Source organism: Actinomadura sp. NPDC023710 (assembly GCF_040639875.1).
In the GTDB taxonomy this organism is placed as follows: Bacteria; Actinomycetota; Actinomycetes; order Streptosporangiales; family Streptosporangiaceae; genus Spirillospora; species Spirillospora citrea.
Map to the genome: position 1 here is coordinate 56,108 of NZ_JBFAGB010000027.1, position 55,558 is coordinate 111,665.

The 55,558-nt window shown below is 72.6% G+C and carries 55 protein-coding genes and 1 pseudogene (2 of these 56 cut by a window edge); 26 read left to right on the forward strand and 30 right to left on the reverse strand.

The genetic code is table 11. The annotated features are described in order from the left end of the window. Positions 1–106, forward strand: partial view of a GntR family transcriptional regulator gene (locus AB0H37_RS28405; protein ID WP_229810485.1) — the end only. Its footprint begins 698 nt before the window's first position; the window shows 106 of its 804 coding nt (coding positions 699–804); its start codon lies beyond the left edge, outside the window; its stop codon occupies positions 104–106. A gap of 18 nt (positions 107–124) precedes the next feature. On the opposite strand, the gene bioB is transcribed toward AB0H37_RS28405, so the two are convergent. Together bioB and bioD are read right to left on the reverse strand one after the other, a co-directional pair. Beyond that, positions 125–1,120, reverse strand: a complete 996-nt coding sequence (gene bioB, locus AB0H37_RS28410) for a biotin synthase BioB (RefSeq protein ID WP_360616332.1) — start codon at positions 1,118–1,120, stop codon at positions 125–127. Further along, complete coding sequence (bioD, locus tag AB0H37_RS28415) at positions 1,117–1,848, reverse strand: dethiobiotin synthase (protein WP_329094348.1); 732 nt, start codon at positions 1,846–1,848, stop codon at positions 1,117–1,119. The genes bioB and bioD overlap by 4 nt, the downstream gene beginning before the upstream one ends. Before the next feature lie 124 nt (positions 1,849–1,972). On the opposite strand from bioD, the gene AB0H37_RS28420 reads away from it, so the two are divergent. Continuing rightward, positions 1,973–2,722 (forward strand): hypothetical protein, encoded by a 750-nt coding sequence (locus AB0H37_RS28420; RefSeq protein WP_360616333.1) that lies wholly within the window; start codon positions 1,973–1,975, stop codon positions 2,720–2,722. Then, positions 2,719–3,240: a GNAT family N-acetyltransferase gene (locus AB0H37_RS28425; RefSeq protein WP_360616334.1), complete on the forward strand. Its 522-nt coding sequence runs from the start codon at positions 2,719–2,721 to the stop codon at positions 3,238–3,240. Before AB0H37_RS28420 ends, AB0H37_RS28425 begins: the two co-directional genes overlap by 4 nt. A gap of 146 nt (positions 3,241–3,386) precedes the next feature. Here the strand turns inward: AB0H37_RS28425 and AB0H37_RS28430 are convergent, their stop codons facing one another. From AB0H37_RS28430 to AB0H37_RS28445, 4 genes are all read right to left on the reverse strand, one after another. Further along, positions 3,387–3,575, reverse strand: coding sequence for a hypothetical protein (locus tag AB0H37_RS28430; RefSeq protein WP_360616335.1), 189 nt, complete (start codon positions 3,573–3,575; stop codon positions 3,387–3,389). A gap of 33 nt (positions 3,576–3,608) precedes the next feature. Next, on the reverse strand, positions 3,609–4,955 hold the full coding sequence (locus AB0H37_RS28435; RefSeq protein WP_360616336.1) for a biotin carboxylase N-terminal domain-containing protein: 1,347 nt from the start codon (positions 4,953–4,955) through the stop codon (positions 3,609–3,611). Between the two features lie 186 nt (positions 4,956–5,141). Then, positions 5,142–7,196 carry an elongation factor G gene (gene fusA, locus AB0H37_RS28440; RefSeq protein ID WP_360616337.1) on the reverse strand — a complete coding sequence of 685 codons (2,055 nt, stop codon included), beginning with the start codon at positions 7,194–7,196 and terminating at the stop codon, positions 5,142–5,144. A 109-nt stretch (positions 7,197–7,305) separates the two neighbouring features. Next, complete coding sequence (locus AB0H37_RS28445) at positions 7,306–7,926, reverse strand: GntR family transcriptional regulator (RefSeq protein WP_229810486.1); 621 nt, start codon at positions 7,924–7,926, stop codon at positions 7,306–7,308. A gap of 81 nt (positions 7,927–8,007) precedes the next feature. Between AB0H37_RS28445 and AB0H37_RS28450 the strand changes: the two genes are divergently transcribed. Beyond that, positions 8,008–8,811: a DUF1932 domain-containing protein gene (locus AB0H37_RS28450; RefSeq protein WP_360616338.1), complete on the forward strand. Its 804-nt coding sequence runs from the start codon at positions 8,008–8,010 to the stop codon at positions 8,809–8,811. A gap of 78 nt (positions 8,812–8,889) precedes the next feature. Continuing rightward, the gene (locus AB0H37_RS28455; RefSeq protein WP_360616339.1) at positions 8,890–9,585 is read left to right on the forward strand and encodes a helix-turn-helix domain-containing protein; all 696 of its coding nucleotides are present in this window, start codon (positions 8,890–8,892) and stop codon (positions 9,583–9,585) included. Between the two features lie 19 nt (positions 9,586–9,604). On the opposite strand, the gene AB0H37_RS28460 is transcribed toward AB0H37_RS28455, so the two are convergent. The 7 genes from AB0H37_RS28460 to AB0H37_RS28490 form a co-directional block, all read right to left on the reverse strand. After that, a complete protein-coding gene (locus AB0H37_RS28460; protein ID WP_360616340.1) occupies positions 9,605–10,411 on the reverse strand; it encodes a VOC family protein in 807 nt (268 codons plus the stop codon). Between the two features lie 136 nt (positions 10,412–10,547). After that, entirely contained in the window at positions 10,548–11,354 is an 807-nt protein-coding gene (locus tag AB0H37_RS28465) for a VOC family protein (RefSeq protein ID WP_360616341.1), read from the reverse strand. A gap of 115 nt (positions 11,355–11,469) precedes the next feature. Then, positions 11,470–12,027 carry a hypothetical protein gene (locus tag AB0H37_RS28470; RefSeq protein ID WP_360616342.1) on the reverse strand — a complete coding sequence of 186 codons (558 nt, stop codon included), beginning with the start codon at positions 12,025–12,027 and terminating at the stop codon, positions 11,470–11,472. 31 nt (positions 12,028–12,058) lie between these two features. After that, on the reverse strand, positions 12,059–13,312 hold the full coding sequence (locus tag AB0H37_RS28475) for an alpha/beta hydrolase family protein (RefSeq protein WP_360616343.1): 1,254 nt from the start codon (positions 13,310–13,312) through the stop codon (positions 12,059–12,061). A 145-nt stretch (positions 13,313–13,457) separates the two neighbouring features. Then, positions 13,458–15,032 carry a BBE domain-containing protein gene (locus AB0H37_RS28480; protein ID WP_360616344.1) on the reverse strand — a complete coding sequence of 525 codons (1,575 nt, stop codon included), beginning with the start codon at positions 15,030–15,032 and terminating at the stop codon, positions 13,458–13,460. A gap of 186 nt (positions 15,033–15,218) precedes the next feature. Then, complete coding sequence (locus tag AB0H37_RS28485; RefSeq protein ID WP_329094359.1) at positions 15,219–15,416, reverse strand: hypothetical protein; 198 nt, start codon at positions 15,414–15,416, stop codon at positions 15,219–15,221. Further along, entirely contained in the window at positions 15,413–15,727 is a 315-nt protein-coding gene (locus tag AB0H37_RS28490; RefSeq protein ID WP_360616345.1) for a hypothetical protein, read from the reverse strand. Before AB0H37_RS28490 ends, AB0H37_RS28485 begins: the two co-directional genes overlap by 4 nt. Positions 15,728–16,128: 401 nt before the next feature. Between AB0H37_RS28490 and AB0H37_RS28495 the strand changes: the two genes are divergently transcribed. Together AB0H37_RS28495 and AB0H37_RS28500 are read left to right on the forward strand one after the other, a co-directional pair. Next, positions 16,129–16,926 (forward strand): helix-turn-helix transcriptional regulator, encoded by a 798-nt coding sequence (locus tag AB0H37_RS28495; protein ID WP_360616346.1) that lies wholly within the window; start codon positions 16,129–16,131, stop codon positions 16,924–16,926. Continuing rightward, positions 16,923–17,126: a DUF397 domain-containing protein gene (locus AB0H37_RS28500; protein ID WP_360616347.1), complete on the forward strand. Its 204-nt coding sequence runs from the start codon at positions 16,923–16,925 to the stop codon at positions 17,124–17,126. The genes AB0H37_RS28495 and AB0H37_RS28500 overlap by 4 nt, the downstream gene beginning before the upstream one ends. 114 nt (positions 17,127–17,240) lie before the next feature. Here AB0H37_RS28500 and AB0H37_RS28505 read toward each other — a convergent pair whose 3' ends face one another. Both AB0H37_RS28505 and AB0H37_RS28510 read right to left on the reverse strand, forming a co-directional pair. Further along, positions 17,241–18,125 (reverse strand): hypothetical protein, encoded by an 885-nt coding sequence (locus tag AB0H37_RS28505; RefSeq protein ID WP_329094363.1) that lies wholly within the window; start codon positions 18,123–18,125, stop codon positions 17,241–17,243. A 359-nt stretch (positions 18,126–18,484) separates the two neighbouring features. Next, the gene (locus AB0H37_RS28510) at positions 18,485–19,423 is read right to left on the reverse strand and encodes a helix-turn-helix domain-containing protein (RefSeq protein ID WP_360616348.1); all 939 of its coding nucleotides are present in this window, start codon (positions 19,421–19,423) and stop codon (positions 18,485–18,487) included. A 128-nt stretch (positions 19,424–19,551) separates the two neighbouring features. Here AB0H37_RS28510 and AB0H37_RS28515 point away from each other — a divergent pair, with 128 nt between their 5' ends. Further along, positions 19,552–21,843, forward strand: a complete 2,292-nt coding sequence (locus tag AB0H37_RS28515; RefSeq protein ID WP_360616349.1) for a PA domain-containing protein — start codon at positions 19,552–19,554, stop codon at positions 21,841–21,843. A gap of 104 nt (positions 21,844–21,947) precedes the next feature. Here AB0H37_RS28515 and AB0H37_RS28520 read toward each other — a convergent pair whose 3' ends face one another. Then, a complete protein-coding gene (locus AB0H37_RS28520) occupies positions 21,948–22,436 on the reverse strand; it encodes a hypothetical protein (protein ID WP_179833113.1) in 489 nt (162 codons plus the stop codon). A gap of 703 nt (positions 22,437–23,139) precedes the next feature. On the opposite strand from AB0H37_RS28520, the gene AB0H37_RS28525 reads away from it, so the two are divergent. Next, complete coding sequence (locus tag AB0H37_RS28525) at positions 23,140–24,420, forward strand: M14 family metallopeptidase (protein ID WP_360616350.1); 1,281 nt, start codon at positions 23,140–23,142, stop codon at positions 24,418–24,420. Positions 24,421–24,546: 126 nt separating this feature from the next. On the opposite strand, the gene AB0H37_RS28530 is transcribed toward AB0H37_RS28525, so the two are convergent. Further along, the gene (locus AB0H37_RS28530; RefSeq protein ID WP_360616351.1) at positions 24,547–25,515 is read right to left on the reverse strand and encodes a TIGR03557 family F420-dependent LLM class oxidoreductase; all 969 of its coding nucleotides are present in this window, start codon (positions 25,513–25,515) and stop codon (positions 24,547–24,549) included. A 1-nt stretch (position 25,516) separates the two neighbouring features. Continuing rightward, the gene (locus AB0H37_RS28535) at positions 25,517–26,053 is read right to left on the reverse strand and encodes a DUF892 family protein (RefSeq protein ID WP_179833110.1); all 537 of its coding nucleotides are present in this window, start codon (positions 26,051–26,053) and stop codon (positions 25,517–25,519) included. 218 nt (positions 26,054–26,271) lie between these two features. Between AB0H37_RS28535 and AB0H37_RS28540 the strand changes: the two genes are divergently transcribed. The 4 genes from AB0H37_RS28540 to AB0H37_RS28555 all read left to right on the forward strand — a co-directional run bounded on the left by AB0H37_RS28540 (position 26,272) and on the right by AB0H37_RS28555 (position 29,421). Continuing rightward, a complete protein-coding gene (locus tag AB0H37_RS28540; protein WP_179833109.1) occupies positions 26,272–26,547 on the forward strand; it encodes a hypothetical protein in 276 nt (91 codons plus the stop codon). A 98-nt stretch (positions 26,548–26,645) separates the two neighbouring features. Beyond that, complete coding sequence (locus AB0H37_RS28545) at positions 26,646–26,897, forward strand: hypothetical protein (protein ID WP_329094388.1); 252 nt, start codon at positions 26,646–26,648, stop codon at positions 26,895–26,897. Then, the gene (locus AB0H37_RS28550; RefSeq protein WP_360616352.1) at positions 26,894–28,210 is read left to right on the forward strand and encodes a hypothetical protein; all 1,317 of its coding nucleotides are present in this window, start codon (positions 26,894–26,896) and stop codon (positions 28,208–28,210) included. Before AB0H37_RS28545 ends, AB0H37_RS28550 begins: the two co-directional genes overlap by 4 nt. A gap of 215 nt (positions 28,211–28,425) precedes the next feature. Further along, positions 28,426–29,421, forward strand: a complete 996-nt coding sequence (locus tag AB0H37_RS28555; protein WP_360616353.1) for an alpha/beta hydrolase family protein — start codon at positions 28,426–28,428, stop codon at positions 29,419–29,421. Here the strand turns inward: AB0H37_RS28555 and AB0H37_RS28560 are convergent. Together AB0H37_RS28560 and AB0H37_RS28565 are read right to left on the reverse strand one after the other, a co-directional pair. After that, positions 29,408–30,625 (reverse strand): PP2C family protein-serine/threonine phosphatase, encoded by a 1,218-nt coding sequence (locus AB0H37_RS28560; protein WP_360616354.1) that lies wholly within the window; start codon positions 30,623–30,625, stop codon positions 29,408–29,410. The genes AB0H37_RS28555 and AB0H37_RS28560 overlap by 14 nt on opposite strands. 190 nt (positions 30,626–30,815) lie before the next feature. Continuing rightward, positions 30,816–32,639 (reverse strand): serine/threonine-protein kinase, encoded by a 1,824-nt coding sequence (locus AB0H37_RS28565; protein WP_360616355.1) that lies wholly within the window; start codon positions 32,637–32,639, stop codon positions 30,816–30,818. A gap of 302 nt (positions 32,640–32,941) precedes the next feature. On the opposite strand from AB0H37_RS28565, the gene AB0H37_RS28570 reads away from it, so the two are divergent. The 3 genes from AB0H37_RS28570 to AB0H37_RS28580 all read left to right on the forward strand — a co-directional run bounded on the left by AB0H37_RS28570 (position 32,942) and on the right by AB0H37_RS28580 (position 36,484). Beyond that, positions 32,942–33,805, forward strand: a complete 864-nt coding sequence (locus tag AB0H37_RS28570; protein WP_360616356.1) for an arpA protein — start codon at positions 32,942–32,944, stop codon at positions 33,803–33,805. A gap of 12 nt (positions 33,806–33,817) precedes the next feature. Then, a complete protein-coding gene (locus tag AB0H37_RS28575) occupies positions 33,818–34,627 on the forward strand; it encodes a class I SAM-dependent methyltransferase (protein ID WP_329094393.1) in 810 nt (269 codons plus the stop codon). A 63-nt stretch (positions 34,628–34,690) separates the two neighbouring features. Then, entirely contained in the window at positions 34,691–36,484 is a 1,794-nt protein-coding gene (locus AB0H37_RS28580; RefSeq protein WP_360616357.1) for a choline/carnitine O-acyltransferase, read from the forward strand. Here the strand turns inward: AB0H37_RS28580 and AB0H37_RS28585 are convergent, their stop codons facing one another. The 5 genes from AB0H37_RS28585 to AB0H37_RS28605 all read right to left on the reverse strand — a co-directional run bounded on the left by AB0H37_RS28585 (position 36,485) and on the right by AB0H37_RS28605 (position 40,677). Then, complete coding sequence (locus tag AB0H37_RS28585; protein WP_329094395.1) at positions 36,485–37,060, reverse strand: antibiotic biosynthesis monooxygenase; 576 nt, start codon at positions 37,058–37,060, stop codon at positions 36,485–36,487. Between the two features lie 71 nt (positions 37,061–37,131). Continuing rightward, the gene (locus AB0H37_RS28590; RefSeq protein ID WP_360616358.1) at positions 37,132–38,337 is read right to left on the reverse strand and encodes an ABC transporter permease; all 1,206 of its coding nucleotides are present in this window, start codon (positions 38,335–38,337) and stop codon (positions 37,132–37,134) included. After that, positions 38,334–39,044, reverse strand: a complete 711-nt coding sequence (locus AB0H37_RS28595) for an ABC transporter ATP-binding protein (protein WP_360616359.1) — start codon at positions 39,042–39,044, stop codon at positions 38,334–38,336. The genes AB0H37_RS28590 and AB0H37_RS28595 overlap by 4 nt, the downstream gene beginning before the upstream one ends. Further along, entirely contained in the window at positions 39,041–40,165 is a 1,125-nt protein-coding gene (locus AB0H37_RS28600) for a peptidoglycan-binding domain-containing protein (RefSeq protein ID WP_360616360.1), read from the reverse strand. The genes AB0H37_RS28595 and AB0H37_RS28600 overlap by 4 nt, the downstream gene beginning before the upstream one ends. Then, the gene (locus tag AB0H37_RS28605; protein WP_329094399.1) at positions 40,165–40,677 is read right to left on the reverse strand and encodes a hypothetical protein; all 513 of its coding nucleotides are present in this window, start codon (positions 40,675–40,677) and stop codon (positions 40,165–40,167) included. The genes AB0H37_RS28600 and AB0H37_RS28605 overlap by 1 nt, the downstream gene beginning before the upstream one ends. A 164-nt stretch (positions 40,678–40,841) precedes the next feature. Between AB0H37_RS28605 and AB0H37_RS28610 the strand changes: the two genes are divergently transcribed. From AB0H37_RS28610 to AB0H37_RS28625, 4 genes are all read left to right on the forward strand, one after another. Further along, the gene (locus tag AB0H37_RS28610) at positions 40,842–41,498 is read left to right on the forward strand and encodes a response regulator transcription factor (protein ID WP_360616361.1); all 657 of its coding nucleotides are present in this window, start codon (positions 40,842–40,844) and stop codon (positions 41,496–41,498) included. Further along, positions 41,495–42,772 (forward strand): HAMP domain-containing sensor histidine kinase, encoded by a 1,278-nt coding sequence (locus tag AB0H37_RS28615; RefSeq protein WP_360616362.1) that lies wholly within the window; start codon positions 41,495–41,497, stop codon positions 42,770–42,772. Before AB0H37_RS28610 ends, AB0H37_RS28615 begins: the two co-directional genes overlap by 4 nt. A gap of 224 nt (positions 42,773–42,996) precedes the next feature. Continuing rightward, positions 42,997–43,569, forward strand: a complete 573-nt coding sequence (locus tag AB0H37_RS28620; protein ID WP_360616363.1) for a papain-like cysteine protease family protein — start codon at positions 42,997–42,999, stop codon at positions 43,567–43,569. A 1-nt stretch (position 43,570) separates the two neighbouring features. Further along, on the forward strand, positions 43,571–44,365 hold the full coding sequence (locus AB0H37_RS28625) for a hypothetical protein (protein ID WP_360616364.1): 795 nt from the start codon (positions 43,571–43,573) through the stop codon (positions 44,363–44,365). Here the strand turns inward: AB0H37_RS28625 and AB0H37_RS28630 are convergent. Both AB0H37_RS28630 and AB0H37_RS28635 read right to left on the reverse strand, forming a co-directional pair. Beyond that, positions 44,362–45,417, reverse strand: a complete 1,056-nt coding sequence (locus AB0H37_RS28630; protein ID WP_360616365.1) for a LysR family transcriptional regulator — start codon at positions 45,415–45,417, stop codon at positions 44,362–44,364. The two genes, AB0H37_RS28625 and AB0H37_RS28630, sit on opposite strands and share 4 nt — an antisense overlap. 122 nt (positions 45,418–45,539) lie before the next feature. Continuing rightward, positions 45,540–46,370: an AraC family transcriptional regulator gene (locus tag AB0H37_RS28635; protein ID WP_360616366.1), complete on the reverse strand. Its 831-nt coding sequence runs from the start codon at positions 46,368–46,370 to the stop codon at positions 45,540–45,542. 299 nt (positions 46,371–46,669) lie between these two features. On the opposite strand from AB0H37_RS28635, the gene AB0H37_RS28640 reads away from it, so the two are divergent. The 5 genes from AB0H37_RS28640 to AB0H37_RS28660 are packed head-to-tail and all read left to right on the forward strand — an operon-like array spanning position 46,670 to position 50,540. Continuing rightward, positions 46,670–47,989 carry an ATP-binding protein gene (locus tag AB0H37_RS28640; RefSeq protein WP_179833090.1) on the forward strand — a complete coding sequence of 440 codons (1,320 nt, stop codon included), beginning with the start codon at positions 46,670–46,672 and terminating at the stop codon, positions 47,987–47,989. Beyond that, positions 47,986–48,420 (forward strand): roadblock/LC7 domain-containing protein, encoded by a 435-nt coding sequence (locus AB0H37_RS28645; RefSeq protein ID WP_229810489.1) that lies wholly within the window; start codon positions 47,986–47,988, stop codon positions 48,418–48,420. Before AB0H37_RS28640 ends, AB0H37_RS28645 begins: the two co-directional genes overlap by 4 nt. After that, a complete protein-coding gene (locus AB0H37_RS28650; protein WP_089314386.1) occupies positions 48,417–48,773 on the forward strand; it encodes a DUF742 domain-containing protein in 357 nt (118 codons plus the stop codon). Before AB0H37_RS28645 ends, AB0H37_RS28650 begins: the two co-directional genes overlap by 4 nt. Then, complete coding sequence (locus AB0H37_RS28655) at positions 48,751–49,347, forward strand: ATP/GTP-binding protein (RefSeq protein ID WP_179833089.1); 597 nt, start codon at positions 48,751–48,753, stop codon at positions 49,345–49,347. Before AB0H37_RS28650 ends, AB0H37_RS28655 begins: the two co-directional genes overlap by 23 nt. Then, positions 49,344–50,540, forward strand: a complete 1,197-nt coding sequence (locus AB0H37_RS28660) for a cytochrome P450 (protein WP_329094406.1) — start codon at positions 49,344–49,346, stop codon at positions 50,538–50,540. Before AB0H37_RS28655 ends, AB0H37_RS28660 begins: the two co-directional genes overlap by 4 nt. On the opposite strand, the gene AB0H37_RS28665 is transcribed toward AB0H37_RS28660, so the two are convergent. Continuing rightward, positions 50,509–51,909, reverse strand: a complete 1,401-nt coding sequence (locus AB0H37_RS28665; RefSeq protein ID WP_329094407.1) for an SPFH domain-containing protein — start codon at positions 51,907–51,909, stop codon at positions 50,509–50,511. The genes AB0H37_RS28660 and AB0H37_RS28665 overlap by 32 nt on opposite strands. 628 nt (positions 51,910–52,537) lie before the next feature. On the opposite strand from AB0H37_RS28665, the pseudogene AB0H37_RS28670 reads away from it, so the two are divergent. After that, positions 52,538–53,731, forward strand: a pseudogene (locus tag AB0H37_RS28670) (bifunctional copper resistance protein CopD/cytochrome c oxidase assembly protein); the annotation flags it as partial. 53 nt (positions 53,732–53,784) lie between these two features. Here the strand turns inward: AB0H37_RS28670 and AB0H37_RS28675 are convergent. Together AB0H37_RS28675 and AB0H37_RS28680 are read right to left on the reverse strand one after the other, a co-directional pair. Further along, the gene (locus AB0H37_RS28675; RefSeq protein WP_360616367.1) at positions 53,785–55,113 is read right to left on the reverse strand and encodes an HD domain-containing phosphohydrolase; all 1,329 of its coding nucleotides are present in this window, start codon (positions 55,111–55,113) and stop codon (positions 53,785–53,787) included. Then, positions 55,110–55,558: the final stretch of an HD-GYP domain-containing protein gene (locus AB0H37_RS28680; RefSeq protein WP_179833085.1), read on the reverse strand. 913 nt of this gene lie beyond the right edge of the window; the window shows 449 of its 1,362 coding nt (coding positions 914–1,362); its start codon lies beyond the right edge, outside the window; it ends in the stop codon at positions 55,110–55,112. Before AB0H37_RS28680 ends, AB0H37_RS28675 begins: the two co-directional genes overlap by 4 nt.

Here is a 55,558-nt window from a genome sequence, read left to right on the forward strand (position 1 = left end):
GCTGCTGTCCCGCCACGCCTTCGACACGACGGGCCAGCCGGTCGAGTGGGCCCAGTCCCTGTACCGGGGCGACCGCTACAAGTTCATCACCCGGCTGAGCCGCTGACCCGCCGCGCGGCGGGTCTCAGAGCGTCCGGCCGAGGGCCTTGATCGGCATCTGCAGCTCGGTGAGCAGTTCCAGGTCCTGCCGCGCCGGACGGCCGAGGGTGGTGAGGTAGTTGCCGACGATCACCGCGTTGATGCCGCCGAGCATGCCCTCGCGGGTGCCGAGGTCGCCGAGGGTGAGCTCGCGGCCGCCGGCGTAGCGCAGGATGGTGCGGGGCAGGGCGAGCCGGAACGCGGCGATCGTCTTCAGCGCCTCGGTGCCCTCGACCAGCGGGTAGTCGGCGAACGGGGTGCCGGGGCGCGGCGCGAGGAAGTTCAGCGGGACCTCGTCGGGCTCCAGTTCCGCGAGCTGCCCGGCGAACTCGGCGCGCTGCTCGACGCTCTCGCCCATGCCGACGATGCCGCCGCAGCACACCTCCATGCCGGCGTCCTTGACCATGCGGAGGGTGTCCCAGCGCTCCTCCCACGCGTGCGTGGTGACCACGTTCGGGAAGTGGGAGCGGGCCGTCTCCAGGTTGTGGTTGTAGCGGTGGACGCCCATCGCTGCCAGCTCGTCCACCTGCGCCTGGGTGAGCATGCCGAGCGAGCACGCGATGTTGATCTCGACGGCGTCGTTGATGGCCTTGACGCCCTCGCGGACCTGCGACATCAGGCGCTCGTCCGGTCCCCGCACGGCGGCGACGATGCAGAACTCGGTGGCGCCGGTCGCGGCGGTCTCCTTCGCCGCCTCGACCAGCTCGGGGATGTTCAGCCACACCGACCGGACGGGCGACTCGAACTTGCCGGACTGCGAGCAGAAGTGGCAGTCCTCCGGGCAGCCGCCGGTCTTCAGCGACACGATCCCCTCGACCTCGACCTCCGGCCCGCACCACCGCATCCGGACGTCGTGGGCGAGCGCGAGCAGGTCCTGGAGCCGGTCGTCCGGCAGGTTCAGCACCTCCAGCACCTGCCCCTGCGACAGGCCCTCGCCCTCGTCCAGGACCTGGCGGCGCGCGATGTCGAGAATGTCCGTCACGTGTTCTCCTTGTCGAGGCCGAAGGCGGCGCGGAAGGCGGCGGCGTCGAATCCGCCGCCGAGGGAGGGGGCCAGGCCGCGGTGCGCGGCCACGAGGAACTCCGCCGGGTCCAGGGCCCCGGCGCCGGCGGGCAGCGCGCCCGACAGCGGGCGGGCCGCGATGGTCTCCAGGTCGCGGATGTTGCTGCGCATGGCGAGGTCGGGGGCGTCCGGCCACGCGCCGATCACCACCCCGGCGAGCTGCACCCCGCGGTGCGCCATCGCCTCCAGGGTGAGCGCGGTGTGGTTGAGCGTGCCGAGGTCCGGACGGGCCACCACCACGACGGCGGCGCCGAGCCAGCGCGCGAGGTCGGCGATCGTGCCGCCCTCCTCGTCGTAGCGGACGAGGAGCCCGCCCGCCCCCTCGACCAGCACCAGCCGCCGCCCGGACGCCAGGTCCCCGACGCGCTCGGCGACGTCCGGCAACCGGACGGGCGGCATCCCCGCGTGGCGGGCCGCCGCGGCCGGGGACAGGGGGTCGGGGAACCGCGCGTACTCGTGCACGTCGTCGATCCCGGCGAGCCTGCGGACCTCGTCGAGGTCGCCCGGCTCCCCGCCGCCGACCCCGGTCTGACCGGGTTTGACGACGGCGACCGACGCGCCGCGCGCGGCGGCGACCGCGGCCAGCGCCGCGGTGACGACGGTCTTCCCCACACCCGTGCAGGTCCCGGTCACAACGAGCACACTCACAGATCGGCACACTAGCGCGGGCCCGGAACCGGCCCGTCGCCGGGTGTTCCCGGAATCGGCGGAACCGGGGCGCGGCACCGAGCGTCCAACCGTCATGGCCGGTCCGTACACACGCTCCCACCGGGTGCCGGCACTCGCCTGCGCCGTCCTGGCCGCCTGCGCCGGGTCGGCCGCCTGCGGCGACGGCTCCGGCACCGCCGGGCCCTCCGCCCCCGCCTCCACCACGGCCTCGTCCCCCGTCACCGACACCCCCGCGGGCGAGGAGCTCGTCCTGCGGTGGCGCAGGACCGGCGGCATCGCCGGTCTCGGCGGCCCCGGAAGCCTTCCCGACTTCTCCCTCTACTCCACGGGCCGCGCGGTGGCCTCGGCCCAGGGCGGGCCGACCGAGTACCGCCTGAGGCCCGAAGCCCTGCGGCGCCTCCTGGACGAGGCCCGCGCGGCCGGCTTCGCCCGCTCCCACACGGTCGGGCCCGGCGGCGTCGCGGACGCGATCACGATCGTGGTCGCCATGGACGGCGCGACGACCCGGATCGTCCAGCCCGAGGCGCAGGCGGGCCCGGAGGGACGCTTCCTCAAGCGCCTCGCCCCGGCCGCCTGGCCCGCGTCCGACCTCGCCGGGAAGCCCGGACCTTACAAGCCGCGGAAGACCGCCGTGCTCGCCGGGCCGCCCACGGGAAGCGCCTCCGTCAGGACGTGGCCGCTGGAGCCGCTCGGCAAGGGCGTCCAGGTGGCCGGTGCGGTCTGCACGGTGGCCCCGGCCGGGAAGGTCCCCGCCGCGAGCCCGGATACCGCGTGGCGCAGCGGCGGCCAGACCTACTCCGTCCGCCTGCGCCCCCTCCTCCCCGCCGAGTCCTCCTGCCAGGACGTCAAGTGATCGTGCGGACGGCACGCCCGGACGAGTACGACCTCGTCGGCGAACTGACCGTGGAGGTCTACGTGCACGGCGGCCTGGTCAGCCCGCAGTCCTCGTACGTGCACAAGCTGCGCGACGCAGCCGACCGGGCCGCGAAGGCCGTGCTGCTCGTCGCCGAGGACGCCGGGCAGATCGCCGGTGCCGTCGCGTACTGCCCGCCCGGCACCCCCTACGCGGAACTGGCCGGACCGGACGAGGCCGAGTTCCGCATGCTCGCCGTCCTGGAGAGCGCCCGGGGCAAGGGCGCGGGCCGCGCCATGGTGCGCGCCTGCGTCGAACGGGCCCGCGCGGCCGGCCTGTCCGGCCTGCGCCTGTCGACGCAGCGCAACATGGAGTCCGCCCAGCGCATGTACGAGAAGATGGGCTTCGTCCGCACCCCCGACCACGACTGGTCCCCGGCCCCCGGCTTCACCCTCATCACCTACGCCCTGTCGTTCCGGGACGCGGCCTCAGGATCGCCCGCGCAGGAGACGACCTGATCTGGGTGCTCGACCGTGCCCGGGGTGCGACTGACGGAGCCCGACCACCTGGTCGAGAGCCCGGGGCACGCTCGGCGGCTGGTGGCCGCCATCGACCGTTCGGAGCGCGGAGGCGGCGTCGGGCGGCCTCTCGCCGGGTGAGTCCGCTACGGGGCTTGGTCCGCGGGTTCCAGGGGGCCGTGTTGGGAGCATTCGGCCGTCCAGGCGGTGGGGGTCACCTGGACGATCAGGCGGCGGCGGCAGTGGGGGCAGTAGCGGGGCGGTTCCATCCGGCGGGCGGTCCGGCAGGGGGTGTGGTCGCCCTCGGCGGGCTCGCCGCAGCGGTCGCAGTACACGGCGTCACTCTACGACGGGCGCGGGGGCGGTGCTCAGGGGGCCTGGGGGCCGCGCATGCGCGCGACCAGCCCGGTGTCGTAGGTTCCGGTGGCGAACTCCGGGCGGTCGAGTAGTTCGCGCAGGAAGGGCAGGTTCGTCGGCGGGCCCTCGATGTGGAACGCCTCCAGCGCGGCGCGGGCGCGGGCCAGGGCGTGGGCGCGGTCGTCGCCGTGGACGCACAGCTTGGCCAGCAGCGGGTCGTAGTGGCGGGTGACGGTGGTGCCCTCGGCGTAGCCCGCGTCGATGCGGATGCCGTCGCCGACGGGCTCCTCCCACACCGTGATCTCGCCCGTGCCGGGCAGGAAGCGCCGCGGGTCCTCGGCCTGGACGCGGAACTCGATGGCGTGCCCGCGCGGGGCGGCGCCGGTGAACGAGACCGGTTCGCCGGCGGCGATGCGGAACTGCTGCTCGACGAGGTCGATGCCGGTGACCATCTCGGTGACCGGGTGCTCGATCTGGAGGCGGGTGTCCATCTCCAGGAAGGAGAACTCCTGGGCGGCGGGGTCGACCAGGCACTCGACGGTGCCGGCGCCGCGGTAGCCGACGGCCTCGCCCGCGCGGACGGCGGCGGCCAGCATCCGCTCGCGCAGCGCCGGGGTGATGCCGGGGGATGGGGACTCCTCCACGACCTTCTGGTACCGGCGCTGGACGGAGCAGTCGCGCTCGCCCAGCGCGACCACGGTGCCGTCGGCCAGGCCGAGGATCTGCACCTCGACGTGCCGGGCGCCCTCGACGTACCGTTCCAGCAGGATGTCGCCCCGGCCGAAGACCTGTTCGGCGGCGGCGCGGGCCTCCTCGAACGCCTTGCGCAGCGACGCCTCGTCGTGGACCGCGGCCAGGCCGATGCCACCGCCGCCCGCGGCGGGCTTCACCATGACGGGATAGCCGATGCGCTCGGCTTCCTCGACCGCCGTCGCCGCGTCGGGCACGGGCTCCCAGACCCCGGGGGCGACGGGGACGCCCGCCTCCTTCATCAGGTTCCGGGCGTTGATCTTGTCGCCCATCCGGGCGATGGCGAGCGGCGGCGGGCCGACCCAGACCAGGCCGCGGTCGGCGACCTGCCGGGCGAACGAGGCGCTCTCGGCGAGGAACCCGTGGCCGGGATGGACGGCCTGCGCGTTGGTCCGGTGCGCGGCCTCCAGGATCGCGGCGGCGTTGAGGTAGCTGCCGGACGGCTCGGCGGGCCCGATCAGGACGGCCTCGTCCGCCTCGGCGACGAAGGGCAGGCCCTCGTCGGCCGCGGAGTACACCGCGATCGTCTTGAGCCCCATCGCGCGGGCGGTGTGCACGATCCGCCCGGCGATCTCGCCGCGGTTGGCCACGAGCACCGACTCGAACACCTGGGGGCTCCTCCTCGCGGACCGGCGGGACCCGGCGTCCCGCCCCGGCAGAGACTAGTGGGCCGGTGGCTCCGCGACCGACGATTCCCGTGTCCGCACCCCGTACACCCCGTGTGGCGCAGGTCTCGGCGCGGTCTGGCCGGCGCGTGAGGAAAGGGGCCCGGCGAGAGCCGGGCCCCCTTCACATCAGCCCGAGACGAGGGTCCGGGCTACCGCGTCCGGGACCTCCGCGTAGGACGCGAACCGCATGGTGAACACCCCGCGGCCCGACGTCATGCCGCGCAGGTGCCCGACGTAGCCGAACATCTCCGACAGCGGGACGAGGGCGTGCACGACCCGGGCGCCCGCGCGCTCGTCGGTCCCCTCGATCCGGCCGCGGCGGGCGTTGAGGTCGCCGATCACCGCGCCCAGATGCTCCTCGGGGGCGGTGACCTCGACGGTCATCACCGGTTCGAGCAGCACGGGGGACGCGCGCCGCACCGCCTCCCCGAACGCCAGCGAACCGGCGATCTTGAAGGCGAGCTCGGACGAGTCGACGGGGTGGAAGTCGCCGTCCAGCAGCGTGACCCGCACGCCCGTCATCTCGTGCCCGGCGAGGACGCCGAAGCGCATCGCCTCCTGGCAGCCCGCGTCCACCGAGGGGATGAACTCCTTCGGGATCCGTCCGCCGGTGACCCGGTTGACGAACTCGTACCCGTCCTCGACGGGCTCGACGGCGATCTGCACCTTCGCGTACTGGCCCTTGCCTCCCGTCTGCTTGCGGTGGGTGAGGTCGACCCGGTCCACGGCCGAGCGGATCGTCTCGCGGTAGGCCACGCGCGGGCGGCCGACGGCCGCCTCGACGTGGAACTCCTCCCGCATGCGGTCGATGAGGATCTCCAGATGGAGTTCGCCCATGCCGCCGATGACGGTCTGCCCTTCCTCGTCGTGGACCTGGAACGACGGATCCTCCTCCGAGAGCCGCTGGATCGCGGCGCCCAGCTTCTCCCGGTCGGCCTTGGAGCGCGGCTCGATCGCGACCTCGATGACCGGCGCCGGGAAGTCCATGGACTCCAGGACCACCGGGCGCGCGTCGTCGCAGAGCGTCTCGCCGGTGGTGGTCTGCTTGAGCCCCATCACCGCGACGATGTCGCCCGCGCCCGCCGACGCGATCTCCTCGCGCGTGTCGGCGTGCATGCGGTAGATCTTGCCGATCCGCTCCTTGCGCGCCTTGACGCTGTTGAGCACGCTCGCGCCCGCCACCAGCCGCCCGGTGTAGATCCGGACGAAGGTGAGCCGCCCCAGGTGCCGGTCACTCACGATCTTGAACGCGAGCGCGGAGAGCGGGGTCCGCTCCAGGGCGTCCCCGATCTCCGGCGGCGCGACGTCGAGCGGCGACGGCAGGTACCGCACCACCGCGTCCAGCAGGGGCTCGACGCCCTTGTTGCGGAACGCGCTGCCGCACAGCACCGGGGCGATCTCGGAGGCGACCGTGAGCCGGCGGATCGCCGCGTGCAGCTGCTCCGGCGACGGCTCCGCACCGCCCACGTACAGCTCCATGACCTCCTCGTCGCGCTCGGCGACCGTCTCGACGAGCCTGCCGCGCCATCGGCGGACGTCCTCGGCCATGCCGGACGGGACGTCCACGACGGCGTGCCGGTCGTCCGGCCAGACGTGCGCCCGCCCGGAGACGAGGTCGACCACGCCCGCGAACCCGGACTCGGCGCCGATCGGCAGCTGCACGACCAGCGGGACGGCGCCGAGCCGCTCGCGGATCATGTCGACGCAGCGCTGGAAGTCGGCGCCGGCGCGGTCGAGCTTGTTGACGAAGCAGATGCGCGGCACGCCGTAGCGGTCGGCCTGGCGCCACACCGTCTCCGACTGCGGCTCGACGCCCGCCACGCCGTCGAACACGGCCACGGCGCCGTCGAGGACGCGCAGGCACCGTTCGACCTCGATCGTGAAGTCGACGTGGCCCGGCGTGTCGATCAGGTTGATCGTGTGCTCGGCGCCGGCCGCGCCGCGGGCGTCCTCGACGCTCCAGCGGCAGGTCGTCGCCGCGGAGGTGATGGTGATGCCCCGGTCGCGCTCCTGCTTGGTGTAGTCCAGCGCGGTGTTGCCGTCGTGCACCTCGCCGATCCGGTGCGACACACCGGTGTAGAAGAGGATCCGCTCGGCGGTCGTCGTCTTGCCGGCGTCGATGTGCGCCATGATCCCGATGTTGCGAACCTTGGTCAGAGCAAGGGCTGTGGTTGTTGTCATCGGGAATCCTCCTGGTTCTCTCTGATGACGACCGCCGCCGGACAAGATCGTGTCGCGCGGCAGGCCGACCGTAACGGCCGGAGGAGGGCCGGCGCGAAGGGTTTTCCGGCTAGGAGGCGATCTCGCCGAGGGCCTCGATGACGCTGCGCAGGTGCGCGCGGGCGGCCTGCTCGGCGGCGGCCGGGTCGTGGGCGGCGATCGCGTCGATGATGGCGAGGTGCTGCGGGAGGGACTTCTGGGGGCGGCCCGGGTGCATGGCCAGCTTGAACTGGTGCCGGACGCCCTGGGCGCGCAGGCGTTCGAGGACGCCCGAGGCCGTCCGCTGCCCGCTGATCTCGCGGACGCGGCGGTGGAGGCGCTCGTTCAGCCGGGAGTAGCCGAGCACGTCGCCGGACGCCACGGCGGCGCGCATCTCCTCGCCGATCGCCCGCAGCTCGGAGACCTCGGCGGGGGCGGCGCGCTCGGCGGCCTTCGCCGCGCACAGCCCCTCGATCACCATCCGGACCTCGGAGATCTCGACGGCCTCCGCCAGGGAGACGGCGCGCACGCGGGCGCCCCGGTTCTGGACGCGCTCGACCAGGCCCTCGCCCGCGAGTACGGCGAGCGCCGCGCGGACGCCGGCGCGGCTCGCCGCGAACTGCTCCGACAGGTCGGCCTCGACCAGCCGCTGGTTCGGCACGAACTCGCCGCCGAGGATCGCCTCGCGGATCGCGGCCGTCACGTCGCTCACGGGGGTCTCCGGGATTGTCGCCAATTTTGTCGCGATCTAGGGTAGCGGTTCGCGGGACCGTCCCGCCGCGGAGGAGGACGCATGACGGTGATCGCCGTACTGGGGCTCGGTGAGGCGGGCGGCGCGATCGCGCGCGACCTCGTGGCGGCGGGGGCGGTGGTGCGCGGCCACGACCCGGCCGTCGCGGCGTCCGGCGGAATCGTCCAGGCCGGGAGCGAGGCCGACGCCGCCGCCGGGGCCGATCTGGTGCTGAGCGTCAACAGCGCGCACGACGCGGTCGCTGCGCTCAGGGCGGGCGCCGGCGCCGCCCGGGACGCCGTCTGGGCCGACCTGAACACCGGGTCGCCCGGGTTGAAGCGGGAACTGGACGCGCTCGCGCGGCGGGTCGGCGTCCGGTTCGCCGATGTGGCGATCATGGCGCCGGTGCCGGGACGCGGGCTCCGCACGCCGATGCTGGCCTGCGCGGAGGGCGCCGGGGACGTCGCCGCGCTCCTCACCCCCCTCGGCGCCGGGATCGAGGTGCTGGACGCGGAGGCGGGCGCGGCGGCCGGGCGCAAGCTGCTGCGCAGCGTGTTCTTCAAGGGGCTGGCCGGGTCGGTCGTCGAGGCGCTTGAGGCGGCGCGGGCGGCCGGCTGCGAGGACTGGCTGCGCGAGAACATCGTCGCGGAGCTGGCGGCGGCCGGGGAGCACACCGTGGACCGGCTCGTCGCCGGGACGTACCGGCACGCCGCCCGCCGCGCCGCCGAGATGGAGGCCGCGGCGGCCATGCTGGAGGAGCTGGACGTCCCCCCGGCGATGGCCGCCGCGAGCCGCGACCTGCTGAGGCGGCTGTCCGGCCGACCGCCCGCGGGCGGCTCGGGGGCGGCGCCGATACGGGCCCGGTGAGCGAGACCACAGCGGGGTGATGCGTGACACAACACCGGTTTGCGGGAAAATGCCGTCCGGACGGACGGAGGGAGCCACGTGGCGGGCAGGCGCGCGACACCGACCGGCAGGTACGGCGGCCGGTCCGCGGCCGAGCGGCGGGCCGAGCGGCGCCGCCGGTTCCTCGACGCCGGGCTGGAGATGTTCGGCCGCGGCCCCGGCTACCGCGCGACCACGGTCGCGGCGCTCAGCGAGGCGGCCGGGCTGTCCACCCGCCAGTTCTACGAGGAGTTCAGCACGCTGGAGGACCTCCTCGCCGAGCTGCACCTGGAGGTCAACGACGCGGCGGAGCGGGACGTCGTGGCCGCGCTGCCGTCCGTCGCGGGCCTCGGGCTCGCCGAGCGCACGGCCCACCTGTTCCGCGCCTACGCCGCCAGCATCACCGCCGACCGGGCCCGCATCCGGATCGCGTTCGTCGAGATCATCGGCGTCAGCCCCCGGCTGGACCGCCAGCGCCTCACCCGCCGCGCCCGCTGGGTCGGTTTCATCTGCGCCGAGGCCGCCGCCGCGGCCGAGCGCGGTGAGATCACCGACCGCGACTACCGGATCGCCGCGACCGCGTTCATCGGCAGCATCAACGGCCTCCTGCACGACTGGACCGCCGGATGGGTCGAGGCCACCCTCGACGAGGTCATCGACGAGCTGGTCCTGATGCTCCTCGGCCGCCTGCACTCCCAGGACGCCCTGCCCGCGCCCGGACCGGCCTCCCCAGGGCCCGGACCCCTCGGCCGCTGACCCCACGGCCAGCAGGTCGTCAGGGGCGGGCGCGCTCGGCCAGGACGTCCGTCGTGGGGGTGACCAGGCCCAGGCGGGCGCCGGTCGGGTCGGTGACGATGGCGAACCGGCAGGGCTTGATGTCGGTCGGCGGGATGCGGACGCGGCCGCCGAGGTCGGCGGCGCGGGCCGCGGAGGCGTCGCAGTCGGAGACCCAGAAGAACGGGGTCCAGTGCGGGGGATGGCCGGGCGGCCAGAGCTCGCCCATGGAGACCATCCCGGCCACCGCCCAGTCCCCGACCTTCCAGTGGGTGTAGACGGTGTCGTAGTAGTCGCGGTCGACGGCCCTCCAGCCGAAGACCTGCCCGTAGAAGCGGCGGGCGCGCTCGATGTCGCGGGAGGCCAGTTCCACCCAGAGCATCGCGGACGGCTCGTCGACGACGCCCGCGCCCTTGAGGTTGTAGGGGTACCAGAGCGCAAAGTCGGCGCCATCGGGGTCGGAGCACAGGGCCATCCGTCCGAGGTCGGCGACATCGGTGGGCTCCATCGTCTCCAGGCCCCCCGCGTCGCGCACGGCGGCGAGCGTGGCCGGGATGTCGTCGGTCCGGAAGTAGCACGTCCAGGAGGCCGTCCCGGAGTCGTCGGCGAGCGCCTGCATCCCGGCGACCTCGGGGCCCTGGACGCCGCCCAGGGTGAAGATCTCGTACTCGCCGAGGTCGCCCACGGTCAGCGTGTAGGAGTACCAGCCGAACAGGGCGCGGTAGAACCGCCCGGACCCCTCCGGATCCGGGCTCGCGAGCTCGGCCCACGACGGATGACCGGGGGCGAACGCGGTCACCTCGGGCATGGGTCACCTCCGGCATCGCCGCACCCCTGTGGCGCGCACGCCTCCAGGCTAGGGACGCCCGCGCAATCCCCGCTGACGCAAATCCCCAAGATCACCCCAATGTTCGCGTCTTCGCACGGCGAGCGGCGGGCCGCGGTCATCCGTGCGGACGGATGGTGAGGCGCGAACCGGCGGCGGGGGTGAGGACCGCCAGGCGCGCCCCGCACGGATCGGTCATGACGGTGATGCGGCCGGGCTTGATATCGGTCGGCGGGATATGGATCACCGCCCCCAACTCGGCCGCCCGCGCGGCGATGGCGTCGCAGTCGGAGACCCAGAAGTAGGGGATCCAGTGGGGCTCGAACTGGGCCGGCCACCACTCCCCCAGCGGCACCATGCCCGCCACGGACCACTCGCCGACCTTCCAGTTGGTGTAGCCGGGCGTGAAGTAGGAGCGGTCGACGGCCGTCCAGCCGAAGACCTCCCCGTAGAAGCGGCGGGCGCCCTCGGGGTCACGGGAGGCCAGTTCCATCCAGCACATCGCGGACGGCTCGTCCATGACGCCCGCGCCCTCGAAGTCGTGGGGGGTCCACAGGGCGAAGTCGGCGCCCTCGGGGTCGGCGCAGTGGGCCATCCGCCCGAGGTTGGCGAGGTCGGTGGGCTCGCTCAGCTCGTGCCCGCCCATGGCGCGCACGGTGTCGAGCGTGGCGGGGATGTCGTCGGTCCGGAAGTAGCACGTCCAGGTCGGCTCCATCGAGTCGTCCGCGAGCGGCTGCATGCCGGCGACCTCCGGCCCCTGGACGCCGCCCAGGGTGAAGATCGAGTAGTCGTCGAGGTCGCCGGCCAGCGTGTAGACGTACCAGCCGAACAGCTCGCAGTAGAACCGCTTGGATGCGTGGACGTCCGGACTGGCCAGTTCGGCCCAGGTGGGATATCCGGGGGCGTACACGGTCACCTCGGGCATCGCCGTCCTTTCAGAGCTCAGATCTCCCCACGCTAAGGACGGGTCCGTCATCTCCAGGGACACAGAACGCCAAGATCACCCCAATATCGGAGGGGTTGTCGGGTTTTGGACCGTTTCAGATGCTCTCGACGGTCTGGAGGAGTCCCCAGACGAAGTGCGCGACGAAGGCGGTGCCGTCCGGGCCCGTGAGCGTGGCGTGCCAGCGGCTCGGGACCTCGCCGTCCTGGTGCGCGACCGCGCCGAAGCGCGCGTCCAGGTCGCCGACGACGCAGGACCAGGGGGCGAGGTCGTCCACGGTCTCCAGCGGCGGGACGGGCACGCCGTCGTCCCGGACGAGCCACTCCTGCATGACCGTGCCGTCCGGGCCCATCATGATCTCGAAGCGCAGGCCGGGCCACAGGGTGAGGGGCGGCCACCACGCCACCTCGCAGGCGACGTCGCCGATCGCGCGTTCCCCGACCGCGGCGGGCGGGCCGAGGACCGTCTCGTAGCGGCGGCGGCCGCGCGGGAACGTCCGGGACCGCAGGATGCGCTGCCACCGGGCGTTGACCTCGCGCATCTCCGTCCGCGACGCGCCGAGCGACCGGATCGCGTCCTCGACGAGGCCCGGCTGGTAGTCGGCCATACGCCGCAGCAGCACGAGCTGGAACTCCCGCCGGGCGAACCCCTTCACCGTGCCGCTCCCCGGGCCGCCGGGCCGCCGGTCAGGACTTGCGGGCGCCGATGGACCTGGCGATGATCGGCCAGCTGCGCGCCAGCTCGATGCGCCAGTACTTCCAGTTGTGCATGCCGGGCCCGTACAGATGGGAGGTGACCGGCACGCCCGCCTTCCGCGCGGCGGCGACGAAGTTCTCGTTCATCGTGCCGGCCAGCTGCTCGCCGATCCGCCCCGCGTCGTGGGGCGGGGTGTCGGCCTTGTCGTGCGGGCCGGGCTGCCCGTTGCCGGACGAGACGTAGACGCCGACGCCCTTCAGCTTGGACACCATGACGGTCGCGTCGTGCGCCCGCCAGTTCGCCCGCGCGGTGATCGGGTCGCCCCAGATGGCGGTGCCGGCGTCCCTGTTCATGGACGTCAGGATGATCGGCATTCCGGGCGCGGTGATGTTGAGGGCGCCGCTGTAGGAGGCGGCGTACTTGAACATGCGGTGCCGCTCGGCGTAGGTGATGGCGCCCTGGCCACCGGACGACAGGCCGATCGCGGCGCGCATCGACCCGGCGTGGAAGTTGCGCTCCATCAGCGGGATGACCTCGCCGATGTGGAACGTCTCCCACTCGGGGATGCCGCCCTTACCGCCGTTGAACCAGTTGGTGTAGGACCCGTTCCAGCCGCCCTCGGGCATCACGACCATCGCGTCGTAGGCACCGATGACGTGCTCGATGTCGGAGTCCTTGGTCCAGGACAGGTAGTTGTTGTTGCCGCCGTGGTAGGCGTACACGACGGGCCACGACTTGGTGGCGCCGGCCTTCCAGCCCTTGGGGACCATCACGCGGGCCTTCACGGCGGCGCCCAGCGCCGGCGAGGCGATCGTGACGTCGAAGATCCGCGAGCTGATCTTCTTGACGCCCGTGATGGCGGCGCCGTCGGGGGCCTTGGCGTACTTGCCCGACCCGGCACCGGACGGCATCTGCGGCTTCTTGCCGCGGTTGGCGGTGTTGCTGTCGGGGTCGGTGGGGCTCGGCGACCCTCCGCCGGTGCGGAACGGGTTGCTGTTCAGCGGAACGCTGGGCAGCTTCGCCGCTCCCGGCGACTTCGTCGGGGAGGCGGACGCGCCGCCGGGGACCGACGGCTGCGTCGCGGGGCCGAAGGAGGGGATCGGCTTGGAGTTCCCGCTGGCCTCCGACTTGCCCTTCGGGATTCCCACGCCGGCCTGCGCGAGGCCGACCATGACGGTGGGCAGCAGCACGGCCGCCGCCGCGGTGCCCGCGATGGCGATCTTCCTGTCGGTACGCTTCTTCATGACTCCCCAGCCGCTCGGACCACGCCCGGCCCGACGCTCCGCTCGCCCGACGAAACTACTGTCCCCGCCGTCACAGCCGCAAGTATTGGCAGCGAATGCAATAAAGGCGAGATGATCCGTGACGCTGCGCTACGGGCCCGTGCCGCTACTCCGGCTCCCCGGGGCGGACGGACTGGGCGTGCCGGAACACGTTTCCCGGATCCCAGTGCCGTTTGACCTCCTGGAGTTTCGCGTAGGCGTCCTTGTAGTAGAGGGTCTCCCACGTCTGGGACGACTCGTTCCAGCGCCCGTCGTTCAGATCCGCGTCGGGATAGCCGATGTAGCAGCCGTCCGTGGTCTCGCCGTCCGCGACGGGGACGCCGCCGGTCGCGGCGAACGTCGCCTTGTAGATGTCGCGGATCCACGCGATGTGCGTGTCCTCGTAGACGTCATTTTGCGTCCAGTACACCTGGTATTGCAGTTTCATAATGGAATCGCGCTGCCGCGCCGCCGTCTTGTGCAGCGGCCTGTTGACGGCGCTGCCGTACGAGTCGACCTGGATGAGCGCCTGCTTGTTCACATAGTCGGCGTACTTCTCGTTGCCGAGATAGGCCCACATCGCGTCGATCTGGCGCCCGGTGAACGGTCTGCGCAGGTAGGCCGACTTGTACTTTCCGCAGCGGTTCTCGCCGCTGGCGTTCAGCGCCTGCGTGGCGGTCAGCCACGGCATCACGCGCGGGATCTCCAGGTGCACGAAGTGCTCGCCCATCATCGTGCGCATCGGCCTCGCCGCCGGCCCGATGCGCCCGTCCAGGGCCACGATGAAGTCGGTCATCGCCCTCGCCCCGTCGGGGTCGTCGACGTCCACCTGGGCCAGCAGCCCGATCTGGCCGTTGCTGACGTGGTTGAGCTTCAGCATCGCGAAGAGCTTGCCGGCCGCCGTGGACGGGTCCTGGTGGTCGCGGAAGTACTCCCCGAACGCCCCCAGCAGGGCGGCGAACTCGTCCTTGGTGAAGTCCTTCCAGTCCCACGCGAGCGCCGTCAGCAGCACCTGTTTCGGCGGCTGCGGGAGTCCCCGGAACCAGAACCGGGTGATCACGCCGAAGTTCCCGCCGCCTCCCCCGGTGTGGGCCCACAGCAGGTCGCGGAGCCGCCGGTCGCCGTCGTCGCGCCGGGCCACCACCAGCTCGACGTTCTGGTGCTCGTCCGCCACCGCCACCTCCACCGCGTAGAGGTAGTCGACGGTGAGGCCGTGCTGCCGCGACAGCAGCCCGAACCCGCCCGCCGGGATGTGCCCGCCGAGCCCGACCGAGTAGCACGACCCGCCGGGCAGCGCCTTGCCGCTGACCGGGTACAGGTGGCTGTAGACGTGCCAGTTCGTCGCCCCGGCCTCCACGCAGTACGCCTGCATCCCGGCGTCGTAGAACACCCCGCACATCGGGCTCACGTCGAGGATGACCCGCACGTCGGAGCCGCAGACGAAGTCCTCGTAGCAGTGCCCTCCGGCCTTCACCGCGATCCGCGTCCGCCGCGGGTCCACCGGCCGTTCGCGCACCGCCTCGGCGAGCGCCGCCCGCGCCTCCTCCGGCGACCGCACCAGCCGCACGTACTCCGGCTCTCCGATCCACCGCTGGTTGAACCCGCGGCTGAGCGCCGGATACCGCTTGTCACCGGGCCGGACGATCGTGCTGGGCAGCCCGGGCGGGGCGGTCGTGCCGGACAGGGTCGGGATCTCGCTCATCGGGGCATCGCCTCCACGCACCTCGGATAAGGGATGCGGGAACCCCTTCCCCACTATGTCACTAGGTAGTCGATCAGTAACGAACAGTTAGCATCTTGGTGAGGTTTTCGCGCGGTGGGCCCCACGCGACCACAAGTCGCACCTGGGCGCGGTGAAAGGAGACCGCGCGGGTGCGGCGCCCGGGACTCACCGGTTCGCCATCTCCAGGAGTCTCTGGCGGAGGACGTGGCCGTCGGTGGCCCGGATGAAGACGTCGTCGCCCCGGACCGCCATCCAGATGGGACGGTCCGGGTCGGCGACGATGCCGAACGCCGGGAACTCCCGCCGCAGCGCGGCGAGGAAGGCGGCCGTCTCGGCCCGCCGGAGTCGGTCCTCGGCCCTCATCCGGGCGCTCCCAGATAGCCCTTGATCATCACCAGGGCGTCGGTGATGCGCTCGGCCTCGGCGATGGGCTGCCGCCAGGACGTGAAGTACCAGTAGCGGCCCTCGTCCTCCTCGCGCGGCCGGCAGGTGATCGTGTCGCCGGACACTCCCCTCGCCCCGCAGCGGCTTCGCGCACTGGGCGTCATGTTGCGGACGACCAGTCCGCCCGCCACGTGGTGGATCGTGAACCCGTGCGCCCTGAGGTGCATCCCCAGGACTTGCAGACGCACGTACGACTCGACGGCCGGGGACCCGTGCTCTGGAACACTCACGGCCGCCCCCTCAGGAACTCCGCGAGCGCGATTCGTTCCAACAGGCGCGTCTGCGCGTCGCAGAGCAACCACAGTTCGTCCCTGTCCCGCGCTTGGACCTCCCCCAGGCACCCGTTAAGGACCTGATAGGGGCTCAGCGTGGCGCCCCGCCGAGCGATCAGCCCGTCCCCCGAGAATTCGCCGAACCAATCAGACATTAGGGGCATTCGCCCCGTCGCCAAGCCTTTCGATTCCGACGACCTGGACATCTCGAAACCTCCCGCCCGCTGCCGCGTCGAAAACACTTGCGACCAGTCTCACGGGGAAGGTAAAAGTGCGGTAGTGACCTCGCAGCACCCCCGCTCAAGTCCCACCGAGATCAACTCAACCCGACTCTCCGATTAACCCCCCGGAGGCTTCTCATGAGCGACAATCGAGCGCGCATCTTCTTCGGCAGCGAACTCCGTCGTATGCGCGAGCAGGGCGGACTCACCGGCAAGCAACTAGCGGACGCGCTGGGCTGCACCCCGCAGTGGATCAGCACCATGGAGAGCGGACGCAAGGTCTCCGAGCAGAGCGCCCACGACCTCGACACCTACTTCAAGACCGACGGGATTTTCCATCGTTTGTGGAAGCTCGCCAGTGAGATCGAGATTGACCCCGTTCTCCCTCCTGGCTTCGCCGAGTACAGCACACGCGAGAAGAGAGCCGACTCGATCCACGTCTACAATGCGCTCCTCATCAGCGGACTCTTCCAGACCGAGGACTACGCTCGCTCCGTGTTCCGCGACGTCGACCAGGCCGCGGCGGATAATTTTATCTGTAAACGAATGGAACGACGGGAGATCCTCTTCAAGGAGAACGCGCCCCGGGTCTGGCTTACTCTCGACGAGAGCGCACTGCACCGTGTGATCGGCGACCGGGAGATTACGCGAAACCAGTTGACTTATCTCCTTGAGTGCGGCCGTCGGCCGAACATCTTGCTGAACATCGTTCCATGGAACGCGGGCTACCATGCCGGACTCGCAGGAAGCTTCACAATCCTCGGATTCAACGATGGCACGAACATCGCCTACACCGAGTCGGCAGGTGAAGGGATGCTCTTCGAGAATCCTGTGCGGGTGACGAGCTATGTCGTACGGTACGAGTTACTGAAGGCTTATGCGCTACCAGTAGAGGAGTCGCGAGCCTTGATATCCAGAGTGCTGGAGAGCCTATGAGTGACAACACGTGCGTCCGGTGGCGCAAGAGCAGCCGTAGCGCTCATGAGGGCGGTGAGTGCGTCGAGGTGGCGGACCTGTCGCCGGTGGTGGGGGTGCGGGATTCCAAGGATGTGGAGGGGCCGAAGCTGACCTTCGGCGTCGCCGCGTGGTCGGCCTTCACTCGCTCGGTCAAGGCAGGCGAGCACGACCTGGCCTGATCGACCTCGGGGTTCGGGCAGCTGACGGGCGCGGCGGAGGTGCAACGGCGGAAAGGGGGCCCCTTTCCGCCGTTGCGGATGAGCGGCGTCGTCAGTTGCCGCTGAGCGGCGTCGTCAGTCGCCGCTGTGTTGCGTCCTGGCGTGGAGCACGTCGCCGGAAGGCTCCTTGAGAGAGGAGACTCCGAAGACGGCACCCGCGACCAGGAGGATGGCGACCCACCCTGGGAAGAAGGTGAGCCGCTGGTCGGAGGCGAGCCACCCCAGCGCGGCGCCGGCCATCGCCACCATGGCGTGGACCGGCGTCGAGAGCGACTGCATGACACCCACGTCGAGCTCCGAGATACGGCGGAGCGCGGCGTTGGTCAGAAGGACCGGCAGCATCAGTGCGAGCAGACCTGCCAGCCCGGCCGCGGAGAACAGGTCCCAGGAGACCCAGTCACCGCCCCGCAGCAGGAACACCGCCCCGAAGAGAAGCGGTGCCGACAGCAGGTTGGCGATCGCGGCGCCCTGGTCCTCCAGTCCGTGTTTCTTCATCTTCCCCAGCACGGTGATCGTGTTCCAGACGCACCCTGCGCTGACGAGAGCGCACAGCAGCCCCACGATCTCGCCCTCCAGGGGCCAGTTGAGCATGACGATCCCGCCCAGCACGAGCACGCGCCCGCACAGGTGCTTGAATCCCCACGCGGTGGCCCTCAGGCGCCAGATCCTCCTGAAGCCCACCGAAAGGTAGCCGAGTACCACGACGGCGGCGACGGTGCCCAGGTTCAGGCGCCGCGCTGCGAACGGGTACACGACCGCGACGACCGCGTTTCCTCCGGCCAGGCGGCCGATCAGAGCCCACATGGGGCGCTGGTAGCGCCTGAACGGATTCCGGCCGACAATCAGCATCAGCGCGCAGAGAGCGATGGCACCGGCCGCTTGCATCGGTGCCGCCACCTCCAACGCCGAATAACTTGTGGTGAAGGCGTAGCCGATGCCTGCCGACAGCAGGCTGGCCACGATGAGTCCTCTACCGGCGAGCCGCTGGTAGAGGACGGGTGAAAGGGACATGGTCCTGCCTCTAGGTTGTGAGGGGCCGAGCGCTCCGCGAGCGCCAAGCCACCGGTTCCGCGAACCGGTGGCGAGTGCTCTGGGAGCGATCGACCACCGGTTCCGCGAACCGGCAAGAGGGACCGTGCGGGAGAACGCGGATTTATCAACTACACCGGTCGATAAACTAGGAAATGGGTGACCGGCGGCGAAGCGGCCATGACCTCACGATGGGCGACCCACGTCACGTTCCAGGATGCGGCCGCGGAGCCGGGCCCGTCAGCCGGACCCCGATGCGCCCCCGGCGCTCGGCCACGGATCGAGCCTGCTCAGCGGTCCCGGTGGTGGGTGTAGAGGGCGCCGGCCTGGAAGCGGGTGCGGGCGCCGAGGCGGTCGCAGAGGTCGCGGACGCGGCGCTGGACGGTGCGGGTGCTGATGGAGAGGCGGCGCGCGATGGCGTCGTCGGTGAGGCCCGCGGCCAGGAGGGCGAGGACGGCGTCGTCCGGGGCGTCCTCGCCGGGGAGCGGGACGGCCGAGCGCCACAGGGCCTCGAAGAGGGAGACCAGCGCGTCCAGCAGGGCGGACGGGTGGACGATCAGGGAGCTGTCGACCGAGCTGGCGTGCTGTGAGGTGAGCGGCAGCATCGCGGTGCGGCGGTCGGCGACGGCGAGTTTGATGGGGACGGCGCCGAGGCGGGCCTGCTCGCCCGAGGCGACGGCGCGGCGGACGTGGTCCAGGGCGTGCGGCTCGTCCAGCGCCTCGGGGCCGTAGATGCCGCGCACCGTGATGCCGCGGCGCATGGTGCGTTCCTGCTCGTCGCTGGAGACGGCGGCGTCGGTCGCGAACGGCGGCTGGACGAGGACGAGCAGCTCGTCGCGGGCGCCGTTGAGGAGTTGCAGGTAGCGGCGGGACACGGCCGTCCGGCCGCTGACGACCTCGACGAGCTCCTCCGGGTGCGGGGCGGCCTCGGCCAGGAGCGGGCCGATGGCGGCGCGGCTGCGGGCGATCTCCTCCTGGCGGCTGGCGACGAGGGCCTCCACCGCGACGTGGGGCGGGGTGGCGAGGAGGCGCAGCGGGCGCCCGGCCAGGCGGGTCACGAGCCCGAGGTCCTCAAGGCGCGGCAGGAGGCGGCGCAGGGCCGCGACGGACGCGCCGTGGCGGGCGGCGAGGTCGGCGAGGGTGGACGGGCCCTCCCGCAGCAGGGCGCGGTACGCCGCCTCCTCGGCGGCGGTCACCCCGAGTCCCTCCAGGAGCGGCGAATCGGACACGTCCTAAACCTACGGGTTCCCGGTCCGTTTGTCGGGTTCCCGCCATGGCGGAAGTCGCCAGCGCCTTCCCTGGATCGGCCGCGGCGGCGGCCCGACAATCAAGATCCACTTTATGGGGAGGGATGGCCATGTGGTTGAGGACCGCGGCGGCCCTGGGGCTCGGCGCGCTGGCGTTCGCGACGCCCGCGGCGGCGGACCCCGGGCCCGCGTCCGCTCTGCGGGCGGAGGCCGGAGCCTACGACGTCACACTGCCCACCGGGGACACGGTGCACGTCGACGACACGGTGCGCGTCGGTGGCGGGGGCACGACCGTGACGCCCGCGGCGGGACACACCGCCGCGTTCTCCGTCCGGCACAGCGGGGGCGACCTGTACGTCGTCCCTGACGATCGGCTCGCCGACGACCCGGAACGGTACAACGTGACGGCGCTGCACGAGCGGCGGCGGCCCGCCGCGCCGGAGCCGAAGGCGTCCGGCGAGCTGGTCACCGTGCGGGTGAAGAGCATCGCGCGGGACGGGCGGCCCGGTCTCGGCACGGCCGGCTTCCTGAACGTGAAGGACGCCTCGATCGGCAACGCGCACCGTCCCCTGCCCGGTGACCCGGAGGCTCCCTGCACCGACGAGCGCTGGAGCGGCTCGAACTGCGTGCGGCTGGTTCCGGGGACGTACTCGGTGATGGGCGTCGTGAAGACGATGCCGTCGTGGGCGCCGAGCACCGGTCCCGGAAAGCCGCTCGACCACAGCCTCGTCGGCTACCCGGAGATCGAGATCACCGGGGACACCGAGATCGTCCTGGACGCGCGCAAGGCGCGGGAGGTGACGGTCCGCACGCCCGAGCACGCCACCGCGCCCGGGCCGGGGGCGATCAGCCACCTGATGTGGACGCGGGGGCCCGCGAACGGGCCGGCCGTGGACGAGGGCGTCTACATGGGCGACGGCGCGACGCTGGAGCAGCGGGTGTTCCTCCAGCCGTCCGCGCCGGTCCGCACCGGGACGTTCGAGGCCTACACGCGGTGGCGGCTGGAGGCGCCCGCGATCACGATGCGGGCGGGGAGCCGGTCGCTGCATCCCGAGTACTATCCGGCGGCCTACTTCAGCGACACCTCGGACCAGTTCCCGCGCCTCGACGGCAGCGCGCATATGCGGGTCGCGGACGGGGACAGGCCGGGCGCCGACCTGCGCGGCCGGCTCGCCCTCGTCCAGCGCCAGGACGGCGTGCCGGTCGCCGAGCAGGTCGACAGGGCGGCGGAGGCGGGGGCGCGCATGGTCGCCGTCTACAACGACGAGCCGGGCGTGAACGACGATCCGGGCGGCTACGGGAGGCAGTTGAAGGTCCCGACCGTCCGCCTGTCCCGCGAGGAAGGTCTGGCTGTACTCCGGGGACGAACGACTGTGACGGCCAAGGGCATCGTGGACAGCCCCTACCAGTACGACCTGCTCTTTCCGGAGAAGGGGCAGGTTTCCAAGAACCTGAACTATGTCGCGCGGACGCGGGATCTGGCGCGGATCGACAACGCCTACCACGGCAGTGGCTCCATGACGGTCGCGCGCTACAGCCGGCGGCCCTGGGAGGACTTCGCCCTCGCCTACAGCCGCCCGGTCACCGGTACTCCGCGCACGCGCGTGGAATACGTCTCGGCCGATCCGGAAACGCAGTGGTCCGCAATGGCCATCACTCCGGAGCAGCCCTACAACAACGCCTTCCCCGGCCCGGACACGCCCCACTTCGTGCTCGGCGAGTCGAAATGGAAGGCGTACAGGGCGGGTGAGCGCAACGCGCACAGCTGGGCTGAGGCACCGCTCACCGGCGGCATCAGCGCGCAGTCACCGATCGTCCGCGCCGGTGACCAGATCCGTCTGCGCGTCGGCATGGCGGACGCCGCGCGGAATTTCTCCGACGCCTACTCCAGCTCCTTCCCGAATGGTTTCGTCACCGACTTCCGTGTCTACCGGGGCGACGAACTCGTCGCGCAGACCGCCCACAAGGCGAGCGGGGTGCTGACGACGACGCCGGACGACGCCGAATACCGGGTGGAGTACGACTTCGCCAACAACGCCCCAGGGACCCGGCTGTCCACGCGGACCAGGACGTCCTGGACGTTCCGCTCCGCGCACACGACCGACGTCACCGTCCTTCCGCTGCTCCAGATCGGCTACGACGCGGCGCTCGACCTGCGCGACCGGACCCGCTCGAAGACGCTGCGGCTGACGGTCGGCCACCAGGACGGTTCGTCCGCGCGCCTGCGCCGCCTGTCCCTCCAGACGTCGTTCGACGACGGCGCGACCTGGACGGACGTCCCGCTGCGGAACGGCGTCGCCCGCCTCCAGGGAAAGGGGACGGTGTCCCTCCGGGTCACGGCCGAGGACGCCCAGGGCGGCGCCATCGTCCAGGAGACCGTCCGCGCCTACGAACTGCGCTGACGACCGGTGCGACCGAGCGCCGTGACCCCGGCGGTGGCGCCGGGGTCACGGTGCGGGGGGCGGGTTCAGCCGACGTCAGGACCGGACTGCGCCCTCGCCGGGGATCAGGGCTGCTTGTAGTCGTACTTGGCCGTGATCTTGGCCGAGGCCGGGCAGATGAAGCTGCCGCTCGTCTTGGGGACGACCTGGTTGGTGAAGGTGGCGGTGAACGGGAAGTTCGTGGCCGACATGGTGCCGGTCAGGGTGCCGCCGTAGGTGCAGCCGATCGCGCTCATCGAGAAGTTGTTGATCTTGACGGTGGTGCCGCTGAAGGTGCCGCTCCAGGGCAGGGCCCCGGGAGTGACGGTGACACCGCAGCCGCCGGCGCTGGCGGACGTGTAGGACGCGTTGACGCCGCCCGTCAGGACCGAGCCCTTCAGCGTGGAGCTGGTGCAGCTGGCCGGGACTCCCGCGTCGATCACCATGGTGCCGTTGAGGGTGGCGGTGAACGACCCGGTGTTGACGGCCAGGGCGGGGGAGGCCGTCAGGGCGACGGTGCCGGTGGCCGCGACCGCGGTCGCGGCGATGGCGGCGAGCTTCGTGGTACGAGACAAGGGGGGGCCTCATTTCGAACGGTGGGCGTCGCGCCTGCACCCGAGGGGTGGGGTGGGAGGTCCGCTGAACCATGCGGGACTCAGCCCATGGCCGATGGGAGAAGTCGCCGTGATTCGGGGACCGGGACCGGGGAACCACCCTGTCCCCTTCGACATGGGTTCCGACCGGAGTAGAACGCGTTCTAACTCAGACCATAGACAAAGGTCATAGAGGGGTCAATACCCGAACGCGACTCTCCGGTTATCTCGGGATGACACCGATCATAAAATGTCGTTTCGAACGTCCGTAAGTAGCCATCCATGCAGGATACAGACATATCTGAAGCCAGCACGCTCGTCCGGCCCCCTCAACCCCGCTCTCTTCGGCAACGACGTCGAGCGTCGAGGCAAAACTTGTGAGAACCGGTTACACAGAGCGCGCAGTGCGCCGGGGGTTACGACGGGCGGCCGATCGGCTGTGAAATTTCACATCCACTCTGATCGGCACTGAAAACCCGCTTCGAACTCGGGAGGCCCGTTATCTCTGATCTGGCGGTTCTCCGCAGGTCCGGTTTTGCGGGGCCCTCGGGCCGGCCCACCGGCGGCCATTGTCAGGCGGGCGGTTCCGGTCCATCGTGACGGGACCGCGAGCGTCCGTGAACGTCCGCAGGGACCCCGCCGCGCGACGAGCGGGCGCGTAGAGCCGAACGGCAGGTACCCCGTCATGACAAGCCCCCGCCGATTGCGTTCCCTGCTCGCCGTCCCGTCGGCGCTGGTGCTGGCCCTGGCCGGGCTCGCGGCGCCGTCCGCCGCGTCGGCGCCCGGCCCCGAGACCGCCGGGCAGTACGTCGTGACCGGTCTCCGGACCGGCCAGCAGCGCAGCCTGGTCGCCCGGACCGGAGCGGCGATCGGCGCCGTCCGGGCGGGCGGGCTGGAGGTCAGCGCCATCCCGTCGGAGGTCAGGGCGATCCGGCGGCTCGGCTTCGCCGTGAGGCCGGCTCCCGTCCAGACCGCGAACCCGAGCGCGGCCCCGAGCACCGCGGCGACGTCGTACCACACGTTCGCCGAGATGCGGCAGGAGGTCGACTCCGTCGTCGCCGCCCACCCGCAGATCGCCCGCCAGTTCGTCGTCGGCAAGTCCTACCAGGGCCGCGACATCGTCGGCGTGAAGATCAGCGACAACGCGGCGACCGACGAGAACGAGCCCGAAGTGCTGATCATCGCCAACATCCACGCGCGCGAGCGGCTCACCGCCGAGCAGGCGCTCGACTACATCGGGCAGCTCACCACCGGGTACGGGTCCGACAGCCGGATCACGAACCTGGTGAACGCGCGCGAGATCTACGTCATGCCGATGGTCAACCCGGACGGCCAGGTCTACGACATGACCAGCGACACCCAGCCGGGCCGGATGTGGCGCAAGAACCGCCAGCCCAACTCCACGTCCACGGGCACGGACCTGAACCGCAACTTCGCCTACAAGTGGGGCTGCTGCGGCGGCTCGTCCGGCAACGGCTCCAGCGAGACCTACCGGGGCACCGGCCCCGAGTCCGCCGTCGAGACGAAGGTCCTCGCCGACTTCGTGCGCAGCCGGGTCGTGGGCGGCAAGCAGCAGCTCGGGATGTTCCTGGACATCCACTCGAACGCGGAACTGGTGCTGTGGCCGTTCGGCTACACGTACAACAACACCGTCCCCGGCTCGATGTCCGCCGACGAGGAGGCCGCCCACCGCACCATCGGCCGGGAACTGGCCTCGACGAACGGCTTCGCGCCCGAGCAGTCCAGCGACCTCTACATCACCGACGGGACCACGGACGACTACACGTGGGGCCAGCAGCGCATCTTCTCGTTCACGTTCGAACTGGCCGGAGGCAGCTTCTACCCGGCGCCGTCCGCGATCGCCGGTGAGGTCCAGCGCAGCCGCGAGGCCCTGCTGCGGCTCACCGACTACGCCGACTGCCCCTACCGTGCCATCGGCAAGCAGGGCCAGTACTGCGCCGCCTGACGTCAGCAGACCTCGAAGGTGCGGGTGACCTCCTGGCGGGTCGGGCTGATCAGGACCGTCGGACGGCTTGAAGTCGCGGTGCACGACGCCTTCTCGCCTCCGCCCCCGCCGGGAGGCCCCGGGCCCTCAGCCGAAGCGCTCGCGCAGGGCCGGCAGGAGGTCGGCCTCCGCCCAGGTCCGGAAGTCCTTCTGGTGCTCGGGCCCGGACTGGCAGAACGAGATGTGGGTGAAGCCCGCGTCGGCCCACTCCTGGACGGCCTCGACGTAGTCGTCCACGTCGTCGCCGCAGGGGACGGACTCCACGACGTCCTCCGGGCGGACGGTCTTCGTGGCGGCCTCGAAGTTCACCGGGCCCGGCAGCTCGGCCATCACCTTCCACGCCGGGGCGGAGAACTTCCACGTGCTGTGGGCGCGGTGCTTGCACTCCTCATAGTCGTGGCCGAAGGCCACGGGGATCTGCCCGTAGACGGGCTTGCCGGCGCCGCCCTCGCGGTGGAAAAGCTCGACGACCTCCGGAACCGGCTGGTCGGAGATGAGCAGGTCCGCCTGCTCGGCGGCGAGCCGGCCGGCGCGCGGGCCGAAGGCCGCCATGCCGATCCGGACGGGCTCGTCGGGCAGGTCGTACAGCTTCGCCGAGTCCACGGTGAAATGCCGGCCCCGGTAGTTGACGTAGTCGCCGCCGAACAGCGCCCGGATGATCTCCACGGCCTCGGCGAACATCTCGTGCCGGACGTCCACCGACGGCCAGCCGCGGCCGACGACGTGCTCGTTGAGGTTCTCCCCCGCCCCGAGGCCGAGCGTGAACCGGCCGTCGGACAGCACGCCCATCGTCGCGGCCTTCTGCGCCACCACGGCCGGGTGGTAGCGCATGGTCGGGCAGGTCACGAACGTCATCAGCGGGATGTGGTGGGTGGCCTGGGCGAGCGCGCCGAGCACGGACCAGGCGTAGGCGGAGTGTCCCTGGCTCTCCAGCCACGGGAAGTAGTGGTCGGAGATGACCGAGTAGGCGAAGCCCGCCTCCTCGGCCTCCACGAGGTCGGTGACGAGCTGCTTGGGCGGCGTCTGCTCGCAGAGCAGCGTGTATCCGAATTCCATGTCAGATCCCCAGTAGGTCCGTGAGATCGTCGGCGTGCTCTTCCTCTTCGGCGAGGATGTGCTCCATCAGCCGGCGGGTGGTCACGTCGCCGTCGCCGAGCCAGCGGATGATCTCCTGGTAGGACTCGATGACGATCCGCTCGGCGACGAGGTTCTCCTCCAGCATGCTCTTCAGGTCGTTCTCGTCGAACGTCCTGTAGGTGGTGTGGGAACGCTCGGCCAGCGTCCTCGGATCGAAGTCCGGCTGCCCGCCGAGCTGGCTGATGCGCTCCGCGGCGCGCATCGCGTGGCCGCGTTCCTCGGCGGCGTGCTCGCTGAACTCCGCCGACACCTGCGCCCGGTCGATCCCCGTCGCGCTGATCGCGTGCTGCGCGTAGCGCATCCAGCACACGATCTCGGTGGCGAGGACGTCGTTGAGGACGCCGATGACCTCCTCGGCGCTCCGGCCGTAGCCCGCGGTCACGGGGCCGTCGGTCATCTTGGTGCGCGCGCGTTCCCTGATCGCCGCGACGTCGATGCTGAAGCTGCTCTCGGCCATGCACTCCTCCTGATCAGCACGGATATGGGCTCCCCTACCCAGCCGGGGCCACTCATGCCTGGGCGCCGACGCGAGGAACCTGCGACCCGGAGGGTTACTTGGCCACCGTACGTAACATCTGCTATACGTAGAGCTACCTCACTCCGACCTGGGGCGAGGGAAGGGACATCCGGTATCCACCTTGAGATCCGGGCGTGACAAGGAAGAAAAGGAACCACATGAAGTCCTTCAGCTACACCGAGCTGGACAAGCTCGCCGGTGAGATCCTGCCGGAGCGGGCCGTGCTGTCCACCCTTCTCGTCGGGGGCGGCGAGAACGAGAACGTCAACCTCAACCACGGCGGTGGCGACGGCGGCACGACCGCGGTCGTGAACGCCTGCCAGAGCCAGCAGACCCGCCCCGACAGCGGCCTGCTGCAGCTCGTCGGCCTGCACGCTCAGAACGACGCCAGCTCGATCGCCTGCGTGCCGGGCACCGCGATCTCCGGTCACTGAACCGAGCGTGCTCTACCGCGGGTCTAGGCCCGCACCCGGAAGGGCTGGCGGCTTCCGCCAGCCCTTCCCCCTTCCCACACATAAGCGAAAGCGATCCCATGAGCCCTTCCAACCCTCAGAAGCTCACCTACGCGGAACTGGACCGGTTGACCGGGGAGGTCCTCCCGCGGCGGTTCGCGCTGTCCGCAGGGAACGGCGGCGGCGACGGCGGCGACACCGAGGTGTTCTACGCCTGCCAGGCCACCCAGTCCGCCGGCACGTCCGGCCTGCTCGGCACCGGCCTGCTCGCCGAGGCCCCGACCTCCACGGTGACCTGCGTGCCCGCCGTCGTGGTGCACGACGCCCCATGACCGCGCCCGCCGCCCTCACCCTGCCCTCGCTGGTGGACGGCGCCGAACTCGTCGGCGAGTTCAAGAACTCCGGGTACCGGGAGCCGCCGCAGCTGGTCCGCCTGCCGAACCGGCAGCTCGTCCGGCTGCCCCCGCTGCTCTTCCTCGTCGCCAGGGCGCTGCACGAGCACCGCCACCTGGCGGCCGAGCGCGACGTGGTCGCCTCGCTCGAAACGGTGGCCGACTCGGTCAGCCGGGAGGCGGACGCGCGGCTGTCCGCCGAGCAGATCGTCTACCTGGTGGACCGCAAGCTCGCCCCGCTCGGCGTCACCACGTTCAGCGACGGCACCGACCCGCAGCTCGTGCGGTCCGACCCGTTCCTGGCGCTCAAGTTCAAGATCGCGGTGTTCCCCGAGTCGGTCACCTGGTTCATCGGAGGCCTGTTCGCCTGGCTGTTCCGCCCCTGGGTGATCGCGCCCGTGCTCGCCGCCTTCCTGGCCGGCGAGGTCTGGGTGCTCACGTCCAAGTCGATCGCCGACGCGCTGTCGATGGCGATCCTGAAACCGGTCAGCATCCTGCTGGTGTTCGGGCTCGGGATCGCCTCGTGCGCGTTCCACGAGATCGGGCACGCCTCGGCGTGCCGGTACGGCGGCGCCCGCCCCGGGGTCATGGGCTGCGGCATCTACCTGGTGTGGCCCGCGTTCTACACCGACATCACCGAGTCGTACCGGCTCGGCCGCGCCGGTCGGCTCCGCGCCGACCTCGCCGGCGTCTACTTCAACGCCATCTTCATCATCGGGCTGACCCTGCTGTACATGCAGACGGGGTTCGCGCCGCTGATCGTCGCCATCATGTACGTCAACCTGGAGATCGTGCAGCAGCTGCTGCCGACGCTGCGGTTCGACGGGTACTACATCATGTCCGACCTCATCGGCATCCCCGACCTGTTCCGCTACATCGGGCCGATCCTGCGCCGGACGCTCCTGCGGCGCCCGGCCGACGCCCGCCTCGACGACCTCAAGCGCTGGCCCCAGATCTTCGTCACGGTCTGGGTGCTGACGGTGATCCCCATGCTGGCGTTCCAGCTCGCGCTGATCGTCACCCAGGTCCCCGGGCTGGTGGCCAAGGACTGGGCGATGGTGCGCAGGCTCGCGTCCGCCGCCGCCGACGGTGCGGGGCCCCTCACGCTGCTCACCTCCGGGCTCCAGATCGTCCTGCTGGTCCTGCCGCTGATCGGCGTGGCGTTCATCCTGTACAGCATGGCCCGCGGGCTGGTGCGGTGGGTCGTCCGCTACGTGAACGCGCCCGTGGCCAAGGCGGCCTCCGGCACCTGACGGGCCCCTCTCGCCAACGCGCCGGGTGCCGCCAGGGGGGCACCCGGCGCGTTTCCCGTTCAGGGAAATGCATTTTATAAGCCTTTCGGTTCGCGCTTCGGAGCCCAGGGGCCCGGGAATCCCCGGGGCACGGGAGAGAAATTCCGCACAAAGGATCTCTCCCCTTTCCCAAGGCCGGCACATCCTCACGGCCGGTGTTTCCGGAAGGCCCCGCGTTGCTCCGTCGCCCCACCCCCGCCGCATGGCTGGGGGCCTTCGCGCTCCTCCTGCCCCTCGTGCTCGCGAACCGGTCCATGGCGGCCGCCCCGGCCCGCGCCGAGGTCGTCGCCGAGACGGCCGTCGCGCCCCGCACCCTGGACCTGACCATCGCCTCGCCCGCCATGGACGGCCGCCAGAAGGTACGGCTCCTGCTCCCGCCCGGCTGGTCGCGGCACGCGGCGCGCACCTGGCCGACGCTGTGGCTGCTGCACGGCGGCGTCGACGACCACACCGCCTGGACGCGCGACACCGACGTCGCGGAACTCACCGCCGGCACCGGCGTCATCGTCGTCATGCCGAACGGCGGCCGCTGCGGCAATTACTCCGACTGGTGGAACTACGGGAACGGCGGCCCGCCGCGCTGGGAGACGTTCCACATGACCGAAATGCGCGGCATTCTCGAACGGGACTACCGCGCGGGATCGCAGCGCGTGGTCGCGGGCAATTCGATGGGCGGCCTCGGCGCCATGCTGTACGCGGCCCGGTTCCCCGGCGCGTTCGCGGCCGCGGCGGCGTTCAGCGGCTACCTGGACACCCTGCACGGCCACGAGCCGGGCGACGACTCGACCGGATGGGGGCCGTCCATGGCCTGCCCCGGCACCGACTGGCGGCGGGTGTGGGGCGACCCCGACGACCAGGCCGCGATCTGGCACGCCCACAACCCGACCGACCTCGCGGGGCGGCTGCGCGGCGTCCGGCTCTGGGTGGCGAGCGGGAACGGCCGGGCCGGGTCGCTCGGCGGGCTGCCGTTCACCGACCCGGTGGAGGCCGGCGCGAACGACCACGCGCACGCGTTCGTCGACCGGTTGCGAGCCCTCGACGTCCCGGTCACCGCCCGCTTCTTCGACGGGCAGCACGACTGGCCGTACTGGCAGCGCGACCTGCACGAGGCGTACCCGATGCTCATGGACGCCCTGGGGCTCGGCCCCTGCTCCGGGCTCAGTCGTTCTTGAGCCGCTCGGAGGCGTCCCCCACGCCGAGGGGACCGTGCCATTCGAGGAGCAGGACGGTGGCGTCGTCGTCCAGGCGCCCCGCGTGGTGCTCCAGGATGCTGTGGACGAGGCGCCGCAGCGTCTCGGGGACCGACAGCCCGTCGGCCTCGCGCCGGATGATGAAGTCGACGAACCGGTCCAGCCCGAACTCCTGCTTGTCCGGGTCGCGGGCCTCCACGATCCCGTCGCTGTAGAACAGGACCCGGTCCCCCGGTTCCAGCTGCTCGCTGCACACCTCCGGCTCCACGCCGAGGCCGGTGCCGAGCGGGGCGCCGGGCGGGCACTCCAGCGTGGTGACCCACCGCGACCCGCGGATGACGACGGGGGGAGGGTGCCCGTGCGAGATCCACGACAGCACGCCCGACGGCAGGTCGAGCTCGGCCAGCACGGCCGTGACGAAGCGCCCGCTCGGGTCCTGTTCGAGCAGCGCCGCCTCGATGGCCTGCGCCGTCTCGACGAGCCCGGCCCCCTGGATGCGGCTGTTGCGGCAGGCCGCGACGGCGAGGTTGGAGGTGAGCCCGGCGGCGGTGTCGTGGCCCATGGCGTCGAAGATCGTGAGATGGACGGTCTCGCCCGCGAGGGCGTAGTCGAAGGTGTCGCCGCCCAGCATGTAGGCCGGTTCCAGCGCGGCGCCGATGACGACCTGGTCGTTGCCGAAGGTCATCGGGGGCAGCAGCCGCCACTGCATCTCCGCCGACACCGTCATGTCCCTGGTCCGCACGAGGCGGGAGAAGGAGTCGCTGTACGGGCCCTTGCTGACGATGATCAACGCGACCAGGCCGGCCAGGGACTCGGCCTCCTCAAGGGCCCGGGCGTCGTCGCGGCGGACGGTCACGCGCAGCACGCCGAGGCGCTCGGCCCCGTCGAGGATCGGGACCCAGTACTGGCAGTTCCCGCCGTCGACGGCCTGACCGGCCGCGGCCTCCATCGTCTGGAAGGCCCGGCCCGCGACCGTCCCGTCGACCCTCAGTTCCGGGGTCTCGGCTCCGGGGTTCCGCCCGGCGTCCGGCCCCTCGCCCGTCAGCAGGCGCAGCACCGTCTGCTGGAGATCCACGACGTAGATGACCGCGTCATGGAGTCCCCGGTCGGCGGCGTGCCGGGCCACCGCGCCCGGCAGCTGCTCCATCGACATCAGATGGCTGGCCGCCAGCAGCTCTCTCAGCATCGGTTCGCCGCCCTGCCTGCTCGGTTTCTCGGGGGCTCGTGCACTCCACCGTCCCGCGGGCGGACCACCGTGCTCCAGGACCGCATTCCCCCCTTTACCGGACCCTACCCTCCCGGCCGCCGTGCATGTGGCCTCCGGTCCGGGCGTCCCAGCACGGGAAACCGCTGGTGAGCGGCGAGCCGGGCCGCCATCAGGACCGCGACGGCGAGGGACCTGAGGGCAGCAGCGCGGCGATCCCGGGCTTCAGCAGGCCGCGGACGTTCGCGTAGGAGGTGCCGAAGTTCAGGTTGCCGCAGCCGTCGCTGCCGCCCGCCAGGAAGGAGAGCTCGAAACCCGCGGGGGTGAAGAACGGGCTCAGGAACGGCGTGGCCTCCATGCCCGACGCGCCCTGGTCCTTGCGGGGGAAGAGGTCGGAGAGGTCGAACGGCCCGTCGGAACCGCAGTCCTGCCACCGGCGCTCATGGAGGGCCGGCTTCTGCGGGACGAGCGACCGGAGCCGGCGCACGCCGTCCGGGGTGAGCGTCGCGGGCTGGAAGACGTCGGCCGCGGTGAGCCGGCGGCCGGTGCGCAGGTCGACCGTGACGACCTCGCCGCCCGGGGAGCCGTCCGCCTGCTGGCAGTTGTCCGACAGCATGTAGTAGCGGACCGACACCAGGCGGGGGCCGCGCAGCCCGAGCCTCGTCTCGGTGCCCAGCTTCACGGGCTTGCCCCGGCAGTCGATCGAGGAGGCCAGCTTCCTCGCCGACGCGACGAGCCGGTCCACCGGCCCGCGGAGCTCGGCGTTGACGCGGCGCTCCAGTGCGGGGTCCTTCAGCCCGCTGACCTTCGGATACCGCGCGTTCTGGACCTCGATCGCCGGGCCGGTGAGCCGGCGGTTGTCGGCGGCCAGGGTGACGACGGCGGCGGGCGCGGCCGCGGGTGGCGCGGGCTTGCCGTCCTGCACCGCGTAGACGACGCCGCCCGCCGTCCCCGCGACCACGGCGGCGCCCGCGGCGGCCATCGCGCCCTTGCCGGCCGCGGTGGCGAGGAATCCCTTGCTCACGGCCGCCCCCGTGGTCCCCACGCCGCCGGCGCCGCCCGCGCCGCCGGCCGTGCCCGCCGCGCCCGCGGTGCCTGCGGTAGCCCCGGCCGCCCCGACCGCGCCCGGCGCGACGGCGAGGGCACCGAGCGGGAACAGCGCGGCCAGCGCGACCGCGGCGGCGGCCAGGGCGCGCACGCCCCGCTGCTCCCAGTCGCCCCCGTACGCGGCGACGGCGGCGGTGTCCAGCCGCGTGACGAACTCCGCCGCGCCCGGCGGCCGCTCCCCCGGGTCCTTCGCCATCCCCTGCAGGACGAGCGGGCGCAGCGGCCCGGGCACGTCCCGCACGTCGACCTGCGCGGTGAGGTGCTGGTTCATCAGGGCCGCCCGTTCGGCCGTCGCGAACGGGCGCCGCCCGGTGACGCACTCCACGAACACGCACGTCGCGGAGTACACGTCGGTGGCGGGGCTGGCGGGATCACCGCGCCACTGCTCCGGCGCCATGTAGACGGGCGTCCCCGCGAACGAGCTGCCGCCCGCCAGGACGGCGATGCCGAAGTCCACGAGCTTGCTCAGGCCGTCGCCCTGCACCACGACGTTCGCCGGCTTGTAGTCGCGGTGCACGACCCCGACGGCGTGGGCGGCCGCGAGCCCGAGCAGCGAGCCCTTCAGCACGAGCAGCGCGGCCTCCGGAGCGAGGGCCCCGTGCTCGCGCAGCACCTCCTTCAGGGACGCGCCGTTCACCGCCTCCATCACGATCGCCGCGCCGTGCTCGCCCTCCACGAACTGGTAGAGGCGGGCCACGTACGGGCTCGTCAGGCGCCCGAGCATCTGCGCCTCGGACCGCAGCGCCTCGACCGCGCCGGCGTCCCCGCCGGCCAGGTACTTGATCGCGACCGGGGTCCCGGACCCCGTGTGGCGGGCCAGGACGACCCGTCCCTGCGCACCCCGTCCGAGTTCACGCTCCTCGGTGAACCCCGTCAGCCGCCAGTCCATCCCGCGCTCCCGCCGTTCTTCGGATCATGCTTCACAGGACGGTGACGCCACCGTGTGAGGAAAGGTTCGCGGAAAGTCCGCACGACCGCCACATCCGTGAGCCGGACCCGGCCCCCGGGACGGCCCGGTGAGATGGGACACACCGCCCGCGGCGCGCCCCCGGGCCCGGGAGCGTTCGAAGCCACAGGTCACGGGCCGCGCTTATCATTCCATGACAAAGCGCGGAGGAAAAGCGCGGCCGGGAATTCACGGAAGGAATGTGCTACAACCCGTTGGGGTTCGCCGACCGCGAAAGGATCTTCATGGGCGCAGCGGAGGCTCTCGCGGGGGTCGTCGACACGGAGCGCTATCCGCTGGCCGCGCCGGGCGGCGCGGGATGGGACGTCCTCGTTTCCCGGACCAGGCGGGAACTGGCGAAAACGGGCTGCTGCGTGCTGCCCGACTTCATTCACCCGGCATTGCGGGACCTGCTGCGCGCGGAATGCGAGGCGATCGCTCCGCACGCGCATTACGACGTCGAAACGGTGAACGCCTACAACATCGACGTGAGCACGCCATTGCCGCCGGACCATCCGGGGCGCATCACCGTCGAGCGGGGCAACGCGTTCGTCGCCCGCGACCACATCCCCGCGGACTCCGTCGTCCACCGGCTCTACGCGAGCGGGCACTTCCAGCGGTTCGTGGCGGCCTGCTTCGGGCTGCCCCGGGTGCACGAACTGGCCGACCCGCTGTCGGGGCTCGTCCTCAACGTCGTCAACCCGGGAATGGAGCATCCCTGGCACTTCGACACCAACGAGTTCACGGTCAGCCTGCTGACGCGGGAGCCCGAGGACGGGGGCGTCTTCGAGTACTGCCCGAACATCAGGTCGGCGGAGGCGGAGAACTTCGGCGACGTGCGCCGCGTGCTGACCGGGCACGGCGGCGACCTCGTCCGCCGGCTCACGCTTCGCCCCGGTGACCTGCAGCTGTTCAAGGGACGGTACTCGCTGCACCGGGTCGCCGCGGTCCGGGGGAACACGGCGCGGCACACGGCGATCCTCGCCTACAGCGAGCGCCCGGGGGTCATCGGCAGCGTCGCGCGCACGAGGCAGCTCTTCGGCCGCGTCCTGCCCGAGCACCTGGCGGCGGAGGGGCGCGCCGTCCGGGTCGACCGGCTGCTGGACTAGGAGGCACGGACCGTGAGCACGGACGCCACAGGGAAGATCTCGCTCGACCACATCTACACCAGCCCCGATCCCCGCGCCTACTTCGGCACGCTGCGCGAACTCCACTACGACATCCCGGAACTGGCCAAACCGCAGTTCCATCGGATCATCGCCGAATACCGGGAGGCGCGCGGCGTCCCGGTCCCCACCGTTCTCGATATCGGCTGCTCCTACGGCATCAATGCGGCTCTGCTGAAATACGGCGTGACGATGGCGGACCTGTACGATCGCTACGGCGGTCCCGACGCCCTCGGATACACCCGCGCCAGGCTTCTGGCCCGAGACCGGGAGTTGGTCCGTTCCCGTGAAGCGACGAGCCGCCTGCGTTTCCTCGGCCTGGACGCCTCCGACAACGCCCTTTCCTACGCGCTCGAAGCCGGCTTCCTCGACGGCGCCGTCCACGCGGATCTGGAGAGCGGCGAGCCGACCGCCGAGCAGCGCGCCCAGCTCGCCGGAACGGACCTGGTCATCTCGACGGGGTGCCTCGGATACGTCACCGAGCGCACCCTCTCCCGCGTCGTCGAGGCGCACGGGGAGCGCAGGCCGTGGATGGCGCACTTCGTGCTGCGCATGTTCCCGTTCGACCCGATCGCCGAGGTGCTCGCGACCGCCGGATACACCACCGTCCGCCACGACGGCCTGTTCCGGCAGCGGCGGTTCGCGACGCCGCAGGAGCAGGCGCTCGTCCTGGACAGGCTCGCCGAGGTCGGCGCCGACCCGAGCGGCCTGGAGGCCGGCGGCTGGTTCTACGCGCAGCTCTACGTCTCCCGTCCACGCGACTGATTTCTTCCGGCCGGTCGCGGAGAAGCGACCGCCGCAGGGAACGAACAGAACAAGAGGATCGATGTGAACGCCGGCGAAGAACTGTCGTCCCGCACCTTCGGCAACGAGGAGCGCCTGCCGCGGGTGCCGCTGCCCACGCTCGACGCGACCTGCGAGCGGTTCCTCGAATGGTGCGGGCCGCTGCTGACCGCGGACGAGCGGGCCCGGACGGAGTCGGCGCTGGCCTCGTTCGCCCGCCCGGACGGACCGGGACGCACGCTGCAGGCGGCGCTGGAGCGCTACGACGCGAGCGAGGGGGTGGAAAGCTGGCTGGACACGTTCTGGCCCTACCGCTACCTCGGCCGCCGCGACCGGATCGCGCTGAACGCCAACTTCTTCTTCCTGTTCAAGGAGTCACCGCAGGGGCAGGTCGAGCGCGCGGCCGGGCTCATCGCCGGGGCGCTGGACTACAAGCTGCGGCTCGACCGGGAGGAGATCCCGCCCGTCGTGCAGCGCGGCCGGCCGCTGTCGATGGCGCAGAACCGGTACCTGTTCTCCACGACCCGCATCCCCGGCGCCGAGCAGGACACCGTCCGCGCCCCCTATACCGCCGAGTGGCCGGGCCCGTCGGACGCCCGCCACATCGTGGTGCTGTTCCGCGGCAACATGATCCGGATGGACGTGCTGGGTCCCGACGGCCACCCCCACACGCTGGAGGAGCTGCGGGCGGGCCTGGCCGCCGTCATGAAGGCGGAGGCCGCGCCGGAGCCGTCCGCCGGGCACCTCACCACCAAGGCCCGCGCCGAGTGGGCGGCGAGCCGGGAGGCGCTGCTGGCCCTCGGCAACACCAAGGCGCTCGACGACATCGAGACCGCGCTGTTCTGCGTGTGCCTGGAGGACCTCGTCCCCGAGAACGCCCTCGACGCCTGCGACCACCTGCTCCACGGCGACAGCGCCAACCGCTGGTTCGACAAGGCCGTCTCCTTCGTCGTGTTCGGGGACGGCACCGCGGGCATCAACGTGGAGCACTGCGGCCTGGACGGCACGACGATCCTCAGCTTCGTCGACGCGCTGCTGGGCGAACCCCCGGAGAAGCCGTCGCAGCGGTCGGGCGCACGGTCGCAGGGGCTCCCGGTCGTCGAGGCGATCGAGTTCACCCTGGACGACGCCCTGCGGCGCGACATCGGCGACGCCGCGGCGGCCTTCGCCGGCTATGGGGCGGCCACGGCCACCGCGACCGTGTCGTTCGACGACTTCGGCACCGACCACATCAAGCGGCTGAAGATGTCGCCGGACGCGTTCGTCCAGATGGCCTACCAGCTCGCCCACAAGCGCGCGAAGGGCCGCGTCGGCGCCACCTACGAGTCGATCGCCACCCGCCAGTACCGGAACGGGCGCACCGAGGCGATGCGGGTCGTCACCCCCGAGGTGCTCCGCTTCGTCGACGCCATGGACGACCCGGCGGCCGGGGCCGCGCCGCGCCGGGACGCCTTCCGCGCCGCCGCCGACGCCCACGTCCGGCGGGCCAGGGAATGCCAGGCGGGCCAGGCGCCCGAGCAGCACCTCTGGGAGCTCCAGCTCATCCAGAAACGGCGCGGCGCCGAGCTGGGCGTCACCGAGCCGCTCCCGCTGTTCGAGTCCCCCGGGTGGCTCGTCATGCGGGACGACTACCTGAGCACCAGCTCCGCGCCGTCGGTCAACATCCGCTACTTCGGGTTCGGCTCGACCAGCGAGCAGTGCATCGGCGTCGCCTACGTCCTGCTTCCCGACCGCTTCAACGTCTACCTGAGCACCCCGCGGCCGGTCGCGGACGCGATGCTGGAGTTCGCCGACCGGCTCCGCGAGGCCGTCCGCGAACTCCGGGACCTGCTGGCGTGATCATCGGCCGGGCCTGGCCGGCCGGTGCCTCCGCCCGATCGGGTAGAGCCAGCGCCGGAACACCCGGCTGAGCCCGGGCATCACGAGCACGGTGAGCAGCGGGATCACGATGACCGGGAACGTCAGCGCCCGCAACGGCAGCGGCCACCCGTTCGTCAGCGGCGTGACGAACGCCTGCAGGAGCAGGCTGAGCGGGTACACCGCGCAGAAGGTGACCACGATCATCTTGAGCTTGGAGGGCGGCGGCACGGACTCGCCGGGCAGGTTGAACCACGTCTCCAGCCCGGTGGTGTTCTGCCAGTGCTCATCGGCGATCCCGCTGACCCGCTCGATCCACTCCGCGCGCTCGTCGGAGTTCAGCCACCCCTCCAGCCGCTCCTGGTCGGCGAAGTTCACGACCGTGTAGTACCGGTGCCGCGACCCCTCCGCGCGCAGCCAGGTGGCGCCCATGTGGCCGGCGTACCGGGTCGCGACCTCGTGGAGCCCCGCCGCCCACTCCTCGAAGTCGCGTTCCCGGCCGGGCTTGACGTCCCAGGTGAACACGATCGTGACGGGCTCGGTCTCCGTTGAAGCCATGGCTGAGATCTCACCCGTCCCGCCCGGTCCATGCACACCCGTCCCGTCCGGTCCATCCGCGTTCGTACCGATCAGGTCGCGGCGAGCGCCTCGGTGGGACTGAGGCGGGACGCCCGGATCGCCGGGTACAGGCCGGCGACCGCGCCGATGAGCAGGGTCGCGGCGACGCCGCCGAGCACCGCCCACGCGGGGATGACGACCGGCCACCCCTGGGAGACGGCGTAGCCGGCGGTGACCAGCGCGCCGACGGCCGCCCCGGCGACGCCGCCGAGCGCCGACAGCAGCAGCGACTCGGCGAGGAACTGCGTGCGGATCTGGCCGCGGGTCGCGCCGAGGGAGCGGCGCAACCCGATCTCCGACCGCCGCTCCAGCACCGAGATGACCATGGTGTTGGCGACCCCCACGCCGCCGACCAGCAGCGCGACCGCGCCGAGGCCGAGCAGCAGCCCGGTGAACGCCTCTCCCGCCGCCTTCTTGGCCGCCAGGGCGTCCGAGGGCCGCGACACCTCCACCTCGTTCGGCGCCTGCGGGGCGGCGGTCGCGGCCAGCACGTCCCGGACGTCCTCGACGCTCGCCTCCGCCGACCGGGTGTAGATCGTCGTCGGATGGCCGTCGAAGCCGAGCCGGGACTGCGCCGCGGCCCAGCCGACCAGCGCGGCGCTGTCCAGCTCGGGGGCCAGCTCCGCCGGCTCCAGGATGCCGATCACGGTGAACCAGCGGCCGCCGATCAGCACCTGGACGTCCGGGGCCGCGTGCCCGATCCCGAGCCGCCGCGCGGCGGTCGAGCCGAGGACCGTCGCGGGGAAGCCGCCGGTCGCGGCGTTCAGCCACACGCCGCCGCGCAGCCGCGCCCCCGTCGCGGCGCGCAGGTCGGTGCGGGTCGCGTACGCCGAGATCCCGTTGGTCTCCGTCTCGGGGATCTTGCCCGTCCGGTAGACCTTCGCGCCGTCCAGCAGGCCGGTCGCCGACACCTCCCGGACCGGGGCGATCCGCGCCACCATGGCCTCCGACTCCAGGGGCAGCTGCGCCTTCTCGCCGGTCAGGGTGCTTCCGGGCGAGACGGTCAGCAGGTTGGTGCCGAGCGCCGCGAGGGCCCGGTCGAGGTCGGCGCGGGAGGAGGAGGACACCCCGACGACCGCGACCATCGCGGCGATCCCGATCGCGATGCCGAGCGCGGACAGGAACGCCCGCATCGGCCGGGTCCGCAGGCCGACCGCGCCGACCCTGAGCACGTCGCCCGGCCACAGCCGGGCCGGCTGCAGCGTCCCCGCCGTCATCGCGCCGCCTCCGCCACGCGCGGGCCGCCGCCCGGCGAACCGTCCACCGCGGAGTCGTCCACCACCCGGCCGTCGCGCATCCGGACGCGGCGGGGCAGGGCCGCCGCGATCTCCCGGTCGTGTGTGATGATCACGACGGTGGTGCCGGCGGCGTGCAGCTCGCGCAGCAGCCCCATCACCCCCTCGCCGGACACCGAGTCCAGCGCGCCGGTCGGCTCGTCCGCGAGCAGCAGCGCGGGCTCCCCGGCGACCGCCCGCGCGATCGCGACCCGCTGCCGCTCCCCGCCGGACAGCTCGTGCGGCTCGTGGCCCAGCCGGTGGCCGAGCCCGACCCGCTCCAGCGCCGCCGCGGCCCGCCGCCGCCGCGCCGCCGGGCGCAGCCCGGAGTACAGCAGGCCGTCCGCGACGTTGTCGATCGCCCGTGTCCCGGCCGCCAGGTGGAAGTGCTGGAAGACGAACCCGATGCGGCTCGCGCGCAGCGCCGACAGCCGCGCGTCCGCGAGCCGCCCCACGTCGTGGCCGTCGATGCGGATCTCGCCCGAGGTGGGGCGGTCCAGGGTGCCGAGCATGTTGAGCATGGTCGTCTTGCCGGAACCGGACGGGCCGACGATCGCGACCAGCTCGCCCGCGTCGACGTGCAGCGACACTCCGGCGAGCGCGTGCACTCCGCCCGGATAGGACTTCCTCACGCCCCGCAGTGTGATCATTTCGGTACCCCCACGAGCGCGCCTTCGGCGATCCCCGGCCCGGAGACCTCGACCTTCCCGTCGGCGAACAGCCCGGTCTCGACCGGGACGTAGGACGACGCCCCGCCCTTGACGACCTCCACGCCGAAGCCGCCCTCCCGCAGCGCGACCAGCGCGGACACCGGCACCGTCAGGACGTTCTCGCGCCTGCCCGCGGTGAACCGGACGTCGGCCGAGGCGAGCGCGTAGCGGGCCGCGGCCTTCCGGGCCGCGGCGGAGTCGAGCCAGATCGTGACCTCCACCTTCGTCGCCGGGTCCTCGCCCTGCTCGCCCGGCTCGATCACGGTCGTGACCTCGTCGATCTCGGCCGTGACCGGCCGGCCCTCCGGCAGGGTCACCTCCACCCGGGCGCCCTTCTTCGCCAGCCGCTGGTCGGCGGTGTCCAGCTCGACCGTGACGGCCTGCGTGGTCCCGGTGTAGCCGAGGATCTTCTTGCCGGGCGCGGCCGGCTCGCCCGGGTTGGCCGTGACGGTCTCGATCCGGACGGGCCCGCCCGCGTACGCGACCCGCCCGACGTCGACGGTCCCGGTCTGCGGCGCGCCGATGTCGTCCTGCCACTCCTGAACCGCCTCGGCGGTGCCCGAGGTGTACTCGTCGTCCACGGTGAAGCCGTCGTAGCCGAGCGCGCTGAGGTTCTGCTCGAACCGCTTCACGTCGGACCCCTCGGTCCCGATCCGCAGCGGCCGGTAGGACGGCTTGGACCCGTACATCAGCACGACGGGATCGCCGTCGAGCTCGTACAGCCGGCGGCCGCGGGTGACCTCGTCCCCGCTCTCGGGCAGCCAAGTGATCGTGCCTCGGGCCTGGCTCGTCGCGTTCAGGGTCGGGCCGTAGCCGAGCCGACCGTCCTCGGTCTGGGTGTCGCTCAGCGTCTCCCGGGCCACCTTCGCCGTGCCGGGCGGCAGGGCCGCGGCCCGCCCGCCGCCCCGGTCCCCGCCGGCGGCGAGCACCGCCACGGTGGCGGCGCCCCCCGCCGCGACGACGGCGGCGACGGCCAGAGCGATCCTCAGGCGCGGCCGGCCGCGGCGGGCGCGGCGGCCCTCCCGCTCGGCCGGCGCGCGTTCCGCGATGGTCTCCTCCATCACTTCCTGCCGCCCTGCAGGACCTTCTCGCACGCCTGCTGCGCGGTCTCCAGGTCCGGGTCGTCGCCGACCGTGTTCTTGTCGATCCGGATGCCGGGCTGGTTCGGGTCGGGGTCCGGGAACTTCTCCACGCCGTTCTTGCGCATGCACGCGGCGAACTCGCGCGCCCGCTCCTGCATCTTCGGATCGGGCGCGCCCGTGCGGTCGGCCATGGGGTTGTACTGCCGGCACGCCTCCATGGCCTTGTCCATGGCGCCCTTGTCGCCCTTGGACTGGATCCGGATGCCCCCGCCGGGCTTCGGGTCCTCCATGTCGACGCCGTGCTCGCGCATGCACTGGGCGAACTTGACGCCGCGCTCCTCCGGGCTGAGCTGCTCGCCGCCCTGCTTGGCGCCGCCCTGCTTGGCGCCCCCGTTCGCCGAGGCCACGGTGTCGTCCTTGTCGTCCGAGCCGCACCCGGTCAGGGTCAGCGCCAGCGCGAGCGGCAGCACGGCCAGGATCCTCAGTCGCATGTCTCCTCCTCGTCCGGCCGGAGCGGTTCCGGCCGGCGAGGAGCGATGCAACCCGGCGGGGCGTTTCCCCCGTGTTTCCGCCCTCGGGCGTTTTCGCGCCGGAGACGATCACTAACGGAAACGAAACACGGCCTCCGGCACCATCGTCCTTCGGAGGAGGCTTCATGAGAGTGCTGGTGGCAGAGGACGAGCGGCTCCTGGCCGACGCGATCGCCGAGTGGCTTCGCGACGGCGCGCACGCCGTCGACCTGGCCCATGACGGCGCGGCCGCCCTGGAGCGGGTCACCGTCAACGACTACGACGTGGTCGTGCTGGACCGCGACCTGCCGCTCGTCCACGGCGACGACGTGTGCCGCGAGATCGTCCGGGGCGGGAGCGCGGCCCGGATCCTGATGCTCACCGCCGCCGCGGAGGTCACCGACCGCGTCGACGGGCTCGGCCTCGGCGCCGACGACTACCTGACCAAGCCGTTCGCGTTCCCCGAGCTCGCTGCCCGCGTCCAGGCGCTCGGCCGCCGCTGCCGCCCGGCCGCGCCGCCGAGGCTGCACCGCGCCGGCATCACCCTGGACCCGGCGCGCCGCGAGGTGTTCCGGGACGGGCGCTACGTGCCGCTCGCGCGCAAGGAGTTCGCCGTCCTCGCCGAGCTGCTGCGCGCCGAGGGCGCCGTCGTGTCCGCCGAGCAGCTCCTGGAGAAGGCGTGGGACGAGCACGCCGACCCGTTCACCGGCGCCGTCCGCCTGACCGTCCTCAAGCTGCGCCGCAAGCTCGCCGACCCGCCCGTCGTCGAGACCGTCAAGGGAGCGGGGTACCGGATTCCATGAGGCTGTCGCTGCGCGCCCGGCTCACCCTCACCTACGGCGGCCTGTTCCTCGTCGCCGGCGTGGTGCTGCTCGGCGCGACCTACGCCCTGTTCGACCAGCAGCTCTCGCGGTCCGGAACGAAGGTGCTCGCGACCCGGCTCAACACGGCCCCCGGCACCTCGCCGCCGGCCGGGGCCGCGCAGGGGACCAGGCAGGAGACCAGGCAGGAGGTCGCGCAGGAGGCCAGGGCGATGGCCGACGCCGACCGCTGGATGCGCGACCAGCGCGAGGAGCTGCACGACGCCGCCGTCACCTCGCTGGTCACCCAGGGGTCGATCGCGCTGCTGGTCGTCGGGGGCGCCGCGGCGGGCTTCGGCTGGCTCATCGCGGGCCAGGTCCTGTCCCCGCTGCACCGCGTCACCGAGACGGCCCGCCGCATCGCCGGCTCCCCCGCGGCCGACCGCGGCCTGCACGAGCGCATCGCCCTGCGGGGCCCGCGCGACGAGGTCAAGGAGCTCGCCGACACCTTCGACGCGATGGTCGAGCGCCTCGACCGCTCCTTCGACGGTCAGCGCCGCTTCGTCGCGAGCGCCTCCCACGAGCTGCGCACCCCGCTCACCCTCGGCCGCGCGCTGGTCGAGGTGGCGATGCACCGCGAGTCGGCGTCCCCGGACGTCCGGCAGCTCGGCGAGACCCTCCTGCAGATCAACGTGCGGCACGAGCGCCTCATCACCGGCCTGCTGCTGCTCGCCCGCTCGGAGAACGAGATCACCACCCGGGCCCCGGTGGACCTGGCGGACGTCGTCGCGCACGTCGCCGCCCAGACGGCGCTCGAAGCCGACGGCTCCGGCATCACCGTCGAGACCGACAGCGCCGAGGCCATGACGGCGGGCGACGCGCTCCTGCTGGAACGCGTCGTGCAGAACCTGCTGGAGAACGGCCTGCGCCACAACACCGACTCCGGGTGGGTCTCCGTCTCCTGCCGCACCGAGGGCGGCCGCGCCGTCCTGGAGGTCGCCAACTCCGGCCCCGCCGTCCCGCCCTACGAGATCCCGGCCCTCTTCGAGCCCTTCCGCCGGCTCGACAGCGACCGCGTCGTCACCGCGAAGGGCGCCGGTCTCGGCCTCTCCATCGTCCAGTCCATCGTCCGCGCCCACAACGGCACCGTGACCGCCGCGCCCCGCCCGGAAGGCGGACTCACCGTCACCGTCGCCCTCCCGTCCGCGGAGCCGGAACCGGATCCGGGAGCGGAGACGGAGCACGTCGGCCGCGGGAGAACCGCCGCCCGCGCCTAGGCGCAGCCCGCCTTTGGGGGAGAAAAGCCGAGTTCACCGGGGTCATACCCGTTTGTTATGGCCTGCTGGCATTACCCGGCTCGGACCGCGAATGAGACTTTTATCGCGTTCCTCCGGCCTCTCGCGGCCTCCCCGCCCGGACTCTCCCCCGGCACCGGACGGGCATCGCTCCGCTCCTCCGCGAGAGGCGGTACGACCTTCGCCGGGAGAATAGGCGGAAGCGCATGAGAACGCGTACCCGACCCGCCCGGGCACGCCGGCGGCTCGCGGCCGGACTCGCCGGGGTGGCGGCCGCCACCCTCGCGGCGTCCACCGGCGTCGCCTCGGCGCAGGACCTGCCGATCACGCAGCAGGTGCAGCAGCAGGACCAGTGGTGCTGGGTCGCCAGCGGCCTGACGATCGCCAAGTTCTTCGGCAAGGGCAACGTCAGCCAGAACGACTTCTGCGCCCTCGGACGCGGCTACCCGCGCGGCACCTCCTGCCCGAACCAGGCCGGCTACCTGGAGTACGACCAGCGCGCGTTCCAGGCGCTCGGCGTGTCCCCCGGCCAGGTCAGCGGCCCCCTGTCCTACCAGTCGGTCACGGCCGAGATCAACGGGCAGCGGCCGATCCTCACCGGCATCTACTGGACGGCCGGCGGCGGCCACGCCCAGGTCATCTACGGCTACTCCGGCCAGACGGTCTCCTACGGCGACCCGTGGCCGTCCAGCCCCCGGTACGGGGAGATGGCCTACAGCAGCTACGTCAACAACTACCAGTTCCGCTGGGGCGAGGCCCTGTCCAGGATCGGAGGCTGACATGCGCACGACTGCGAGAGTCGCGGCCGGAGCCCTGATCGGCGGGACGGTCCTGATGGGCGGCACCGCGGCGCCGGCCGCCGGTCCGTCCTCCGACGAGGCCGCCGCCGCGAAGGCCGCCTCGTCCCCCGCCGCGCAGCAGCGCCTCGGCGAGTTCTTCGTCCACCTCGACCAGCACCAGCGCGGGCAGCTGGTGAACCAGGCCGTGCCCAAGGCCGCCGCGCAGGCCAAGGCCCCGCGACTGGAAGGGGCCGTCCAGCGCGTCCACTCGCTGAACCCGGCGTTCGTGAAGGGGGACGGCGGCGCGCCCGTCGCGACCTTCGCCTACATGGCGGTCGGCGCGGCGTCGGCGAGCGGGCAGCACGCGACGGTGTGGCTGACCAGGACCGGTGCGAGCTGGCAGGTCATGAATGTCATCTCCGGGTCGCAGGAGGCGGTCTACCCGGCGCGGGCGCAGGGCGGCACGGTGTTCACCGAGCCGCAGATCCACGCGTGGTACCGGCTGAAGGACGGCCGGGTCACCGCGCTCAACGACACCGCCGCGTCGTCGGTCGGCAGGTCCGGCGTCACGGTGGCGGCGTACCGGAGGCTCGTGCGCTCCCGGTACGCCGACAAACTTCCGGGCACCGCCTACCAGCGGTCCGGGAGGCTCGGCGGCTTCTCGCCCGCGACCGGCGTCAGCGATCCGGCGCCGGACAGGGGCCCGGCGCCCGCTCTGCTGGCACTGGGTGCGGGCGGCGCGGTGACCGCCGCGGGTGCCGCCCTCGTGCGGCGCCGCCGCCAGGGCGGCCACTAGCCGCCCTCCCGCGGGTTCCGGGAACCGCCCCCCTCCCCGGGACCCGCACCGGCGCCCGTCCCCGCGCCCGCCGCCGGGCCTGCGGGGACGGGCAGCGCCGGGTGCGCCTCGGGATGCTCGTCCCACCAGTCGCCGTAGACGCGCTGGGCCCGGACGAGGTCCAGGTAGACGTCGTCGAAGACGCCGCGCAGCCGGGCCGCCGCCCGCCCGGCCTCGGGCCGCCACATCAGGACGACCCGCTGGCCGAGCGGGTCACCGGTGATCCGGCGGAACGCGACCCCGTCGCGGGGGGCGGCGGTCGGCTGGTAGATGCCGACGGCGCGCCCGGACCGGATGAGCGAGGCCGAGATCTGCCAGTCCGTCGCCCAGTACCTGACCTGCGGCCGGAACCCCGCCTCGGCGCACGCGCCGCGCAGGTACGCGGGCCAGGGGCCGTCGTCGAGCGGGTCGTCGATCCAGTCGTGGTCGGCGAGGTCGGCCAGGTCGACGGTCGCGCCGGCGGCGAGCGGGCTGGAGCAGGACATCCCGACGAGCGCCGGCTCGCACTCGACGAGCACGAGCCGCTCCAGGCCGTCGCTCGGCCGCGGCGGATGGCCGACGGGCTCCTGGAACAGCCCGATGTCGAGGGTGCCGGAGCCGAGCAGCGCGGGGATGCGCCCCCCGCCGGGGTCGACGCGCAGATGCAGCCGCGACTCCGGGGACAGGGAGCCGAGATGGTCGCTGAGCCGCGTGAGCGCCGGGCACGCCTGCACCCCGACCCGCAGCAGCGGCATGGCCGCGGGCTCGCTGAGCCGGTGCGCGAGCGCGGCGTTCAGGTCGTCGATGCCGGCCAGCGCGGCCCGGGCGCGGGTGGCGACCTCGGCGCCGACCGGCGTCGGCCTGACGCCCTCCGGGGAGCGGACGAACAGCTGCACGCCGAGGTGGCCCTCGACCCGGCGCAGCATGGTGCTGACGGCGGGCTGGGTGAGACCGAGCCGCGCGGCCGCCTTGCTGATGCTGCCGGTCGCGGCGATCGCCTCGATCATCCTGAGGTGGTGGGGGCCGAGGTCCACGAGCGCGCTCCTGACCGTCTACGCCCCGTCCGCTGATCTCCGCCGCATCGTAACCCGGGATGGGTCCGGGCAGAGTGGAAATCCGTGCCGGATCGCCTGTACCCGGTCGCCGGGGCAGGCGGTCAGGTGGACGCGCCGTGCCGGCGCAGCTCGCGCGGGCTGACGCCGAAGCGCTGCCGGAACGCGTGGCTGAGCGCGCTGGCGGAGGAGAACCCTGTGGCGTGCGCGAGGTCGGTGATGGTGACGTTCCGGTCGAGGGGGTTGCGCAGCCGGTCGCGGACGAGCCGGAGCCGCTCCTCGCGGATCAGCTCGCGGGGCGTGGTCCCGGCGCGCTGGAGCGCGAGCTGCACCTGCCGCAGCGACCAGCCGAGGTCCTGCGCCATCGCGGCGCCGGTGAGCCCGGGGTCGGTGGCGTGCTCGCGGACGTAGCGGCGCACGACCGCCTCCACCTCGGCGAGGTGGCCGGGCGCGGGCGGTCGCTCGTCCCCGGCGAGCAGCAGGCACAGCAGCTCGGTGATCCGTTCGCAGGCGGCGTCGAACTGCGGCCCGCTGAGGCTGCGCCGCTCCTCGCCGACGGCCCGCACCATGTCGGCGACGACGCGGCCGAGGCCGGCGGACAGGTCGAGGCCGGTCACCGGGAGGGCCGGACCGCACAGCCGGCCGTCCATCTCGCGCGCCGGGATGGTCATGACCAGCGCGCGGGCCGGGCGCGGCTGGACGACCCGGAACGGCGCCGCGGGCGCGATGAGGCCGCCGGTGCCCGGACGCAGCCGCGCCTCGCGGCCGTCCTGCACCATGAGCATCTCGCCGTGCAGCGGGAGCAGGAACCGGTAGCCGCGGTCGCGGCGCGCCTGCCCCGGGGTGCGGACGTAGTCCGCCTGGTCCGACAGGTACAGCACGAGCCGGTACTCGGCGCCGCGCGGCCCGGGCGGCCCGCCGAGCACGTCGTCCACCGCAGGCTCCTCCGCCCCCCGCCGCCCTAGATCACTTGCGGGCGAGCGTAGTACGGCCGCCGCCAATGAATCAGGCGAATCCATCGGAAAGTAACGTGATTCAGACGGTGGGTGATCTTGCAATGCGCCCGGCGGCAAGTTCTCTGCGCGCGACCACAAGCGCGCCCCCGCTCACCCGTCCTACGGTGCCGAAACCGCGGCGTATCCGCGCCGTCCCCCACCAGCCATGAGGCGGTCCGCCGGGTGCCCGAGCACCCCGGCCCGGCCGACCTCGCCGAAGACCCTGCACCGAGGATCTGATGGAGCAATTCCTCTTGGCGGCGGCGTTCGTCGTCGTGGCGGGCGCCGGCATCGCGGCCGCCGCCCTGCTGGTACGCCAGCGGCGGGAGACCGGCGACCTGCGCGCGCAGAACGCCGTCCTGGCCCGCGGGCTCGACCTGCGCGAGAAGGAGCTGCGGCATCTCGCGGACGTCCGGCTGCCCGAGCTCATGGAGTCCCTGCACAACCCCGGCGTGCGCGTCACCGGTCCGCTGCACGACCTGGAACGCGAGGCGCCCGCCTACGGGCAGGCGCTGCGGACCGTCACCGAGCTGTTCGCCGGGTCCGCCGCGCGCGTCCGGGAGCGGGCCGACCTGTCGGCCAAGTCGACGCTGCGGGCGATGATGCGCGCCGTCCAGAGCCTCGCCAACGAGCAGCAGCTCGCCATCTCCGACATGCAGGAGCGCCACGACGACCCGGACGTGCTGGAGGGCCTGCTCCGCGTCGACCACATGAACGCCCAGCTCGGGCGGCGCGCCCAGGCCACCGCCGTGCTGTGCGGGTCGTGGCCGGGCCAGCAGCGCTCGGCGTCGTCGATGAGCGACGTGGTGCGCGGCGCGACCTCCCGCATCCGCGACTACCTGCGGGTCAACATGCAGGGACCGGTGAACACCGCGGTGACCAGCCGGGCCGTGGAGCCGATCGTGCTGACCCTGGCCGAGCTGCTGGACAACGCGGCGCGGCACTCGCGCCCCGACACCACCGTCGAGGTCAACTTCCAGTCCACGCACAACGGCGTCGCGATCATGATCGACGACGCCGGGGTCGCGATGGACGCCGAGGAGCTGCAGCGCGCCGCCGATCTGCTGTCCGGCGACGCCTCGGTCGACATCCACCGGCTCGGCGACCCGCCCCGCGTCGGGTTCGCGGTGGCGGGCGTCCTCGCCGCGCGGTACGGCTTCCGGGTGTCGGTCGACACCCGCTCCCCCTACGGCGGCGTGCGGGCCGTCGTGTTCGTGCCGTCCGCCCTGCTCACCGACGTCCCGGGCGAGCGGGCACCCGACCCGTCCGCCGCGTCCCGTCCGGCCGTGGAGAGCCCCGCGCCCGCCGCCGCGGCGGACGTCCCCGCCACCCCGGGCGGGCTGCCCAAGCGCACCCGCGTGGCGGTCGCCGAACGTCCCGCCGAGGACGAGGAGCCGCCCGCCGCGCCGGACGCGGGGGCGCAGCCCCCGCCGCTCAGGCCGGCCCGGGAGACCGCCGCCGGCCTCGGCGCCTGGCAGCGCGGGACGCGGTCCGGCCGCGCCTCGACGCCGTCCGACGGCGAGGGCCCCGGCATCGAGAGCAAGGACCTGCGGCCATGAACGAGGGATGGAACGGCGCGATGGACGACGGTACGAACCGGCTCGGCTGGATGCTGGACGACGCGCTGCGCATGCCGGAGACGCGCTACGCGATCCTGCTGTCGGCCGACGGGCTGCTCATGGCGCACTCCGAACGGATCGGCCGGGACGAGGCGGAGCGGCAGGCCGCGGGCATGGCGGGCCTGCAGTCGCTCGCCCGCAGCACCGCCGAGTTCTGCGGGGACTCCGGCACGACCTGGCGGCAGACGGTGAACGAGTTCGACGACGGGTACGTCTTCCTCGTCGCCGCCGGCCCCGGCGCCTACCTGGCGGTGTCGGCGACGCAGCACGTCGACATGGAGACCGTGTCGTTCCGGCTCCAGGAACTCGTGCAGCGGCTGGGCAAGGAGTTGACCACCCCGCCGCGGCCGGGCGCGGGCCGTCCCGCATGACCCCGCGCCGCAGCAGGCGGGCGCTGGTCCGCCCGCACGTCGTCACCGGCGGGCGGGCCCACCCCACCCGCAACGTGTTCGACCTCGTCACCCTCGTGACCGCGACCGGCGACCTGCCGCGCACCGGCCTGTCCCCGGAGAAGGCGCGCATCGTCGAGCTGTGCCGCGGCGGCGCGCTGTCGGTCGTCGAGATCTCCGGTCATCTGAGCCTGCCCGTCGGGCTCACCAAGGTGCTGCTGTCCGACCTCGTCGACAGCGGGCACCTCACCACCCGGGCCGCCGCGCCCGCCGCCCAGCAGTCCAAGGCCCGGCTCCTTCAGGAGGTGCTCGATGGACTCCGCGCTCGCCTCTGACACCCCCTACCTGCGCGAGAGCGTCCGGACCGCCGTGAAGATCCTCATCGTGGGGCACTTCGCCGTCGGCAAGACCACCTACGTCGGGACGCTCTCGGAGATCCGCCCGCTGCGGACCGAGGAGCGGATGACGCAGGCCGGGGCGTCCGTGGACGACCTCGCCGGCATCAAGGACAAGACGACCACGACCGTCGCGATGGACTTCGGCCGCCTCACCCTCAGCGACGACCTCGTGCTGTACCTGTTCGGGGCGCCGGGGCAGCAGCGCTTCACCCGGCTGTGGGACGACCTCGCGCGCGGCGCCCTCGGCGCGCTGATCCTGGTGGACACCGCCCGCCTCCAGGAGTCGTTCGCCGTCATGGACATCGTGGAGAAGCAGGGCCTGCCGTACGCGGTCGCCGTCAACCACTTCGAGGGGGCGCCGCGCTTCCCCGAGGCCGAGGTCCGCGAGGCCCTCGACCTGACGCCGTCGACCCCGCTCGTCAGCTGCGACGCCCGTGACCGCACCTCGTCCACCGAGGCGCTCATCTCGCTCGTCGACCACCTCCTCACCCTGGACGGGGAGCAGCCATGACCATCGACCGCACCGCGCCCGAGCGCGTCCCGCTGTACGGCCCGGAGTTCGCCAAGGACCCGCAGGGCGCCTACGCGCGGATGCGCGAGCACGGCGACTTCGCGCCCGTCGAGCTGGCGCCGGGCGTGCCGGCGACGCTCGTCCTCGGCTACGACGCCGCCCTGGAGATCCTGCGCGACCCTGCCACGTTCCCGCGCTGCAGCGAGGTGTGGGAGGAGGCGGTCGGCCCCGAGTGCCCGGTGCTGCCGATGATGATGTCGCGGCCGAACGCCCTGTTCACCAACGGCACCGTGCACGCCCGCCTGCGGTCGGTGATCGTCGACAGCCTGGACCGGGTCGACCCGGTGTCGCTGCGCGAGAACGTCGAGCGCAGCGCCGACGTCCTCATCGACCGGTTCACCGGCGACGGCAAGGCCGACCTCCTCGGCCAGTACGCCCGCACGCTGCCGCTGCTGGTGTTCAACGAGATCCTCGGCTGCCCTCCCGAGATCGGCGACAAGCTCGTGCGCGGCATGAGCGCCATCTTCGACACCGTCTCGGCCGAGCAGGGCAACGCGCTGCTCGCGGAGGCGACCGGCGAGCTGGTGGCGAGCAAGCGCGCCAGGCCGGGCGCGGACGTGACGTCCTGGATGATGAGCCACCCCGCCGGGCTCGACGACCTGGAGATGGCCCACCAGGTCACGCTGCTGATGGGGGCCGGCACCGAGCCGGAGCAGAACCTCATCGCCAACGGCATCCTGCTGCTGCTCTCCGACGACCGGTTCGGCGGCGACCTGTCCGGCGGCGCCCTGCCCGTCGAGGACGCGCTCGACGAGATCCTCTGGACCGACCCGCCGATGGCCAACTACGGGACGACGTTCCCCCGCCAGGACATCGACTTCCACGGGTACCGGCTGCCCGCCCACCAGCCCGTCCTGGTCAGCTACGCCGCCGCGAACACCGACCCGTCCCGGGGAATCGCCGACCGCCGGGGCAACCGCGCCCACCTGTCCTACGCGGGCGGCCCGCACACCTGCCCGGCGAGGGGCCACTCCCGGCTCATCGCGTCCGTCGCGATCGAGAAGCTCCTCGACCGGATCCCCGACGTGGAGCTGGCCGTCCCCGAGGAGCACCTGGAATGGCGGCCGGGCCCGTTCCACCGGGCCCTCACCGCCCTCCCGGTCACCTTCCCGCCGGACCAGGCCCTTCCGTAGCGGCGCGCAGCGCGCCGACGACGGCGGCGAGCTGCGTGACCAGGCCGGCCACGCCGGTCTGGTCGCCGCCGTTGACGGTGACGGTGCGCAGCTCGTCCGGCTTGGGCAGCTTGGCCATGATCTCCGGCAGCGCCCCGATGAGCCGCGCCTGGACGGCCGCGGGCGTCCGCTCGTTCTCCAGCGCGGCGCGGGCGGCGTCCCGCTCCAGGTCGAGCAGCGCCTGCTCGTGCCGCGACCGGGCCCGCAGGTCGGCGAGGGCCAGCTCGCCCTCGGCGCGCAGCCGGGCCAGCTCGTGGTCGCGCTCGATGCGCAGCCGCCCCGTCTCGGCCTCCTCCTCGTGCCGCTCGCGCTCCATCCGCAGCGCGTGCCGCGTGGTCTCGGTCTGGAGCTCGGCGAACTCGCGGGAGTCGTCGTGCTCGCGCCGGGTGCGGCGCAGCTTCTCGACCGCCTCGGTGTCGAACAGCTGCGACTCGTTGCGGGCGCGCAGCTCGGCGAGCTCGCGCTCGTGCTCCAGCCGCTGCGTCTCCTTGACCCGCGCGGCGGTCATCTCCCGCTGCGCGACGGCCTCCTCGGCCTCCAGCTCGGCCAGCCGCGCGATCTGCCCCTGCTCGGCCCGGTAGGGCTTCTGCAGGTTCTCCCAGAGCCGCGAGGAGCTGACCACGGCCTCCTTGATCTGCACCGTGACGATCCGCAGGCCGAGCCCCTGGTCGCTGTTGTCCTCACCCTCGGCGACCGCGCGCAGCCGGGCCGTCAGCTCCTCGATGATCGGCTGCTTGTCGCTGAGGACGTCGCGCACCCCCATCGTGGCGACCTTGTCCTTGATCGCCGCCTCGGCCTGCTCGCGGAGCTGGAGGTTCACCAGCCGCATCGGGTCGTCGCCGCCGAAGTCGAGCTTGCGGTAGGCGGTACCGAAGTCCTGGATGATCCACTGGACGTAGCCCTGGACGAGCACGCCCTGAAGCTCCCGGCAGATGCAGTACGCGTTGATCAGGATCGTCTGCGTCGCGCCCGGCACCACGAGGAAGGAGTCGGTGGACGGGTTGAACCGGAACGACACCCCGAGGCCGATGTGCAGCGGCTCGTCGCGCCCCCGCCGGGTGTGCACGACGAACGCGTTCGGCGGGACGAGCACGTTCTTCCACCGCCAGAACCCGCTGATCCGCACGTCCACCGGCCCCGGGCCGGGACGGTCGGCGGGCGCCGCGCCGAGCGCGCGGTCGCGCTTGGCCAGCGGCCCCGGCGCCGGAACCGCGCCGGGCGCCCCGGGAGGCGGCGGCGGGGAGCGCCTGGCCTTCAGGTCGTCCTCCAGCACCGCCTGCTGGGCGACGACCTTGTCCAGATAACTGTTGCCCTGCTCTGAGGCGCTCATCTCGCTCCCCCGGAATTCGGTGTGGCCGATACATTAATGAACCTTTTGCTTGGATGCGTGCGTATTTGCGGCCGTGGCGACACACGAGGCGACGGCGATGCACCAAGGGGAACGGCGGGAATCGGCCCGGACGGACGTACCGATGCTCGCGATCGGAGCCGGAGCGATCGCGCTCGTCGTCCTCGCGCTGGTCGTGCGACTCGGGGGCGCGTTCAGCGACACCGCGGCGCCGGGGCTCTCCCAGGCCGGGGCACTGACCAAGTCCGGCCTGATGACGGCGCGGCTGGGCGGCAACGTCGCCGCCGTCCTGACGGTCGGGTGGCTGCTGGTCGCGGCCGTGTTCGTGCCCCGCACGCCCGCCGCGCGACGGTGCCTGCGCGCCGCGTCGCTCACCGCGACGGCCTGGGCGGCGTGCACGCTGGCGCTGATCGTGTTCACCGTCCTGGACCTGTTCGGGGTGGGCGTCACCAAGGTCACCGGCGACATGCTGCGGACGTTCCTCGTCGAGCTGCCGCAGGGGCGGGCCCTGTTCCTCGTCCTCGCCGCCACGGTCGCCGTGTCGGTGGCGGCGAGCCTCCCGCGCGCCGTCGACGGGGCCGGGTACCTGCTGGCGGGCGCGCTCGCCGGGATGCTGCCGCCGCTGTTCACCGGGCACGCCGCGAGCGGCGCGAACCACGCCCTCGCCGTCTACAGCCTCGTCGCCCACATCGCGGGCGTCGCGCTGTGGGTCGGCGGCCTGGTCGCCCTGGTCACGCTCGCCCCGGCCGTCGGCGACCGGCTCCCCCGCGTCGCCGAGCGCTACAGCGGGCTGGCGCTGGCGTCGTTCGCCGTCGTCGCCGCCAGCGGCGCCGTGAACGCGTGGGTGCGGCTCGGCGGTCTCCACCTCGGGTCGCGGTACGGGGCACTGGTCGTCGCGAAGGCCGCCGCGCTCGCCGTCCTCGGCGCGATCGGCTGGTGGCACCGCCGCGCCACCCTCCCCGCCCTGCGCGGCGGGAGGGGCCGGCGGCCCTTCCTGCGGCTCGGCGCCGTCGAGATCCTCGTGATGGCCGCGACGACGGCGCTGGCGACCGGGCTGTCCCGCACGCCGCCGCCGGAGGTCGCGCCGGGCACGCTGGACGTCGTCGCACTGCGGCTCGGGTTCCCGCTGCCCGGTCCCGCCGGGGCCGGGCCGCTCCTGCTCGACCGGTGGATCGACCCGCTGTTCCTCGTGCTCGTCGCCGGCGGCGCCGTCCTGTACGGAACGGGCGTCGCGCGAGTCCGCGACTGGCCGTGGCGGCGCAGCCTGTCCTGGACCGCCGGGCTGCTCGTCGTGCTGCTCGCCACCTGCGGCGGGATCTCCCGGTACAGCATGGTCCTGTTCAGCGTCCATGCCGTCCAGCACGTCCTGGTCGGCCTGGTGGCACCGGTCCTGCTGCTGTACGGGGCGCCTCTCCGGCTGGCGCTGAAGGCGATGCGCGGTGAGGGCGGGGCGCTGCTCGCCGCGGCCGCCGGGAGCCGGGGGGTCCGGGTGCTCACGGACCCGGCCGCCGCGTCCGCGCTGCTCCTGCTCGGCCTCTACGCGTTCCCCAGGTCGCCGCTGTTCGGGGCGTCCCTCGCCAACCACGCCCTGCACTCGCTGGCCCTGGTCGTCTTCCTGGTCGTCGGGCTCGCCTACTTCCACGGGACGACCGGGACGCTGATGCCGTTCGCCCTCCTGCCGCTCCACGCCATCGCCGGGCTCGCCCTGATGCGGGACGGGTCCGTCCTCGGCGGCTGGTACGAGCACCTCGGCCGCCGCTGGGGCGCGTCACCGCTGAACGACCAGCACCTCGGCGCCCTGCTGCTCTGGACGGCGGCCGCCGCCGTCACCCTCGCCGTCGCGGCGGCCCGCGGGCGCTACTGGCGGGGCCCCCGGTCGACGACCCGGCTGAGCGCCTCCACCACCGTCGGGTCGTACTCGGAGGCCGAGTCCAGCCGCAGCCGCTCCAGCACGGCGGCGCCCCGGTCGCGGTCGGCGGAGTCGCCGACCAGGTCGTCGTAGGCGTTGGCGACCTTGATGATGCGGCCGGCGAGCGGCGGCGGGATCGGCCGCTCCCCGGCGTCGCCGGAAGGCTCGCGTCCCGTCCGGTAGGGGTGCGACGACAGCTGGACGATGTTCGCGACCCGGTCCAGGACCCCGGTCTGCTTGATCACCTCGGCGCCGAGCTCGGCGATGCGGCGCTGCTCGGCCGGGGACGCCAGCACCGTCGCGCCGCCCGGGATCGGGTCGCCGAGCGACAGCTGCCCGATGTCGTGCATGAGGGCGGCGTACTCCAGTTCGAGCAGCTCCTCCTCCGACATCCCGAGCTCGCGCCCCATCGCCACCGCGAGCTTGGACACCCGGTGCGAGTGCCCCGCCTCCACGTAGCCGCCGACCTCGGTGACGCGCGACAGCGCCCGGACCGTCTGCAGGTAGGTGGCGCGGATCCCGGCGTAGCGGCGGAACGCGAACTGCGTCACCAGGATCGGCACCGTGAAGATCAGCAGCGCGGCCTCGCCCATCGCCGTCGTGGCGACCGCGATGAGCATGGCGGTCGCGCTGGTCGCGGCGCACAGCGCCATCTTCGCGTCGATCTCGTCGCGCAGCGCGATGCCGAACCGGGCCCGCACGGCCTCCGCGCGGATCATCGCGGCGATCAGCATGTCGGTGAAGCAGGACAGCACCACCACGAAGCACATGACGGCCAGCAGCAGCTGCCAGGGCAGTTGCAGGGACAGCAGCGGCCGGAAGCACAGCGCGACGACCGCGACGGTGAACAGCCGCCGCGCCATCGCGTCGGGCCGCGGGGACCGGCCGACCGCGATGTGCGGCAGCGAGCCGACCAGCATCCCGCCGGCGGTGACGGCGACGACCTGGAGCGCGGAGTGCCCGGCGGCCACGACGCCGAGCGGCGCGTCCGGGGCGGCGCCCTCCGGGCCGAGCCCGACCAGCAGCGCGTACCCCATCGCGCCGGCGCTGGCGATCGGCGCGACCTCCCGGTTGCCCGGCATCACCATGCGGAACAGCTCGCCCAGCGCGATCAGCACGCCGAAGATGATCGCCACGTCGGGCTGGCGCAGCCCGACCGCCGCGACCTCGGCGATCGCGACGATCACGAAAAGCCCGGCGGTGGCGATCAGCAGCAGCTGGCCGGAGTCGATGGTCTGCCACGCGGCCCGGTCGCGGGCGCGGGCCTCCCCGTTCATGGACGTCCCGTCTGGCGCACCTCGTCGCCGCCGGCGACGCGCAGCGGCGCGCTGGGGTCGTCGTGGTCCTGCTGGGTGGTCTCGACGACGTCGTCGTCGGGGAGCACGACCGGCCGCGGCGGCTCCCAGCCCTCCCGCTCCAGCGCACGCAGGAACGCCTCCACCATCGCGGGGTCGAAGTGGTCGCCGATCCCGCGGCGCAACTCCTCGACGGCCTCGTCCTTGGTGCGGGCGGCGCGGTAGGAGCGGGTCGAGGTCATCGAGTCGAACGCGTCCGCGACGGAGATGACCCGGGCGAACTCGGGGATCTCATCGCCCGCGAGGCCCATCGGGTAGCCGCGGCCGTTCATCTTCTCGTGGTGGTGCATGATGCCGGCGAGCGCCTCGTCCAGGAAGCCGATCTCGCGGACGATCTCCAGCCCGCGCATCGGGTGCAGCTGGATCG

Bases quoted from the DNA above. Each gene is read 5' to 3' on its own strand.
- fusA (WP_360616337.1), bottom strand. From the start codon at position 7,196: ATGACAACAACCACAGCCCTTGCTCTGACCAAGGTTCGCAACATCGGG.
- AB0H37_RS28450 (WP_360616338.1), top strand. From the start codon at position 8,008: ATGACGGTGATCGCCGTACTGGGGCTCGGTGAGGCGGGCGGCGCGATC.
- AB0H37_RS28460 (WP_360616340.1), bottom strand. From the start codon at position 10,411: ATGCCCGAGGTGACCGCGTTCGCCCCCGGTCATCCGTCGTGGGCCGAG.
- AB0H37_RS28465 (WP_360616341.1), bottom strand. From the start codon at position 11,354: ATGCCCGAGGTGACCGTGTACGCCCCCGGATATCCCACCTGGGCCGAA.
- AB0H37_RS28475 (WP_360616343.1), bottom strand. From the start codon at position 13,312: ATGAAGAAGCGTACCGACAGGAAGATCGCCATCGCGGGCACCGCGGCG.
- AB0H37_RS28480 (WP_360616344.1), bottom strand. From the start codon at position 15,032: ATGAGCGAGATCCCGACCCTGTCCGGCACGACCGCCCCGCCCGGGCTG.
- AB0H37_RS28485 (WP_329094359.1), bottom strand. From the start codon at position 15,416: ATGAGGGCCGAGGACCGACTCCGGCGGGCCGAGACGGCCGCCTTCCTC.
- AB0H37_RS28495 (WP_360616346.1), top strand. From the start codon at position 16,129: ATGAGCGACAATCGAGCGCGCATCTTCTTCGGCAGCGAACTCCGTCGT.
- AB0H37_RS28500 (WP_360616347.1), top strand. From the start codon at position 16,923: ATGAGTGACAACACGTGCGTCCGGTGGCGCAAGAGCAGCCGTAGCGCT.
- AB0H37_RS28515 (WP_360616349.1), top strand. From the start codon at position 19,552: ATGTGGTTGAGGACCGCGGCGGCCCTGGGGCTCGGCGCGCTGGCGTTC.
- AB0H37_RS28525 (WP_360616350.1), top strand. From the start codon at position 23,140: ATGACAAGCCCCCGCCGATTGCGTTCCCTGCTCGCCGTCCCGTCGGCG.
- AB0H37_RS28530 (WP_360616351.1), bottom strand. From the start codon at position 25,515: ATGGAATTCGGATACACGCTGCTCTGCGAGCAGACGCCGCCCAAGCAG.
- AB0H37_RS28535 (WP_179833110.1), bottom strand. From the start codon at position 26,053: ATGGCCGAGAGCAGCTTCAGCATCGACGTCGCGGCGATCAGGGAACGC.
- AB0H37_RS28540 (WP_179833109.1), top strand. From the start codon at position 26,272: ATGAAGTCCTTCAGCTACACCGAGCTGGACAAGCTCGCCGGTGAGATC.
- AB0H37_RS28545 (WP_329094388.1), top strand. From the start codon at position 26,646: ATGAGCCCTTCCAACCCTCAGAAGCTCACCTACGCGGAACTGGACCGG.
- AB0H37_RS28550 (WP_360616352.1), top strand. From the start codon at position 26,894: ATGACCGCGCCCGCCGCCCTCACCCTGCCCTCGCTGGTGGACGGCGCC.
- AB0H37_RS28560 (WP_360616354.1), bottom strand. From the start codon at position 30,625: ATGCTGAGAGAGCTGCTGGCGGCCAGCCATCTGATGTCGATGGAGCAG.
- AB0H37_RS28565 (WP_360616355.1), bottom strand. From the start codon at position 32,639: ATGGACTGGCGGCTGACGGGGTTCACCGAGGAGCGTGAACTCGGACGG.
- AB0H37_RS28570 (WP_360616356.1), top strand. From the start codon at position 32,942: ATGGGCGCAGCGGAGGCTCTCGCGGGGGTCGTCGACACGGAGCGCTAT.
- AB0H37_RS28585 (WP_329094395.1), bottom strand. From the start codon at position 37,060: ATGGCTTCAACGGAGACCGAGCCCGTCACGATCGTGTTCACCTGGGAC.
- AB0H37_RS28590 (WP_360616358.1), bottom strand. From the start codon at position 38,337: ATGACGGCGGGGACGCTGCAGCCGGCCCGGCTGTGGCCGGGCGACGTG.
- AB0H37_RS28595 (WP_360616359.1), bottom strand. From the start codon at position 39,044: ATGATCACACTGCGGGGCGTGAGGAAGTCCTATCCGGGCGGAGTGCAC.
- AB0H37_RS28600 (WP_360616360.1), bottom strand. From the start codon at position 40,165: ATGGAGGAGACCATCGCGGAACGCGCGCCGGCCGAGCGGGAGGGCCGC.
- AB0H37_RS28605 (WP_329094399.1), bottom strand. From the start codon at position 40,677: ATGCGACTGAGGATCCTGGCCGTGCTGCCGCTCGCGCTGGCGCTGACC.
- AB0H37_RS28610 (WP_360616361.1), top strand. From the start codon at position 40,842: ATGAGAGTGCTGGTGGCAGAGGACGAGCGGCTCCTGGCCGACGCGATC.
- AB0H37_RS28615 (WP_360616362.1), top strand. From the start codon at position 41,495: ATGAGGCTGTCGCTGCGCGCCCGGCTCACCCTCACCTACGGCGGCCTG.
- AB0H37_RS28620 (WP_360616363.1), top strand. From the start codon at position 42,997: ATGAGAACGCGTACCCGACCCGCCCGGGCACGCCGGCGGCTCGCGGCC.
- AB0H37_RS28625 (WP_360616364.1), top strand. From the start codon at position 43,571: ATGCGCACGACTGCGAGAGTCGCGGCCGGAGCCCTGATCGGCGGGACG.
- AB0H37_RS28640 (WP_179833090.1), top strand. From the start codon at position 46,670: ATGGAGCAATTCCTCTTGGCGGCGGCGTTCGTCGTCGTGGCGGGCGCC.
- AB0H37_RS28645 (WP_229810489.1), top strand. From the start codon at position 47,986: ATGAACGAGGGATGGAACGGCGCGATGGACGACGGTACGAACCGGCTC.
- AB0H37_RS28650 (WP_089314386.1), top strand. From the start codon at position 48,417: ATGACCCCGCGCCGCAGCAGGCGGGCGCTGGTCCGCCCGCACGTCGTC.
- AB0H37_RS28655 (WP_179833089.1), top strand. From the start codon at position 48,751: ATGGACTCCGCGCTCGCCTCTGACACCCCCTACCTGCGCGAGAGCGTC.
- AB0H37_RS28660 (WP_329094406.1), top strand. From the start codon at position 49,344: ATGACCATCGACCGCACCGCGCCCGAGCGCGTCCCGCTGTACGGCCCG.
- AB0H37_RS28665 (WP_329094407.1), bottom strand. From the start codon at position 51,909: ATGAGCGCCTCAGAGCAGGGCAACAGTTATCTGGACAAGGTCGTCGCC.
- AB0H37_RS28675 (WP_360616367.1), bottom strand. From the start codon at position 55,113: ATGAACGGGGAGGCCCGCGCCCGCGACCGGGCCGCGTGGCAGACCATC.